Annotated in this window: 40 protein-coding genes (1 of these 40 running past the window's edge); 24 read left to right on the plus strand and 16 right to left on the minus strand. The window is 56.4% G+C overall.

Features of this window, described 5'->3' with window-relative positions; translation table 11 throughout:
* Positions 1-227 precede the first annotated feature (227 nt).
* Positions 228-1,013: a class II glutamine amidotransferase gene (locus EF096_RS00005; RefSeq protein ID WP_123887521.1), complete on the minus strand. Its 786-nt coding sequence runs from the start codon at positions 1,011-1,013 to the stop codon at positions 228-230.
* Between the two features lie 86 nt (positions 1,014-1,099).
* Positions 1,100-2,206: a DUF2855 family protein gene (locus EF096_RS00010; protein ID WP_123887523.1), complete on the minus strand. Its 1,107-nt coding sequence runs from the start codon at positions 2,204-2,206 to the stop codon at positions 1,100-1,102.
* Between the two features lie 485 nt (positions 2,207-2,691).
* Here EF096_RS00010 and EF096_RS00015 point away from each other — a divergent pair, with 485 nt between their 5' ends.
* The 3 genes from EF096_RS00015 (at position 2,692) to EF096_RS00025 (ending at position 6,755) form a co-directional block, all read left to right on the plus strand.
* Entirely contained in the window at positions 2,692-4,332 is a 1,641-nt protein-coding gene (locus tag EF096_RS00015; protein ID WP_123887525.1) for a wax ester/triacylglycerol synthase family O-acyltransferase, read from the plus strand.
* A 48-nt stretch (positions 4,333-4,380) separates the two neighbouring features.
* Positions 4,381-5,841 (plus strand): DUF3336 domain-containing protein, encoded by a 1,461-nt coding sequence (locus EF096_RS00020; RefSeq protein WP_123887527.1) that lies wholly within the window; start codon positions 4,381-4,383, stop codon positions 5,839-5,841.
* A gap of 83 nt (positions 5,842-5,924) precedes the next feature.
* Positions 5,925-6,755, plus strand: coding sequence for a uroporphyrinogen-III synthase (locus EF096_RS00025; RefSeq protein ID WP_123887529.1), 831 nt, complete (start codon positions 5,925-5,927; stop codon positions 6,753-6,755).
* Between the two features lie 48 nt (positions 6,756-6,803).
* On the opposite strand, the gene EF096_RS00030 is transcribed toward EF096_RS00025, so the two are convergent.
* Positions 6,804-8,309 (minus strand): amidase, encoded by a 1,506-nt coding sequence (locus EF096_RS00030; protein WP_123887531.1) that lies wholly within the window; start codon positions 8,307-8,309, stop codon positions 6,804-6,806.
* A gap of 161 nt (positions 8,310-8,470) precedes the next feature.
* Here EF096_RS00030 and EF096_RS00035 point away from each other — a divergent pair, with 161 nt between their 5' ends.
* A complete protein-coding gene (locus EF096_RS00035) occupies positions 8,471-10,909 on the plus strand; it encodes a Lon protease family protein (RefSeq protein ID WP_123887533.1) in 2,439 nt (812 codons plus the stop codon).
* A 472-nt stretch (positions 10,910-11,381) separates the two neighbouring features.
* Positions 11,382-11,897 carry a TIGR00645 family protein gene (locus EF096_RS00040; protein WP_123887536.1) on the plus strand — a complete coding sequence of 172 codons (516 nt, stop codon included), beginning with the start codon at positions 11,382-11,384 and terminating at the stop codon, positions 11,895-11,897.
* On the opposite strand, the gene EF096_RS00045 is transcribed toward EF096_RS00040, so the two are convergent.
* The 3 genes from EF096_RS00045 to pap all read right to left on the minus strand — a co-directional run bounded on the left by EF096_RS00045 (position 11,898) and on the right by pap (position 15,001).
* Positions 11,898-13,016 (minus strand): methyltransferase, encoded by a 1,119-nt coding sequence (locus EF096_RS00045; protein ID WP_123887538.1) that lies wholly within the window; start codon positions 13,014-13,016, stop codon positions 11,898-11,900.
* 76 nt (positions 13,017-13,092) lie between these two features.
* Positions 13,093-13,500: a large-conductance mechanosensitive channel protein MscL gene (gene mscL, locus EF096_RS00050; protein WP_123887540.1), complete on the minus strand. Its 408-nt coding sequence runs from the start codon at positions 13,498-13,500 to the stop codon at positions 13,093-13,095.
* A gap of 55 nt (positions 13,501-13,555) precedes the next feature.
* Positions 13,556-15,001, minus strand: coding sequence for a polyphosphate:AMP phosphotransferase (pap, locus tag EF096_RS00055; protein ID WP_123887542.1), 1,446 nt, complete (start codon positions 14,999-15,001; stop codon positions 13,556-13,558).
* Between the two features lie 151 nt (positions 15,002-15,152).
* On the opposite strand from pap, the gene radA reads away from it, so the two are divergent.
* Positions 15,153-16,523, plus strand: a complete 1,371-nt coding sequence (gene radA, locus EF096_RS00060; RefSeq protein WP_123887545.1) for a DNA repair protein RadA — start codon at positions 15,153-15,155, stop codon at positions 16,521-16,523.
* A 143-nt stretch (positions 16,524-16,666) separates the two neighbouring features.
* On the opposite strand, the gene EF096_RS00065 is transcribed toward radA, so the two are convergent.
* From EF096_RS00065 to ettA, 3 genes are all read right to left on the minus strand, one after another.
* Positions 16,667-17,023: a PilZ domain-containing protein gene (locus EF096_RS00065; RefSeq protein WP_123887547.1), complete on the minus strand. Its 357-nt coding sequence runs from the start codon at positions 17,021-17,023 to the stop codon at positions 16,667-16,669.
* A gap of 56 nt (positions 17,024-17,079) precedes the next feature.
* A complete protein-coding gene (gene gdhA / locus EF096_RS00070) occupies positions 17,080-18,420 on the minus strand; it encodes an NADP-specific glutamate dehydrogenase (RefSeq protein WP_123887549.1) in 1,341 nt (446 codons plus the stop codon).
* A 230-nt stretch (positions 18,421-18,650) separates the two neighbouring features.
* Positions 18,651-20,315 carry an energy-dependent translational throttle protein EttA gene (gene ettA / locus EF096_RS00075; protein ID WP_123887551.1) on the minus strand — a complete coding sequence of 555 codons (1,665 nt, stop codon included), beginning with the start codon at positions 20,313-20,315 and terminating at the stop codon, positions 18,651-18,653.
* 224 nt (positions 20,316-20,539) lie between these two features.
* Between ettA and EF096_RS00080 the strand changes: the two genes are divergently transcribed.
* From EF096_RS00080 to EF096_RS00100, 5 genes are all read left to right on the plus strand, one after another.
* Positions 20,540-24,409 carry an EAL domain-containing protein gene (locus EF096_RS00080; RefSeq protein WP_123887553.1) on the plus strand — a complete coding sequence of 1,290 codons (3,870 nt, stop codon included), beginning with the start codon at positions 20,540-20,542 and terminating at the stop codon, positions 24,407-24,409.
* Between the two features lie 105 nt (positions 24,410-24,514).
* Positions 24,515-25,771, plus strand: coding sequence for a serine hydroxymethyltransferase (gene glyA, locus EF096_RS00085; RefSeq protein WP_123887555.1), 1,257 nt, complete (start codon positions 24,515-24,517; stop codon positions 25,769-25,771).
* A 201-nt stretch (positions 25,772-25,972) separates the two neighbouring features.
* Entirely contained in the window at positions 25,973-26,746 is a 774-nt protein-coding gene (locus EF096_RS00090) for a substrate-binding periplasmic protein (protein WP_158611210.1), read from the plus strand.
* Positions 26,747-26,859: 113 nt separating this feature from the next.
* Positions 26,860-28,197, plus strand: a complete 1,338-nt coding sequence (locus EF096_RS00095) for a YjgN family protein (protein ID WP_123887559.1) — start codon at positions 26,860-26,862, stop codon at positions 28,195-28,197.
* Positions 28,175-29,239 (plus strand): M48 family metallopeptidase, encoded by a 1,065-nt coding sequence (locus EF096_RS00100; protein WP_123887560.1) that lies wholly within the window; start codon positions 28,175-28,177, stop codon positions 29,237-29,239. The genes EF096_RS00095 and EF096_RS00100 overlap by 23 nt, the downstream gene beginning before the upstream one ends.
* On the opposite strand, the gene mqo is transcribed toward EF096_RS00100, so the two are convergent.
* A complete protein-coding gene (mqo, locus tag EF096_RS00105; RefSeq protein WP_123887562.1) occupies positions 29,224-30,717 on the minus strand; it encodes a malate dehydrogenase (quinone) in 1,494 nt (497 codons plus the stop codon). The genes EF096_RS00100 and mqo overlap by 16 nt on opposite strands.
* Positions 30,718-31,296: 579 nt before the next feature.
* Here mqo and thiO point away from each other — a divergent pair.
* On the plus strand, positions 31,297-32,400 hold the full coding sequence (gene thiO, locus EF096_RS00110) for a glycine oxidase ThiO (RefSeq protein WP_123887564.1): 1,104 nt from the start codon (positions 31,297-31,299) through the stop codon (positions 32,398-32,400).
* Between the two features lie 135 nt (positions 32,401-32,535).
* Here thiO and EF096_RS00115 read toward each other — a convergent pair whose 3' ends face one another.
* Genes EF096_RS00115 through EF096_RS20780 form a run of 3 tightly spaced genes read right to left on the minus strand, consistent with a single transcriptional unit; the run spans position 32,536 to position 35,986 of the window.
* Positions 32,536-33,879 carry a sigma-54-dependent transcriptional regulator gene (locus tag EF096_RS00115; RefSeq protein ID WP_123887566.1) on the minus strand — a complete coding sequence of 448 codons (1,344 nt, stop codon included), beginning with the start codon at positions 33,877-33,879 and terminating at the stop codon, positions 32,536-32,538.
* A gap of 45 nt (positions 33,880-33,924) precedes the next feature.
* Positions 33,925-35,514 (minus strand): two-component system sensor histidine kinase NtrB, encoded by a 1,590-nt coding sequence (locus tag EF096_RS00120; protein ID WP_123887568.1) that lies wholly within the window; start codon positions 35,512-35,514, stop codon positions 33,925-33,927.
* Positions 35,498-35,986 carry a PP0621 family protein gene (locus EF096_RS20780; protein WP_310734970.1) on the minus strand — a complete coding sequence of 163 codons (489 nt, stop codon included), beginning with the start codon at positions 35,984-35,986 and terminating at the stop codon, positions 35,498-35,500. Before EF096_RS20780 ends, EF096_RS00120 begins: the two co-directional genes overlap by 17 nt.
* Between EF096_RS20780 and EF096_RS00130 the strand changes: the two genes are divergently transcribed.
* On the plus strand, positions 35,891-37,522 hold the full coding sequence (locus tag EF096_RS00130; RefSeq protein ID WP_123887572.1) for an NAD+ synthase: 1,632 nt from the start codon (positions 35,891-35,893) through the stop codon (positions 37,520-37,522). The genes EF096_RS20780 and EF096_RS00130 overlap by 96 nt on opposite strands.
* Positions 37,523-37,787: 265 nt before the next feature.
* Here EF096_RS00130 and EF096_RS00140 read toward each other — a convergent pair whose 3' ends face one another.
* Complete coding sequence (locus EF096_RS00140) at positions 37,788-38,777, minus strand: outer membrane protein assembly factor BamD (RefSeq protein WP_123887576.1); 990 nt, start codon at positions 38,775-38,777, stop codon at positions 37,788-37,790.
* Between the two features lie 179 nt (positions 38,778-38,956).
* Here EF096_RS00140 and rluD point away from each other — a divergent pair, with 179 nt between their 5' ends.
* From rluD to clpB, 3 genes are all read left to right on the plus strand, one after another.
* A complete protein-coding gene (gene rluD / locus EF096_RS00145) occupies positions 38,957-39,916 on the plus strand; it encodes a 23S rRNA pseudouridine(1911/1915/1917) synthase RluD (RefSeq protein ID WP_123887578.1) in 960 nt (319 codons plus the stop codon).
* The gene (gene pgeF, locus EF096_RS00150) at positions 39,913-40,644 is read left to right on the plus strand and encodes a peptidoglycan editing factor PgeF (RefSeq protein ID WP_123887579.1); all 732 of its coding nucleotides are present in this window, start codon (positions 39,913-39,915) and stop codon (positions 40,642-40,644) included. The genes rluD and pgeF overlap by 4 nt, the downstream gene beginning before the upstream one ends.
* Before the next feature lie 247 nt (positions 40,645-40,891).
* The gene (gene clpB / locus EF096_RS00155; RefSeq protein WP_123887580.1) at positions 40,892-43,459 is read left to right on the plus strand and encodes an ATP-dependent chaperone ClpB; all 2,568 of its coding nucleotides are present in this window, start codon (positions 40,892-40,894) and stop codon (positions 43,457-43,459) included.
* A 253-nt stretch (positions 43,460-43,712) separates the two neighbouring features.
* Here the strand turns inward: clpB and aceF are convergent, their stop codons facing one another.
* Both aceF and aceE read right to left on the minus strand, forming a co-directional pair.
* Positions 43,713-45,368, minus strand: coding sequence for a dihydrolipoyllysine-residue acetyltransferase (gene aceF, locus EF096_RS00160; RefSeq protein WP_123887581.1), 1,656 nt, complete (start codon positions 45,366-45,368; stop codon positions 43,713-43,715).
* Positions 45,369-45,379: 11 nt separating this feature from the next.
* Positions 45,380-48,037 (minus strand): pyruvate dehydrogenase (acetyl-transferring), homodimeric type, encoded by a 2,658-nt coding sequence (gene aceE / locus EF096_RS00165; protein ID WP_123887582.1) that lies wholly within the window; start codon positions 48,035-48,037, stop codon positions 45,380-45,382.
* A 294-nt stretch (positions 48,038-48,331) separates the two neighbouring features.
* Here aceE and glnE point away from each other — a divergent pair, with 294 nt between their 5' ends.
* The 8 genes from glnE to EF096_RS00205 all read left to right on the plus strand — a co-directional run.
* Positions 48,332-51,280, plus strand: a complete 2,949-nt coding sequence (gene glnE, locus EF096_RS00170; RefSeq protein ID WP_123887583.1) for a bifunctional [glutamate--ammonia ligase]-adenylyl-L-tyrosine phosphorylase/[glutamate--ammonia-ligase] adenylyltransferase — start codon at positions 48,332-48,334, stop codon at positions 51,278-51,280.
* Between the two features lie 78 nt (positions 51,281-51,358).
* Positions 51,359-52,282, plus strand: a complete 924-nt coding sequence (locus EF096_RS00175) for a branched-chain amino acid transaminase (RefSeq protein WP_123887584.1) — start codon at positions 51,359-51,361, stop codon at positions 52,280-52,282.
* Between the two features lie 86 nt (positions 52,283-52,368).
* Positions 52,369-53,415, plus strand: coding sequence for a lipopolysaccharide heptosyltransferase II (gene waaF / locus EF096_RS00180; protein ID WP_123887585.1), 1,047 nt, complete (start codon positions 52,369-52,371; stop codon positions 53,413-53,415).
* Between the two features lie 3 nt (positions 53,416-53,418).
* Positions 53,419-54,483, plus strand: a complete 1,065-nt coding sequence (gene waaC, locus EF096_RS00185; protein WP_123887586.1) for a lipopolysaccharide heptosyltransferase I — start codon at positions 53,419-53,421, stop codon at positions 54,481-54,483.
* Positions 54,483-55,604, plus strand: coding sequence for a glycosyltransferase family 4 protein (locus EF096_RS00190; protein WP_123887587.1), 1,122 nt, complete (start codon positions 54,483-54,485; stop codon positions 55,602-55,604). Before waaC ends, EF096_RS00190 begins: the two co-directional genes overlap by 1 nt.
* Positions 55,601-56,416 carry a lipopolysaccharide core heptose(I) kinase RfaP gene (gene rfaP, locus EF096_RS00195; RefSeq protein ID WP_123887588.1) on the plus strand — a complete coding sequence of 272 codons (816 nt, stop codon included), beginning with the start codon at positions 55,601-55,603 and terminating at the stop codon, positions 56,414-56,416. Before EF096_RS00190 ends, rfaP begins: the two co-directional genes overlap by 4 nt.
* A complete protein-coding gene (locus tag EF096_RS00200; RefSeq protein ID WP_123887589.1) occupies positions 56,413-57,159 on the plus strand; it encodes a lipopolysaccharide kinase InaA family protein in 747 nt (248 codons plus the stop codon). Before rfaP ends, EF096_RS00200 begins: the two co-directional genes overlap by 4 nt.
* Positions 57,156-57,671 carry the 5' portion of a lipopolysaccharide kinase InaA family protein gene (locus EF096_RS00205; RefSeq protein WP_123887590.1) on the plus strand. 261 nt of this gene lie beyond the right edge of the window, so 516 of the gene's 777 nt are visible here — the first part of the coding sequence; it begins with the start codon at positions 57,156-57,158; the stop codon falls past the right edge of the window. The genes EF096_RS00200 and EF096_RS00205 overlap by 4 nt, the downstream gene beginning before the upstream one ends.

Genomic DNA, 57,671 nt, shown 5'->3' on the forward strand with positions numbered 1-57,671 from the left:
CACTAGGCTGGCTGCCTCCTGCTTGAACTCGGGAGAAAAAGTGCGCCGTTTCTTGGTCATGTGACACCTCGCTTATGGTGGCAATTTTACCACCTACGTTGGTGTCCGGGTTTAGTAGACCACTACAATGCCGTGAGGCCCGAAGTTACGTAGAAAGCAGCTACCTAACTGAGCTGTTTACGCGAAAAGTAAGTTGGCGAACACCACTGGTTGGTATTAGATCGATCTTAGACCCTGTGTTGTAAACTCCCCCGAATAATCATCTCCCCCTCCCGCCACAATCGCCATTCCCCTCGCTCATATTCATGCCACCGTTCATTATTCGTCAGCGGCTCAGTCGCAATGACAGTCACCACGTCTGCCGGAGTAGTGTGCTCGGTAAAATCGATACTCACCTCTACATCACTTAGATGTGCAGCGCCGAAGGGCGCGCGGCGGGTGATCCAGTGGAGTTTGCTGGTGCATAGGGTGTAGAGCCAGTCGCCGTTGCTGAGCATGATGTTGCATACTCCGTTGTCAAGCAGGGGCTGGCAGGCCTGGCTAAGAATTTCTATCAGCTCGGTAGTTGACGGTGGTTCGCTGAAGCGCGTGGTCAGAGTGTTGAGCAGGTGGCAGAAGAGGGCTTCGCTGTCGGTATCGCCCACGGCGCTGAACTGTCCGGTCTTGGGGGTAAAGTCGGTCAATTGGCCGTTGTGGACGAAGGCCCAGTATTGTCCCCAGAGTTCGCGGGTAAACGGATGGGTGTTGGCCAGGCTGACGCCGCCGACGTTGGCTTGGCGAATATGGCAGATGACGTTTTCCGACTTTATCGGATAGGACTCGACCAGTTTGGCGATGGCGGAGTCGTGGCATGGGTTCGGATCGTGAAAACAGCGCACACCTTTACCTTCGTAAAAGGCGACGCCCCAGCCGTCGCGGTGCGGTCCACTGCCGCCGCCGCGACGCATCAGCCCGGCAAAGCTGAAGCAGATATCAGTTGGTACGTTTGCGCTCATACCCAGCAGTTCACACATCGCTTGCCCCGGCTGTTACAGATTGAGTGCAGAATTAACTCAGTTTGCTGCTGCGCTGTAAAGCCGGGTTGAGCGCGTTGGCGTTATCACATGCGCATGATGACGCCCTGCTGCGGGCTGACCTTGCCATCCAGGGTGTTCAGGTAGCCTTGTTTGATCGCTTGCTCGCCTGCCAGCTCGCTGATGTCCATCCACTTGCTCACTGAGCCAACCAAGGGCTGCCATAAGCTCGCGAAGCGGGTCATCAATGCGGCCGCACCCAGTTCCTTGGCTCTGGCTTCCCAGTAGCCTGGCGCAAAAAATACCTGTGGCGCGGGTCCTGGCAAATCCTTTTCTGCGCCGCGCTGATCCCAGTGTGCTGCGCCGACCAATGAGCTAAAGCGCAGGTTATCGGCAAAGTGCTTATGCACCTGCGCCAAAACTGTGCCGTTGCCGGCAAAGTCGACCGACACACTGGGCTGGCTGGCATCCAGATCGCCGATCTGATCATAGCTCACTACTTTGTCGTAGTAGCCCAGGTTACGGACAAATTCCAGGTTGCTGTTTGACGTCAGCGCGGTAATGGTCAGGGGCTTGCCGCGTTTAGCCCGTTGATGCTGGAGCATGAAGGCCAGGCCGAGCGCGGTTTTGCTGGACGCGCTGGTGAGGATGATCTGGTCTGCAGCAAAAAAGTCATTTTCAGCCAGGTAATCATCGAGCAGAAAGGAGGTAATCAGCAGTGGTCGCAGCAGCATCTGCAGCGCTTCCGTCTCCTTGCGATACGCTGGATCGCGAGCAGTGAACTGATACTGGTTGTAGGCCAGCGCCAGATGAGTCCGGTGGATACTTTTGTCGGTAAAGGCGTTGTCGGTCAGGTCACCGGGCTGCACCTTCAGCTGTGGCGCCATCGGTAGATAGCCGTAAACCCGGGTGCCTTTAGTGATGCTCGGGTGCTTGCTGGCAATCACGTCAGCAAAGCCCCATACCGGAATCTGCCCCCAAGGCTCCGCTACCGGGAAGAAGTCCCAGTATTGGAAGCGTTTGCCCAGCGCCGCGTAGGTAATGTTGTTGGCCGTAAAGGCAACGCGATCGACCGCTAGCAGGACCTCACCCTCGTTTAGATCCGCTTCTTTCAATAACGGCTGATGCAGCTGTTGGCAATCATGCAGATCGTTCTGGTTTACGACAAAGCAATCGCCTGCAGAGTTAAGCATGCTGAGCTCTCCTTGAGAGTTGTCCGGGTTCTGAATGTGTTGTGTGGCAAGTGGGTAAGCCTAGCTTGCCGGGTAATAGCTGCGTGGTCTGCATCAAATCATCGGAGAAATGAGGTGGGATAAGGAGAGGCGAGATCACGCTGGATTAGCGATCTTCTGCTCTTTTTTGGTGCTTGCTGCCAGTTGCGCTAGATCATAAATAAAAAATGTATCTTTTTTTTATTATTTTAAAAGGCTCTGGAAAGAGGTTTTGAGGCGCTTTTTTTGAGGGCTACGGGGCGCGCTGTAAGCGCTGTGACCTATTGGTCACAAAATTGCATTATTATATTTAGCCTCAAATAGCATCGTTTCTGTTTATGGCTGTTTTTTGGTGCGTTTTACATTTCTGGCTTAACTGCTTGACTTGAATCAATGCCTGCCGTGCGAATTACGGCGACGCTTGACGATGAATCGAATACACCTTATCCGGTACGAGGATTGCGAAAATGAAACAGCTCACCCCTATGGACTCTCACTTCTTTTACTTTGAGGCGCCCAATCAACCCATGATGATTGGCAGTCTCTGGCTGTGTGATCAGAGCAGTGCGCCAGGTGGGCTGGTTCGACATAAGGAAATCCTGCAGTACATTTCTGACCGACTGAATACCACCTCGTTCTTCCGTCGCCGGCTGGAACAGGCACCTTTCCAGCTGGATGATCCTTACTGGCTGGATGATGAGAATTTCGATCTGGAGTATCACGTTCGCCACGTGGGCCTACCGCAACCGGGAGACTGGCGTCAGCTGTGTATCTTTACTGCGCGTACTATGTCCCGCAGCGTCGATATGGAGCGCGCACCCTGGGAGATCTACATCATTGAGGGCGTCAACAATGTAGAAGGTATTCCGCCCAACAGTTTCGCCGTGCTGATTCGCTTTCATCATGCCTATGTTGACGGCAAGGCCAGCCTGGAGCTGACGACCGCCATGATGGAAGAAACAGCCGAGCATGAGTACGGTCGCCGCGACCGCGTTGAGGTAGCGGAGCGCCTGCCAACCAAACTGGAAATGTGGGCGCGCACCACCCCGCGGATGATGGGGCAGACATTGCGTAGCATGAAAGCCGGGTTAACCGTTGGGCGCAAGGGGATAGAGTTGGCGCGGCGCTTGCGTAATGAGGATAAGCCGGAACAGACGCGAGTCCCTAAGAGCATCTTCAATACCCAGATATCCCCCCACCGTTCTTATGGTGCTTTCACCTGGCGTATTTCAGAGCTCAAGCGTATGCGTCAATTGTGCCCGGGCAGTACCTTGAATGATGTGGTGATCGCGATTATTGGTGGGGGTATGCGCCGCTACCTGAATCACCACAACGCGTTGCCAGAAACAGGCTCCCTGGTCTCCATGTGTCCGGTGTCGGTGCGGCCAAGTGAGGCCAGTGCTGATTGCGGCAATCTTATCTCGGCCATGTATATCGGTATTGGTACCGACATAGCCAACGCCGCCGATCGCCTGCACGCAGTGCAACGCAGGACGGCCAAAGGTGTGCCTCTCGCCAAGGAAGTGCTCTGTGATCTGAGCAATGCCTTTGGCGACATGATTCCTCCCTATATGCGCGCTTTCAGCGCATGGACGCAAAATCGGTTGCGCTCGGCCAGTCGTTTTACTCTCGTCAATACGGTGATTACCAACGTGCCGGGTATCCCCGGCTTGCAGCCGCGCTACTTTGCTGGCGCCAAGATCGTCAACGTATTCCCGTTGGTGCCGGTGTGCGACGGCATGGGGATCAGTCACGGTATGACGGGTATTTACGACGAGCTTAATCTGGGCGTAGTGGCAGATCGAAAAATTGTCGGTGATATGGATACCTACATCGCCTGCATGGAGGCTTCCACCCAAGAGTATCAGGCGCTGTTGCAACAGCTGGAGGCGCAGGGGGCAGACTCAGGCAAGCTGGCGTCGATAGCCCAGGAGCCGGCGCAGAAAGCGGACGAGGAAAACGCCAACTTTAAGGCCGATGCGGCTGCGTCTGAGAGCAAAACGGCCTCTACTGCGCGCAAGCGTAAAGGCGAAAAAATGGCGGCGGCACAGGCTAAGACAGAGCATTCCGACGTGGAGCCGGCACGCTCGGCGACGCATTCACGCTAAGTTTTCGATACAGGCAACCGGCGCCGCGGTGGCGCCAGAGGTACGGATATGGGCTTGAAATTGTTTCAGCGCGCGCGCAGTAAATCCTTGCTTGAAGCCATGGAGAAGGCTGAGACCTATGACCAATGGGCCGAACTGGCGGGTGAGTATGATCATGAGCACGGTCTGGATGAATGGAAGCAGGACGATGCCTGTGAAAGTTACGACTATCGCTCGCTACGCCAGCGCCTTGATGTGCTCAGGGATCTGCGTTTTCGCGGCGACTTTCCGCAATTATTGTTTGCCTTGAATGAAGGCGTGCATGGCAATCTGGGCGGCATGGGTAAGCCGTCGCTGTATAACAAGGCGCGCTTGGGTACCAAGACCCTGATTACACGCTATATCGATGAGTTGTGCGGTGCGCTGAATGACCTCAATGAAGTCTCTGATGAGGTTATCTCACTGCAGGACAAGCAGGACTTCTTCTTGCGCGCGAGTCACTGCAACGGTCGCTCTGCCTTGATGTTGAGCGGTGGCGCGGTACTCGGTTTTTTTCATACCGGGGTGCTCAAAGCGTTGTTTGAGCAAGGGCTGCTACCGGAGATTATATCGGGCTCCAGTGCGGGTTCCATTCTCGCTGCGACCGCCTGCACGCACCACGATGATGAGCTGCGCGAGCGCCTGAGTACAGATAACCTGCACCACGACGTGGAAGAAACAACAGCCATTCGCCCAACGCTGTCACTGTTGGGTAACCGACGTCCGGCGATGGATGCCGACAATTTGCGCGACTACCTGGCCAAGATTCTGCCGGATCTGACTTTTCAGGAAGCCTTTGAGCTCACCGGGCGCAAACTCAATATTACGGTAACCGGGCTCTCGACCCAGCAGGCTCCGCGCCTGCTGAATGCGATTACCTCGCCTAACGTATTGATTCGCTCTGCGGTGAAGGCGTCTTGCGCTATTTACGGCATTTATCCGCCGGTTACTCTGATGTGTCGCAATGCGGCGGGGGAAGCGGTGCCTTACCTGCCGGGTATGAAATGGATCGATGGTTCATTCGCCGATGATTTACCCGCCAAGCGCTTGGCGCGCCTGTACGGAGTGAATCACTTTATTTCCAGTATGACCAACCCCGCTGCGCTGGCGATCACGCCCGATCCGGATGTGCCCCGTACGCGGTTGCGCTCTTTGGTGAACTTCCAGGCTAACTTCATCAAAATGGGGGCGGCCGAAGCCATGCGTTTCAGTCGCGACAATATTCGCATCAAGTCACCGGTAATCAGTTTGATGCAGCACTTGACCTATGGTGTGCTGGCGCAGGATTACACCGCCGACATCAATATCTTCTTGCGTAATCGCTGGGACCATCCGCTGAGATTGTTGGCCCCGCCCACCCGTGAGGCCATGCACCGCTTGATTCACGAGGGCGAGCGCTCTACCTGGGAAAAGGTCGAGATGGTGCGCAACTGTACGGCGGTTAGTCGTACCCTCGACAACATTCTGCATAGTCGCGGCTGGGAAAAGTAACGCGTTGCAGCTGACCGGGCTTTCCAAGTGCCGGGCAGCTGCGCACAATGGCTGATTCGTTTTGACCGAGACAGGCATTAGCCATGAGTACAGAAGACTTACCCTTGCGCGGCCGGCGCATCGCCTTGCCGGAAAGCCGGGAGCTGGATCTGTTTGCCGATATGCTGACCAAGCGCGGCTCTGATGTCCTGCGCTGCCCGCTGGTTTCTATCCATGATGCACCGGACTCCGCTCCCGTGCTGGCCTGGATGCAGGAGCTGATAGCGCAGCCCTTTGATCAACTGATTTTCCTCACCGGTGAGGGCTTGCGGCGTATGGTTGCGCTGGCTGAGCGCCAAGGCGGCAGCCTACGCGATGACTTTGTTACGGCGCTGGCGCCCATACCGAAACTGACCCGTGGTCCCAAGCCCGGCGCAGCCCTGCGCAAGATCGGCTTGAAGGCTGACCGCGTGGCCGTCTCGCCGACCACCGAGGGCGTGATTGAGACGCTAAAGGCAGAAAACCTGGTAGGTCAGCGTATTGGTGTGCAGCTTTACGGCACCGACCCAAACCTGAAGCTCGTTGTGTTCTTGCAGCAGGCGGGTGCGCTGGTCAGCACGGTATCGCCTTACATTTATGCCGATGATGTGGAAGACGCCCGGGTTGATCAGCTGATTGATGCACTGCTTGCCGCTGAGGTGGATGCGGTCGCCTTCACCAGTGCTACCCAGGTAAGGCGTTTGTTTCAGATTGCCCGCCGCCGCGAGCAGGGCGATGCCCAACTATTGGCGGCACTGCGCAGGTTGAAGGTGGCAGCTGTTGGCCCGGTGGTACGCGATGAGCTGTTGGCGTATGGCGTGCAGGTCGATCTGATGCCGGAAAGTAGCTTCTTCATGAAGCCGCTGGTTCGCGAGCTGGTCAAAGTATTGAGTTAACGGGCCGCGGCTAAGCGGCCCGTTGTTGCACGCCAAATAGCGGCTGGGTTATTGCGCCAATGCCATGGCGGGCCAGCGGTCTTTCCATGGCTGCGCCTGCTCAAGCTGGCTTGCCAGTTGCAGCAATAGGCCCTCGCCACCATGCGCAGCACAGAACTGCACTCCCAGCGGCAGGCCGTCATTTGTCCAGTGCAGTGGCACACTCATTGCCGGTGTGCCGGTCAGATTCGATAACTGAGTAAAGGGGAAGTAACTCAGGTTTTTGCTTGCCATGTCGTCAACCATGTTGTCGAGCACGCCCCAGCGGGCCAGCAGTGGCAGTAACCCCGTGTTAAGTAAAAAGCTCAACGCCTTGGCTTGACCGGCTGGTAGCTCGGCCTGTTCGTGACGGATGGGGGGGTGAGCAATGGTTGGCGTTAAAAACAGGTCGTAGCGTTGGTGAAAGTCGCCCAGGGCCTGACCAAAGCGGTTCCAGTCACGATGGCGGCTGACATACTCGGCGCTGTTCTGCGCGCGGCCTAGCGCCGCCAGAGTGCGTGTCAGCAGCTCGAAGTCATGATCGCTTGCGCCCAGCTCCCGGGCCTGGTTCAACGTCGCGGCTACCTGACCGAAGTACATGCTCAGATAGCTGCGGGCTAAAGACTGGCCGTCGTAATCAGGTGCCGCCTCTTCTACCTCATGTCCAAGTGATTGCAGCAGGTTGACGGCATTCTGTACCGCCCTCACGGCCTCCGGGTGTACCGGCGTATCGACCGGTGAGCGGGTGCTGAAGCCAATGCGCAGTTTGCCCGGCTGGCGTGCGCTCAGCTCGCGGAAAGACTGCGTCGGGGGCGCGACCGCAAAGGGGTCGCCGGGATTGGCGCCGGCCATCACATCCAGCGATAGCGCGGCGTCGCGCACTGTACGGCACAACACCAGATCGCTGGACGCGCCTTCCCATACCTCTGCCACAGCAGGACCGGGCGATACACGACCACGGCCGGGTCGCAGGCCAAACAGCCCACAACAGGCGGCGGGAATACGGATGGACCCGCCACCATCATTGGCGCCTGCCAGTGGCACCATACCGGCAGCAACCGCGGCCGCCGAGCCACCGCTGGACCCGCCCGGTGTGTGCGCCAGGTTCCAGGGGTTGCGCGTAATACCGAAAGCTTCGGGGTCGGTTACCCCCTTGAGCGCCAGCTCCGGGGTATTGGTTTTGCCCATGATGACGGCGCCAGCGTCCAGCAGGCGGCGTACCAGATGCGCATGCTGAGTTGCCGGCACGCGGTTAAATACCTTGCTACCGCTGCTGGTCGGCAGGCCAGCGTAGTCTTGTACGGCATCCTTGATCAGGATCGGGACGCCAGCTAGCGGTCCCGCCAGGGGCTGGGTAACACGTTGGCGTGCAATCTCGAACATCGGCTGACAGACTGCATTGAGCTGAGGGTTAAGCTGATGGTAGCGATCTATGGCTTGATCGAGCAGCTCGCTAGCAGAGGCTTCCCCCCGTTGCACTATCAGGGCTAGCTCGGTAGCGTCGCTATCAAGGTATTGCTGTAGGCTGAGCGTCATGCAGAACGTCCTGTTTTTGTTGTTTGAGTAAATACTCTATTTAAGCCCTGCGAGCAGGCCCTGCGTCAAGTCGCTCGCGCTGCTACTTGTCACCGCTGGCTGGCAGGGCAACAATGCCGTATTGCTCTTTCTATAGTCCCCCTGTTTGCCAAGGATGCTGGATGACCACTGATTCTTCTGAGCTGCAACAGACATTGCGCCTGAAACCCGAACAACTCACTGTGCCCATTGATCTTGCCAATATGGGATTCACCACGACGGATGATCTTGAGCCGTTTCGCGGCATTCTTGGTCAGGAGCGTGCGGTGGAGGCCCTGCAGTTTGGGGTTGCCATGCATCGCCCCGGGTATAACGTCTTTGTCATGGGCGAGCCGGGTACCGGTCGGTTCTCCTACGTACAGCGCTATCTGCGTGCCGAAGCCAAACGCCAAATCACGCCGCAGGACTGTGTTTACGTCAACAACTTCGACGAGCCGCGTGAGCCTTGGGTGATCAGTCTGGCCCCCGGCTCGGCTGGTGAGCTGATCGCAACGATCGAGCAGCTCATTGATAACTTGCTGGCAACCTTTCCGGCAGTATTCGAGCACCCGGCTTATCAGCAGAAGAAAAGCGCTATCGATCGCGCCTTCAATCAACGCTACGACCGCGCCATTGATTCGGTAGAGCGGCGCGCGCTGGAAAAGAGCATCGCTATTTATCGCGACGCGCAGAATATTGCCTTCACCCCGATGAAAGAGGGCAAGGCACTGGACGAGGCTGACTTCTCGCAGCTGCCGGAGGCCGAGCGCGACCGTTTTCATGCTGATATCTCGGCCTTGGAAGAGGTGCTCAATGAGGAGCTATCCAGCCTGCCGCAATGGAAGCGTGAGTCGAGCAATCAGCTGCGCGAACTCAACGATCAGACTATTACCGATGCGCTGCATCCTCTGCTTGAGCCGCTACTGGAGACCTACTGTGGTAACCAGGCGGTCTGTGAGTATTTGCAGGCGCTGCGTCAGAACCTGTTGAAAACCGTCATCGACCAACTCGTAGAGGAGCGGGTGCTTGAGGCCAAGCCGGATGCTTACAAAAAGCAGATGCTGACCGAACAGTATTGCCCCAGCCTCATTGTTGGGCATGACGGCAGCGGTGGTGCACCGGTTGTGCATGAACCTCACCCATCCTATGACAACCTGTTTGGGCGAGTTGAGTACAGCCCGGAACAAGGTGGCCTGGTAACCAGTTACCGGCATATTCGCTCGGGAGCACTGCATCGGGCCAATGGCGGTTATCTGGTGCTGGAAGCAGAAAAGCTGTTGAGTGAGCCCTTTGTCTGGGATGCCTTGAAGCGTGCTCTGCATTCGCGCGTGCTGAAAATGGAGTCGCCCTGGGCTGATATGAGCAGGCTGGCCACGGTGACGCTGACCCCTCAGGTGATTCCGCTTAATTTGAAGGTCCTGATCATTGGCTCGCGGCAGATTTATTACGCATTGCAGGATATGGATCCGGACTTTCAGGAGATGTTTCGGGTACTGGTCGACTTTGACGAAGATCTGCCGCGTACCACAGACAGCATCGAGGGCATGGCACAGCTACTCAAGACCCGCACCTCTGAGGAAGGAATGGCGCCCCTCACTGCCGCAGCGGTAGCCCGAGTGCTGACGTACAGCGCACGCCTGGCCGAGCACCAGACTCGCCTGTCGGCACGCATCAGCGATATCTTTCAACTGGTTGCCGAAGCCGATTTTTTGCGCCAGTTGGCGGGTGATCCACTGAGTGATACAGCGCATATCGAGCGTGCGCTGCATGCCAAGGAGACCCGCACCGGTCGTGTTAGCGCGCGTATTCGTGAAGATATGGTCTCAGGTGTGATTCTGATTGATACCCAAGGCGCGGCGGTGGGCAAATGCAACGGACTTACTGTGCTTGAAGTGGGGGATTCAGTGTTTGGCGTGCCAGCGCGTATCAGCGCCACGGTTTATCCCGGCGGCAGCGGCATTGTCGATATCGAACGTGAGGTGAATCTGGGACAGCCTATTCACTCCAAGGGTGTGATGATTTTAACCGGTTATCTTGGCAGCCGTTACGCACAGAATCATCCGCTGGAAATTTCAGCGAGTATTGCGCTGGAGCAGTCCTACGGATATGTGGATGGTGACAGCGCCTCTCTGGGTGAGGTCTGTACGCTGATCTCTGCCATGTCGCGTACGCCCTTACAGCAGTGCTACGCCATTACCGGTTCGATTAACCAGTTTGGTGAAGTACAGGCGGTGGGCGGCGTAAACGAAAAGATTGAAGGTTTCTTCCGCTTGTGCGAAGCGCGTGGCCTGACCGGTAAGCAGGGCGCGATTATCCCCCGTTCGAACGTACCTAACCTGATGCTGGATGAGGCCGTGCTGGAAGCAGTGCGCTCTGGTCAGTTTGCCATTTACGCCGTCGCCCATGTGGATGAGGCGCTCTCTCTGCTGGCGGGTGAGCCTGCTGGTGAAATGAATGCGGATGGCTGCTTTGCGGAAGGGAGCATTAACGCGCGGGTCGTTGCTCGTTTGGCCGAGATCGCCGAGCGCGATCGAGAGGAAGAGGTTGAAGAGGAAGAGGCGCCCGTCGCTACTAAGGGCTGACCCCTTATGTAGCGGCGTTTAAGCCGTTCTTTGCATAGCTTGCCCACAGAGTTATCCACAGAGCTTTGATGTGCATTGTTCGACATTGTCGAGTCGTATATAAAAAATGGGGCTTGACCTTGTTCTGCAAGTATGAATTCTGCCTGCTGGTCAGCTTTCTACAAGCTCCGTGGCACTAGGTCTCTAGCGATGCATTGGTTGGCGCGAGTGCAGTTCTGCAATTGGGTGTTTTTTGAGCGGCTTGGTCCAGCGCTCGTGTTTGCAGGGCAGGACAGAGTTATCTGTCTTTTGCACACAGAGTTATCCACAGATACTGTGCACAACTGCGTTGCGCCGCTACAGGTTCGGCGTTCGCGCACCGAATGGTTAGCGGAAAATACGCGTTGCTGTGCGGATTGCGAGGAAATGAACACAGATCCTAGTATCATGGCGCCCTTTATTAGGTCCTTTCTGATTCGAGGTGATAGCAGTGATGGAGCGTTTACTGGAAAACACGATGTATTCAGCGCGCTGGATTCTGGCTCCGATCTACTTTGGTCTGTCCTTTGCGCTGCTGGCGCTGGCGGTAAAGTTTTTCCAGGAGCTGCTGCATCTAGCGCCGCACCTGCTGGAGATCGCCGAGGCTGATCTGATTCTGGTGGTGTTATCGCTGGTTGATATGGCTTTGGTTGGCGGGCTGTTGGTTATGGTGATGATTTCCGGCTATGAGAATTTTGTCTCTCAATTGGATATTGAAGAGGGACGGGAAAAGCTCAACTGGTTGGGCAAGATGGATTCCGGGTCGCTGAAGATGAAAGTGGCTGCGTCCATTGTCGCCATTTCCTCTATTCATCTGCTCAAAGTGTTCATGAACGCGCAGAATATCCCCAACGACAAACTCATGTGGTACGTGATTATCCACATGACCTTTGTCGTGTCGGCCTTTGCTATGGGGATTTTGGATAAGCTGGCAAAAACCGGCAAAGGCGAAGCCGCCCTGCCGGACTGATCAGGTGGCCAGTAGCACCACGAACTTGTCAGACGCCGCCAGCTGAGTCACCTGGCTGAAGTACTGCTTCAGTTTGACGTGATATCCCAGGTGGCGATTGCCCACCACCAACAATCGGCCGCCGGGCTTCAACGCGCTGCGGCTTTGCTGGAAAAGCCTGAGGGCAATATCATCGCCAATAACCTGTTGCTGATGAAAGGGCGGGTTGCATAGCACAACGTCCAGAGAGTCGGGCGTTATCCCGATTAGTCCGTCATTGACCCTGAACTCTGCTGTTCGGCCGGGGAGCGCATTGGTGAAGTTCTGCTTGGCGCTGGCAACGGCCGCGTAGGATTCGTCACAGAACAGCAGCTGTGCCTGCGCGTTGTGCAGCGCTGCCATTATCCCAAGCGCACCATTACCGCAGCCCAGATCCGCGATGTTAGTAGCGGTAGCCGTCTGCTCGGCAATGAGCGGCAGCATAACGCGGGTGCCTATATCCAGCCGCTCACGTGAGAAGACGCCGGGCTGGTTGCACAGGCTGATGTCGGTGCCATCGAGAGCGTAGTGGCTGACCAGCGGCTGAGTTGGTGGTATCAGCTGTGGATCGAAACTGGCGCTCAGCAAGCGGGCTTTCTTCCAGCCCAATGAGGCCTGGTAGGGCCCGATATATCTAGCCAGCAGATCACCGGCCCTTGGCGGCAGGTGCTTGATCATGGCGCCGGCCATCACCACCGCGCCGGGCAGTAAACGAGGGCGCAAGCGGCGTAACTGGTCTTCCAGCAGGGTAAGGCTTTTGGGTACGCGCAAGAGTACCTGCTGATATTGCCCCGGCGGAGATTGGTCGCCGGGTACCATTTCAATCTGCCCGCTAGCTAACTGGTTTATGCGCAGGTTTTCGGTCAGGGCCAGTTCACTCAGGTGGGAGTCTCCCCAGCTGCAAGGCTGATGAGCCGCTAGCGCGCAGGCGAGGGCGCCAAACTGATCGTTGATGATCAGCAGCGGTCCTGGTTCCGGCTGTGCTTGTAATTGGCGCAGCAAGTAATGATCGGCTGCGTCAAATGCCTGCAGTGTGGGGTTCTGCGTCGGTGGATAACGCGTTAGCGACAAAGCGCCGTAGGGGGAGTCGAAAGCGTGCATGCGCGGCCCGGTTGTGATCTGGATGGGCAGTATAGCGCAGCTGCATCGGGGGGCGGTGCGAGCGCCCCCGCAGCGGTCAGGTGTTTTGCTGTTTAAGCAGGTCGCGTATTTCGCCAAGCAGGATTTCTTCTCTGGACTGCGCTTGAGGCGCGGGGGGCGTAGCTTCCTCCTTGCGTTTGAGACTATTCATTACCCGCACTGCGACGAAGATGGCTGCGGCGATGATCAGAAAATCAACGACGCTCTGAATGAACAATCCGTAGCCTAACGTCACCGCTGGCAGCTCACCTTGGGCTTCTTTTAGAACGATTGCCAGGTCGGCGAAGTCGACGCCGCCAATCATCAGCCCCAGCGGTGGCATGACCACATTGGTTACGAATGAGGAGACTACTTTGCCAAACGCGGCGCCAATGATGATGCCAACTGCCATATCAACTACGTTGCCGCGCAGGGCGAAGGTCTTGAATTCTTTCAACATGCTCATAGGCACATCCTCGCGAGCGCCGGATTGGCGCGTGAGCCTAGATAATGCGTAGGCTTCAGGATTGTTTCAATCGTTTTTGCAGCGTATCGCAAACGATGCGCAGTGCCTGAATACGGGCATAGCGTTTATCGGTTGAGGGTATTACGTGCCAGGGCGCTTGCGGCGTAGCGGTGTTCTCCACCATATCGTTCATGGCGTTGACGTAGTCAGACCACTTGTCGCGGTTGCGCCAGTCTTCGTCGGTCAGCTTGTACCTTTTGGTTGGTGATTTCTCACGGTCCTCGAAGCGCGACAATTGCTCTTCTGGCGTGATAGCCAGCCAGAACTTGATTATCAAGGTCCCTGCTTTATGCAGCTGCGCCTCAAAATCGTTGATTTCCCCATAGGCTTGTTGCCAGCGAAGGTCAGAGCAGAACCCTTCGATACGCTCGACCAGCACACGTCCATAGTAACTACGGTCAAGGACGACGACTTTGCCGGGTGCCGGAATACGTCGCCAGAAGCGCAGCAAATAGGGCTGACTGCGCTCTTCTTCTGTGGGCGCTCGCGTGCCATGAACCCGAAGCATGCGCGGATCGAGGCAATGGGTGATGCGCCTGATGGTGCCGCCCTTGCCCGCGGCATCGGCGCCCTCGAATACCAGCAGCAGGCTGCTTTTTTGGAAGGCTGGATGACGGGCAAGGTCACGCAGGCGATGCTGATAGTGCTCAAGCTCGCGTTTGTAGACATCTTTTTTCAGCTCGTGGTCGTAGTCGAGCTGTTCTAGCCGGTCGCTCTTGCTGGGTTGCCAGTCATGCTCCTCCGGCACCGCGTCCTTGCCCTGCAGTTTCTGTTTTATTGCCTTGAGCAATAGCTTGCCGACATACAAGTCACGTGCTTCTGCATCGCTGCTGTCGACCTGAATCCAAGGTGCAATAGGCGTTGAGGTTAACTCACTCATGCGCTTGGCCGCTTCACGCACCTTGGTGTACTCCGTGGTGCTGAATTCGCCCCATTCGCGCATCGCCAGGCTGTCGTACTGTTTTTGCTGCTCCCTGGGTGGGTAATGCTGTGCATGATCGTCATCCAGGTGCAGCCATAGCTTGAGTAGGGTGACGCCTTCAGCCGCCAACTGATTCTCGAAGCGCGTTACCTGTTCCATTTCACTCTTGAATCGAGTGTCTGACATGCGCCCTCGGCTCAGTTGAATCAGCGGCTGGTGATACCAGGAGCCAAGATAAAAGCCCAGGGTTCCTGCCGGAGGGAGGCTGCGCCAATAGCGCCAGAGTCGCGGCATCTTGCGCTCAATACCCTGCGGTAGAGTGAAGGCTCGGGTGTTCAGATAACGGTTATCCAGCCATTCGTAAAAGGTATAAATCAGCTCTGCCTTGCCCGCCAGGTCATTGCCACTGACCAACAGTAGTACCGGCCCAAGGTTGGCTTTCTGCAGTTCAAATTGCGCTTCAAGCAAATCTTCGCAGAGCGCCTCACGCTGTTTTTTCAGACTTTTGTGCTTACTCATATACAGGCCTTTGTAGATGCCGTGCGCAGATTTGGCTAAGGCGCTCAAGGCAAGGGTTGTGTGTTGGTTGCCAGCGCGTCAACAATAGCGGCTTTGTGTTCAGGCTGGTTGCAGTATAGGCCGACACTAACGCATTTCTTGCGGAGGATGCATGGCTAAAGCCAAACGCATATACGGTTGTACCGAATGTGGTGCGACTTTTTCCAAGTGGGCTGGACAGTGTCCGGAGTGTCAGGCTTGGAATACGCTGGTAGAAACCGTGGTGGATACCACGCCAACCGGCGGCACCCCAGCGCGCAGCAGTAACTGGACGGGCCAGGAGGCGCAGGTCAAAACTCTCGCCGACGTCAGCACCGAAGAGGTGCCACGTCAGTTGAGCGGTTCCTCAGAGCTGGATCGGGTGCTGGGTGGCGGGCTGGTTAGCGGTTCGGTAGTGCTGATGGGCGGTGATCCTGGTATTGGTAAGTCGACGATTCTGCTGCAAACGCTCTGTCGGCTCGCGCAGTCTGTGCCGGCGCTTTACGTAACCGGCGAGGAATCTCAGCAGCAGGTCGCGATGCGAGCACGGCGTCTGGGCTTGCCCGAAGACAAGCTCAAGGTGATGACTGAAACCTGTATCGAAAGCATTATTGCGACTGCCCGCAAAGAGCAGCCGCGGGTGATGGTGGTAGATTCGATTCAGACCATTTTTACCGAGCAGCTGCAGTCTGCGCCTGGCGGCGTGGCTCAGGTGCGTGAGAGTGCTGCGCTCTTGGTTCGTTATGCCAAGCAGAGTGGTACCGCGATCTTTCTGGTAGGCCACGTTACCAAGGAAGGCTCGCTAGCCGGTCCGCGAGTGCTGGAGCACATGGTGGATACCGTGCTGTATTTTGAAGGTGAGTCGGACGGGCGTTATCGCATGCTGAGGGCGGTGAAGAACCGCTTTGGCGCGGTAAATGAGTTGGGTGTTTTTGCCATGACCGACAAAGGGTTAAAAGAAGTAGCGAACCCCTCGGCGATTTTCCTCTCGCGTTACGACGCGCCCATTCCCGGTAGTGTCGTCATGGCTACCTGGGAAGGCTCCAGACCTATGCTGGTGGAAGTTCAGGCGTTGGTTGATACCAGTCATCTGGGGAATCCTCGGCGGGTCACCCTGGGGTTGGACCAGAACCGTTTGGCCATGTTGTTGGCCGTGCTGCATCGCCACGGCGGGGTGGCTACCTACGATCAGGATGTGTTTGTCAACGTGGTGGGGGGCGTCAAGGTGTTGGAGACCGCATCGGATCTAGCGCTGCTGGCAGCGGTGATGTCCAGCTTGCGCAATCGACCTTTGCCGATGGATTTGATGGTCTTTGGTGAGCTGGGGTTATCTGGCGAGATACGCCCGGTGCCCAGTGGTCAGGAGCGCTTGAAGGAAGCGGCCAAGCATGGCTTCACCCGTGCCATTGTGCCCAAGGCTAACGCGCCCAAGGAATCGCCCAAAGGCATGGAGGTTATCGCGGTAACGCGCCTTGATCAGGCTTTGTCAGCGATTTTCGACTAAACGCCGCTCTGGCGGCGTTAGCTTCAAGCCGCAAGCCGCAAGCCGCAAGCCGCAGGAGCGCAGAGGCAGTAACTTAGTTCATCACCTCTGTTGTGCACTGCCAGCTTGAGGCTTGTCGCTTGAAGCTGCTGTAAAGCGCAGGGTCAGATCAGCGCTTTCAGCTCACGTTCCAGTAGCTGTTCATCCCCTGTGTTCAACGCAATCAAGCGACGCAGGTGGCTAATTGAGTCCAGATCAATGTGCGTGCAGGTAAATCCCAGCATGCCTTCTTCGGCGTGTGCCAGGGCAGCCTCCATGCGTATCTGGCTGCCGTCATTGAGCTCAATTACACTGATGTAGGGCGCATCCTGTATAGAAGCAGACCAGTCATCAGGGGCCATCACCAGCAGACCATGCAGCGAAATGTCTATCAACTGAACCTGACTTTGCCAGTCATCCTGTTGCAGTAGTGTCTGCGCATCAAAGGGGATACGCGTAAAACGACGTCGTTCGTCACTCATGGAGAGCCTCACCGGGCGATGCATTGATACAGTTACTATAGTCGCTTTTGCACGACTCAGACGATGCCCTGTGCAAGCATGGCATCCGCCACCTTGACGAAGCCGGCAATATTGGCGCCTTTGACGTAATTGATGAAGCCTTCCTCATCCTTTCCGTAGTGACTGCAGGCATTATGGATGGACTCCATGATCTCGTGAAGCTTCTGGTCAACTTCCTCTTCGGTCCACGACAGGCGCATGGCATTTTGACTCATTTCCAGCCCGCTTACTGCGACACCGCCAGCGTTGGCCGCTTTGCCTGGCGCATAGAGGGTTTTGTGTTCGAGAAATAGGTCAGCGGCAGCCAGAGTGCAGGGCATGTTAGCTCCCTCGGCGACGGCTATGCAGCCATTGTCGATCAGCTTGCGCGCATCGTCTTCGTCCAGTTCATTCTGCGTTGCGCAGGGTAAAGCAAGGTCACAGGACAGGTGCCATGGTGTGCTGTTGGCAATGAACTGCACGCCGGGCTGGCCATCAAGCGCTTCCAGTCGGCCGCGCTCCTGGTTCTTGAGCTTCACGACCTTTTTCCACGTCGCTTCGTCAAGACCATCGGCGAAGTGTAAGGTGCCGCCTGAGTCGGACAAGGAGAGGACCAAACCGCCAAGCTGAATAACCTTGAGTGCCGCGTACTGAGCGACATTGCCGGCACCTGAGATGACGACGCGCAGCCCATCAAGGCTTTTATCGCGGGATTTAAGCATCTGTTCGGCAAAGTAAACACAGCCAAAACCGGTGGCTTCGGGGCGCATTAGGCTACCGCCATAGGTTTGGCCTTTGCCGGTGAGCACCGAGGTGAATTCATTACGCATACGCTTGTATTGGCCGTACATATAGCCGACTTCCCGCGCACCAACACCGATATCGCCTGCTGGTATATCCAGATTAGCTCCGATGTGGCGTGATAGTTCCGTCATGAATGACTGACAAAAGCGCATGACCTCGCTATCGCTTTTACCTTTTGGGTCGAAATCGGAGCCGCCCTTACCACCGCCCATGGGTAAGGTAGTCAGGGCATTTTTGAATACCTGCTCGAAGGCCAGAAACTTGAGTACACCCAGGTTTACTGAAGGGTGAAAGCGCAAGCCGCCCTTGTAGGGGCCGATGGCGCTATTCATCTGTACTCGATAGCCACGATTGACATGCACCTTGCCCTGATCATCGGTCCAGGGTACACGAAAGGTAATGGAGCGTTCCGGTTCGAGCAGGCGTTCCAGAATGCCCTGACTGAGGTACGCTGGATTGTCTTGCAGAAACGGCCAAAGACTGGTCAGAACTTCTTCCGCTGCCTGTTGGAACTCAGGTTGATCCGGATCTTTTTTTCGAATGCTGGCAAGGTAGGAAGAGAGCGTGTCGGTCATGGTCGGGGTCACTTATCTGTAAGAGTTTGACGAAACCGTGACACTTTATCAGGATGATCTGCGCTCTAAAATAGTGCATTTCATCATCGGGGTAATGTTTTGGCAGGATAGTGCTATTTTGCTGATTTTATTATTTTTTTGTTTCTATTTGTGTTTTTTTAACGCAATGACGCACCTTATCGGTGCGTCATCTGTGCTGCGCTAGTAGCCGGCATAAACCGGGAGTCGGCTCAGGCCAGCTTCTTGTAACGGACTCGGTGTGGTTGCGAGGCCGCATCGCCCAGGCGCTTTTTGCGATCGGCTTCATACTCGGTGTAGTTACCGTCGAAGAAGACGACCTGCGAATCATCTTCATAGGCGAGGATGTGGGTCGCGATACGGTCAAGGAACCAGCGATCGTGCGAAATCACAATGGCTGAGCCAGGGAAGTCGAGCAGCGCTTCTTCCAACGCACGCAGGGTTTCCACGTCCAGATCGTTTGAAGGTTCGTCGAGCAGCAGTACGTTGGCACCGCGCTTGAGCGTCAGCGCCAGATGCAGACGGCCACGCTCACCACCGGAAAGGTCCTTGACGAACTTTTGCTGATCAGATCCCTTGAAGTTGAAGCGCCCCACGTACCCGCGTGAGGGAACCTCGTAGTTGCCCACTTTGATCATGTCGAAGCCGTCTGAAACCTGCTCCCATACGGTTTTGTTACCGTCGAGATCATCGCGACTCTGATCGACGCTGGCGATCTCTACTGTTTCGCCGATATCAATGCTGCCTCCGTCCGGCTGCTCTTTACCGGTGATCATCCGAAACAGGGTTGATTTGCCCGCGCCGTTACCACCGATAACACCCACGATAGCGCCTTTGGGTACGCTGAACGACAGGTTATCGATCAGTACGCGTTCGCCATAGCCCTTGTTGACGCCATTGAAGTCAATAACCTTGTCACCCAAACGCGGGCCAGCCGGGATATAGATTTCGTTGGTTTCGCTGCGTTTCTGGAATTCTTGCGACTGCAGTTCTTCAAAGCGCTGCAAGCGTGCCTTGGATTTGGACTGGCGGCCCTTGGCGCCCTGGCGTACCCATTCCAGCTCGGCTTTCATCGCCTTGGCGTGCGAGGCTTCCTGCTTGGCTTCAGTATTTAAACGCGCAGCCTTGGATTCCAGCCACTGTGAGTAGTTGCCTTCAAAGGGAATGCCTTGGCCACGGTCCAGTTCGAGAATCCAGCCAGCCACGTTATCCAGGAAGTAGCGGTCGTGCGTAATAGCAACCACAGTGCCCGGAAAGTTGTGCAGGAACTGCTCCAGCCACGCAACTGAATCGGCGTCCAGGTGGTTGGTTGGTTCGTCGAGGAGCAGCATGTCAGGCGCTGAGAGCAGCAGACGGCAGAGCGCAACGCGGCGTTTCTCACCGCCGGACAGATGGCCGATGGTGGCATCCCACGGCGGTAGACGCAGGGCGTCGGCAGCGACTTCCAGCTGGCGCTCGAGGTTGTGACCGTCGGCGGCCTGCAGGATCGCTTCCAGTTTGCCTTGTTCAGCCGCCAGCGCATCGAAATCGGCATCGGGTTCGGCATAGGCGGCATAGACTTCATCCAGACGCGCCTGCGCTGCCTTGACCTCGCCTACCGCCTCTTCGACGATGTCACGTACGGTCTTATCAGCATCAAGTTGTGGTTCCTGTGGCAGATAACCTACCTTGATACCCGGCATTGGGCGGGCTTCGCCTTCGATCTCGGTGTCCACGCCTGCCATGATGCGCAGCAGGGTGGATTTACCTGCACCGTTGAGGCCCAATACGCCGATTTTGGCGCCGGGGAAGAAGGACAAGGAAATATCTTTCAGAATCTGACGCTTCGGGGGGACGACTTTGCCAACCCGATGCATGCTATAAACATATTGAGCCATGGGGGTAGAACCTGTTGAATGGGGGGTATTGATAGATTCATCATGCAGCTGCTTGGCTGTCATGTCGAAATTGCAGGCAAGGCTAGCCCAACTGGCCTTTAAGGGCAAACGTCTGCAGCTTATGCCTTGCGCTCGCGGTGATATTGAACATTACTGTTTGGGTCTGGTTGTAGCAATAAAGGGTGGTGAGTCTTGTTCGTACGGCTATTTGATAAGTGAGCACATTGAATAATAAGAATAGTGAAACGCAATGGCCTGTCGAAGATAACGGCTTTGACGCCATACAAACCCATTCCATGCGAGTTGGCTATTTTATAGTGGCCGTTGCCTGTGTGCTGGTTCTGGTACTCCTGGCCTGGCAGTCCTGGTTTGACTACGTTGCTATCAAGCGCCAACACCAGGTACAGGTAGAAGAAAGTGTCTGGCTTACCGCTGACCAGATGGCGCTTAATATTGGGGTTACCTCCATTGCGCTTGCTCGCGTGCTGGATTTTCAGGCGCCGGAGCAAAACGCCGGCTCTCGCCTGCTGGTGCAAGATCTGCTGCCGGGGATTGTCAGTGTACGCCAGGTGGATTTGAATCGAGTTTCGCCCGATGAATCGGCGCCATGGCGGCAAACGGCACATCGGCTCGAATTAAGCGGTGAGCGTTTTGGTCTGGACTCGGATCCAGTACGCAACGAGCTTTTCTGGACGCTGGCCAGCGCGCAGCCAGATCGTTACTGGGTATTGACCCTTGATGGGCGCGCGTTGGCCTCGCTGGTGTCGGCGCGAGCGGCGCAAGGTTATGTTTGGCTGCTTGAAGATGTCGGTCGCAGTCGGGTACTGGCCCGGCAGATGGATGACCTTTTGGTTTATTCAGGCAATGCGCCGATGTCAGCGCAAGAGCGCGATCGGGTCGTGGTTAGTGCGCCGGTAGAAGGTACGCTTTGGCAAGTTCGTGGTCTGGTGGACGCGGATTACTACCATCGCCAGTTAGGGCCATTATTGCTGCAACGCATCTTGTTGCTATTCGGATCACTGCTGGTTTTGATGGCGGTACTTTGGCTATTGATGCGACAGGCTCGCGCTAATCGACGGTTACGGGTCAGTCGGGCGGAATCCTTTCGGCATATGCAAGACAGTGAGCGCCGCTATCTGGACGTATTTCAAGGCGCCGATATGGCGCTTTGTTTGATAGATCTTTCCGAACTCAAGTCATTCATTATGCGCCACGGCCTGCATGATCAGGCGGCCCTTGATCGTTGGCTGTTAGAGCACCCTCAGCAGCACTCAGAGCTGCTGGCCAGCATGCACCTGCTGGAAGCCAACCCGGTTGCGCTGAATTTGTTGCAAGTTAGCTCGGTGGACAAACTTGTGGGTATTCTGCGCGGGGAGCAGCACTTGCGTATGGGCGGCGCGCGCTACCGTCTGGTATTGGCGTTGGTCAACGGCGATGCGCGCGTGGAGCTGGAAACGCCCATGGTAGGCGCCGACGGCAAGCTGCGCTATTTATGGGTGGTGGTGCGTCTGCCGCGAGAGATTGATGAGCTGCACGCGGTGACCTTGAGCTTCACTGATCTGACTGAGCGTCGGCGCATTGAGGTGGCAATGCGCGAGAGAGAGCAGTTTTGGGCTTCCGTTGTGGAGGCTTTGCCTGACCTGGTGTTTATTCGTGATGTACGCAAAATGGGTGCGGATGAATTCTTCTTCAGTAACCGCTCCCTGGCTTCTATCCTCGGTTACAGCGCGGATGAAGAAGTGGCCATGGGTGACAGTTATCGTAATAGTCTGCTGCATCCGGATGACTTGGAATACATGCAGGTCAATCGTCGGCTGCAATTGGTCTTGCCGGACAACCGCGTGCTTGAATGGCGAGTACGTTGGCGGCACAAGGAGACTGGCTGGCGCTGGTTCAGTATTCGCTCCAGGGTCTTCAAACGAGCAAATGATGGCCGAGTAGAGCAGGTTATCGGTTTTGTTCGGGATGCTCATTCGCAGACGTTGGAACGTGAGAAAATCCAGCGTTCCGAGGCGCGCTATCGATTAATGGCGGAAAATGTCAGTGACATCGTCTGGTCCACAGATAGTGAGTTTCAGCCCGATTTTGTCAGCCCTTCTGTAGAGCATGTGCTGGGCTACAGTGCGGAGCATTTGCTGGCCGTGGGCCCGGAAGAAGTAGTGGTAGGTGATCGCTATCTCGACTTTATGCATGAGCTGGTTGATGAAATCAGGCCACAGGTTTACAGCGTAGAGAAAGCTAAAGCTCTGCGCGAACAGGGCTTTAGGCGCCAAATTATAGGCGATGCTATCAAGGCTGATGGGCGTAAGTGTCCGCTGGAAACCCGGGTGTCGTTGATGTGGAATGAGCAGGGCCGCTTCCTTGGTTTGCTCGGCGTGGCACGTGACATTACCGAGCAACGACGCACCGAAAACCGTCTGCGTATGGCCGCTACCGTGTTTGAAAATACCACGGGCGCCGTACTGGTGACGGACCCGGCGGGCTATATTGTGCAGGTCAACGAGAACCTGACACGTATAACCGGGTACAGCGACGAAGACATCGTTGACCAGCTACCTGCGGTACTCACCGCGCGCCTCCATGAAAAGCATTTCTATATCAATATCATGTCTTCCTTGCAGGAGGATGGCCGCTGGGAGGGCGAAATTTGGCTGCAGCGTAAAGATGGCGATGCTTTCCTCTGCTGGGCCGGTGTCACGGCAGTGCAGGATAGCGACGGTGACCTGGTCAGCTATGTCTGCTTTTTTGTCGATATAAGCGAGCGTAAAGCATCTGAGGCACGCATTCAGAGCCTCGCCTATTACGATGTGCTAACCGGTTTACCTAATCGAACGCTCTTTCAGGATCGTTTGCAGGCAGCGCTTCCGCTTGCGTTCAGGCGATCTGAATGGGTTGCAATTCTATTTCTCGACCTTGACCGGTTCAAACCCATCAATGACAGCTTGGGCCATGCCGCGGGTGATACGGTACTTAAAGAAGTGGCCATGCGTCTGCGCGACTGTGTACGCGAGAGCGATACGGTTGCGCGCATGGGCGGGGACGAGTTCACCATACTGCTTACAGGTCTGGCTGATCGTGAGGCCGCACTAGCTGCCTGTATGCATGTCGCAGAGAAGGTGCTCCTGGCGCTGGGGCCAGCATTTGTGCTGCAAGAGCGCGATTTCTTCGTTAGCGCCAGTATCGGTATTGCGCTTGCGCCGCAGGATGCCGACGAAGGTAGCGTGTTGTTAAAAAATGCCGACACTGCCATGTACCACGCCAAGGCAATGGGTAAGGACACTTTCCAGTTCTACGAGAGCGAGATGAATGCGCGTGCGCTTGAGCGCCTAGGCTTGGAGAATGATCTACGCCGCGCGATACAGGATCATGCCTTTTATCTGGTGTATCAGCCGCAGTTCAGCTGCAGCGATGGATCGCTCACTGGAGCAGAGGTATTGTTGCGCTGGAATGACCCGGTGCGCGGCCATGTCTCGCCCGCCGAATTTATTCCGGTAGCCGAAGAGCTCGGTTTGATTCGTGTGTTGGGAGAGTGGGTGCTTGATCAAGCCTGCCAGCAGCTGGCAACGTGGCGTGCCAATGGCTTTACCGTGCCTCGGTTAGCGGTGAACTTATCAGCAATGCAATTTGATGATGGGCAGTTGGTGGAGCAGATTTCCGCTATTCTGGAACGCTACGAATTGCCGCCCCAGGTGCTGGAGCTGGAGTTGACCGAGAGTATTCTACTGCGCAACCGTGATCTGACCATGAGCGCGTTGAACCGCCTCAAGGAAAAAGGGGTGCATATTGCTATCGACGACTTTGGGACGGGCTATTCGGCACTTAATTACCTCAAGGATTTTCCGATAGACACGCTTAAAATTGACCGTGGCTTTATTCAGGCAATGCGGCCGCATAGTCGAGATGCTCGCTTGGCCGAGGCCATCGTCGCTTTGGGGCGTAGCTTGCAACTAAGGGTTATTGCGGAAGGCATTGAGACCGAAGAGCAGTTCAGTCTGGTCCGTAGTTTTGGCTGCGATGAAGTACAGGGGTTTCATATGGGACGCCCGGTTGAGGCGCAGGTATTCGAGAGTCGTTGGTTAATACCTCTTGAATGAGTGCTTTTTGCTTACGCCTGAATGCTTTTCAAGTGCCAGTTGCCTTGGCATGCGTTAAAATGCGCGCCTCTTTTGTTTTTGAACGACCTAGCAGGGGGCCGTTACATGTTCAGCCGTTCTAACGATATAGCCACATACGATGCCGATCTGTGGGCTGCAATGCAGCACGAAGCCGTGCGTCAGGAAGATCACATCGAACTGATTGCCTCGGAAAACTACACCAGTCCGGCAATCATGCAGGCGCAGGGCTCAGTCCTGACCAACAAGTACGCCGAAGGTTATCCGGGTAAGCGCTACTACGGCGGTTGCGAGTATGTCGACGTGGCGGAACAGCTGGCCATTGATCGCGCCAAGGCGCTGTTCGGTGCAGATTACGCCAACGTTCAACCACACGCCGGTTCACAAGCCAACTCGGCCGTATTCCAGGCATTGTTGACGCCGGGTGATACCGTGCTGGGTATGAGTCTGGCGCATGGCGGTCACCTGACCCATGGTGCAACGGTTAACTTTTCCGGCAAGCATTACAATGCAGTGCAGTATGGCATCAATACCGAAACCGGTCTGATTGATTATGACGAGGTTGAGGCGCTGGCGCTTGAGCATAAGCCGAAGATGATCATTGCCGGCTTCTCCGCCTATTCTCAGGTGCTGGATTTTGCCCGTTTCCGTGAGATCGCCGACAAGGTAGGTGCCTACCTCTTCGTCGATATGGCCCACGTTGCAGGTTTGGTCGCAGCGGGTGTTTACCCTAACCCGATACCCTTCGCGGATGTGGTTACTACCACTACGCACAAGACGCTGCGCGGCCCGCGTGGTGGCCTTATTCTGGCTCGCGCCAATGAAGCGCTGGAGAAGAAACTGAACTCCGCAGTCTTCCCCGGCGGTCAGGGTGGTCCATTGATGCATGTAATCGCGGCCAAGGCGATCTGCTTCAAGGAGGCTATGAGCCCCGAGTTCAAGACCTACCAGCAGCAGGTGGTGAAAAACGCCAAGGCAATGGCTGGGGTGTTTGTCGAACGTGGCTATGACGTTGTGTCGGGTGGTACCGAGAACCATTTGTTCCTGCTGTCGTTGATCAAGCAGGACATCACCGGTAAGGACGCCGATGCGGCACTGGGTCGGGCGTTTATTACGGTTAACAAGAATGCCGTACCGAATGACCCGCGCTCGCCATTTGTGACCTCCGGTCTGCGTATCGGTACACCGGCGGTGACTACGCGCGGTTTTGTTGAGGCAGATTGTCAGTCTCTGGCTGGCTGGATCTGCGACATCCTCGACAATATGGGTGATGAGGCAGTAGTAGATCGCGTACGTGATCAGGTGAAGCAAATCTGTGCACGTCTGCCGGTCTACGGTGACTAAGCGTTTAGCGCTGATAAAAGCCCCTCCCGACTTTGGTCGCGGGGGGCTTTTTTGTGGGTAGTCGCCAAGGTTATGGTATCGGTGTAAAATTGACGTTATTTTTATGACGATAATGTTTCTATGTCGGTCAGTTGGCAGCTAAAGAGCTGGCTGGTAGTGCGTTGGCGTCGGTCTGAATGGGGAAGCAATGAGAACGGACTCATGAGGCATCTGGCCTACTTGGTAACTGCCCTGCTAATGCTGTTTGCAGACCTGAGTGCGGCGTTGGCGCAGCAGGAGGTGGAGCCTGTTTCTGTGCAGGCACCGGCGGTGCTGAAAGTAGCGATCATGAATTTCCCCGGTTACTCCGAGGTAGATAGCGAAGGCAATGCGGTTGGTCGTACTGTCACTCTGGTGGATAAACTGCTGCGGCAAGCTGGCTTTGCCTATGAGGTGCGCATTCTTCCGCCTGCACGGATTTGGAGGGGGTTGGAGGATGGCAGCGTGCAGTTATGGCCTGGCATCGTTAACAAACCGGGGCTTGAAGCATCGACCTTGCTTGCTCGCCGCACGTTGGGGGTGGTGGGGATCAACCTCTATTACCCACCCGGCAGCCCGCGGCCGCAATGGCCGGATGATCTTCAGGGTAAACGGGTAATTCTGATAACCAATTACACCTACACTTCGCAGCTGATGCGGGTGCTGGATGACCCTTCGCTGGATATCACCTTTCTCCTGGGTAGCTCGCATTTGGGTGCTGTACGCATGTTGCTGCGTGGCCGAGGAGATTATTTGCTGGACTATCGCGCGCAGGTAGATTCGGCTGCCGCGACCCTGCATATAGAGCCTTTGCCCCACCTGAAAGTGTCGGAACAGCCGATGCGCTTTGTGGTTTCGAGACGCACGCCGGGAGCCAGTGATGTTGTGCGTGCGCTGGATGCTGCCTATGATCAATTGGAGTCGCAAGGAGTGGAGCTTGATGTAACCCGGCAATAACCTATAGCGCTGATGAATGATGCTTGCGTACCATTATCGTGATGGGTTGAGTAAAGCAGGGTTGGTATATTGGTTGTTGCTGCCGGTCTATTTGGGCGGGATGTATTTTATTAATGGAAGGGATTTCGATGCCGGACAGCTATAAGGTTGTTTTTAGTGGTGCCCGTGTTGCGGGTATAGAAGAGTCAGAACTGCGCGCTGAGCTGCTGCGCCTGGGCTTTGATGAGCGCCAAGTGCAGGCTCTGCTGATGGGGCGCAAGGTCACTATCAAGAGCAATCTGAGTGCGGAGCAAGCCGAGCGTTACTGTCAGCGCTTGCAGTCTGCCGGCTTGATAACCAAGGTGCAGGCGGAGAGTGTCGCGGAACAGTCAGTGATAACTGATGAGCCAGCTTCGCGTCCGGAGCCGGTCATGTCCGCAGATGAGCCGCCCCTACCGCCAGTTGCGTCAGGGCAGGGCGCAGGTGCTTCAGGTCGGCGCAGCGCGAAGATCAGGTTCACCGGTACCGGAGAGGAATACTTCGGTATCTGGATCGTTAATATTCTGCTGCTGGTTGTCACCCTGGGTTTTTACGCGCCCTGGGCCAAGGTGCGCAATATGCAGTACTTCTACGGTCATACTCTGCTAGAGGATACCAGCTTCCAATATCTGGCCGATCCCTGGGTCATCTTTCGTGGTCGTATGGTCGCGTTGGTAGCGGTGATTATCTGGTCTGTTGCCTCGACCTTTTACCCCGTGATCGCGATGGGGTTATTGCTGATTTTTATTCCGCTGATCCCCTGGATTATCGCGCGCTCGCTGAAGTTTCATGCCGTGAACAGCGCCTATCGCAACATCAGGTTCGACTTTGTCGGTAGCTACTGGCAGGCGGCCAAGGTCATTTACCTGTGGCCACTGCTATCGATACTCAGCCTGGGGCTGCTGGTGCCGTTTTCAGCGCAGCGCTGGTATGTCTTCCTGGTGGACAACTTGCGTTATGGTCGTAGTGAGTTTCATCTCAACCTTACTGCAGGCCAGGTCTATATGTTCTTTCTGAAAATGCTGGGCGTCTTGCTGGGCGTTGCCGCGCTCTCGGCGATCGCCCAGTTCGTGCATGGCGCCTTTTCAGTTATTTTCATTGTGCTGGGTTATTTGTTGCTCTTTGGGTACGCAATGGCGGGCGTTACCAATCTGATCATGTCTGCTACCACCTTGGCCGATCATGGTTTTGAGTCTTCTCTGGGCAAGCGCCGTATTGTCTGGATTTTCTTCAGCAATAGCCTGCTGATCATGCTGAGTATGGGTATTTTTACGCCTTGGGCCAAAGTGCGCATGGCGCGCTATCGTGCGAGTTGCACCAAAATGCATATTCAGGGCGATCTTGATGGTTTTGTCGCCGGCGAGGCGCAACGTGCTGGTGCGGTAGGTCTGGAGTTGGGGGACGCCTTCGATGTCGGTATCTCCCTCATCTGAGCAATGGGTTGTCGGCCGCTATTTCGACGGCAACTCAAGCCATAGCAGCGAGGCGCGCGCCAATGTGGTGGGTGGGTGCTTACGCCTGGAGGTGGCGGGTAAAGCTAAGCATTACCCCGCCGATCAAGTGCGTCTTGGCGTTCAGGTTGGTAGCGCCAATAGTTATCTACACCTGAGTGATGGGGGGGTGTTGGAGTCGCTCGATGTAAGCGGCTTACAGCGCCTGGCTCGCGAGCTTAAACGCTCGGGCGATAGTTGGCTGCAGCGTTTTGAGGTAAATACCCGGCTGATTGTTTTTAGCCTGATAGCTGTGCTGGCGTTTTCCGTTATCGGCGTGCTGTATGGCGTGCCCTGGCTATCCGCCCAAATCGCTGATGCCTTGCCGGTTGAGCTTGAGACCCGTATTGGCGAGGAGGCGTTGGCTAATATGGATAAGCTATGGATGGAGCCTAGCCAGATGACCGAGGCTCGCCAGCAGGAGGTGCTGTCTGCCATGGCGCCCTATCTGCGAGTCATGCAGGACGATTATCCTGAGCATAGTCTGCAACTGCATTTTCGTGCCTCAGAGGCGCTGGGTGCCAATGCCTTTGCCTTGCCGGGCGGTAATCTGGTTTTTACCGATGACATGGTGGCGCTGGCAAAAAACGATGAAGAGTTGGCGTCCGTGATGGCGCATGAGGTGGGGCACGTTGTGCACCGTCACAGTATGCGCAACCTGGTGCAGGGCTCATTGCTGGTATTTGTCATGGTGTCGCTGACCGGCGATATCTCCGCAGCCTCAGATATGGCAGCAGGTTTGCCGGCGTTATTGGCTAGTTTGAGTTATCAGCGAGGCATGGAAACGGAAGCGGATGACTTTGCACTGGCGTTTTTGCAGCAGCAGGCTATTGCGCCGCAACGTTTTGCCGACATCATGCAGCGTCTGGATCCGGGTTCAGCAAATAGTGACGAGGAGAAGGACGTGGCGAGTGGATTGAGCAGTTTCCTGTCAACCCACCCGCCAACACCCGAGCGCATAGAGCGCTTTCAGACTTTGGACTGACCCAGTCCCAGTGTGCTCAGAGTGCGCTTGCGCACACTCTTGAGCAGCTCGGCGTCGTTAATCAGGGACTGACCGTAAGACGGCACCAGTGTTTTCATGCGTGCCTGCCACTCTGGGCTGGCAATACGATCTTTGAAGCAGCGCTCTAATACATCAATCATCGCTTGCACTGCAGTTGATGCGCCGGGTGAGGCGCCCAGGAGAGCGGCGAGTGTGCCGTCCTTGGCAGCGACTATTTCTGTACCGAACTCAAGCTTGCCGTGGCCTTTGGCGTCTTTCTTGATGATCTGTACGCGCATGCCAGCATCCTGCAGTGTCCAGTTCTTCTCCTGGGCATCCGGGAAGTAGTTGCGCAGTGACGCGACTCGGTCTTTGTGCGACTGAAAGGACTCGGCAATCAGGTACTTGGTCAGATCCATGTTGTCGCGGCCCACTGCCATCATTGGCGCCACGTTATAGGGTTTGACCGAAGAGAACAGGTCAAACACCGAGCCCTTCTTCAGAAACTTGGTGGTGAAGCCAGCAAAGGGGCCAAACAGCAACGCCGGTTTGCCGTTGATGATGCGGGTATCCAGGTGCGGGACCGACATCGGTGGCGCGCCAACGGGTGCTTTGCCATAAACCTTGGAACTGTGGCGCTTGACCACGTCCGGGTCCTTGCATACCAGCCACTGACCGCTGACCGGGAAGCCGCCGTAACCTTGGCTTTCATCGATATGGGACTTCTGCAGCAGCGGCAGGGAGCCACCGCCGGCGCCGAGGAAAACGAACTTGGCGTTGAAGTCTTTTTCTTCGCCGGTATTCTCGTCTTCGATATTGACGCGCCAATGACCTTTCTTGCTCTTGCGCAGACTCTTCACCGAATGCTTCAGGCAAAGCTCAAAGCCTTCCTGTTGTTTCAGGTGATCAATCATTTTGCGCGTCAGTGAACCGAAATCAACATCCGAGCCGTGATCGACACGGGTCGCCGCAACGGGTTGCTTGGCGTCACGGCTGGACATGATCAGTGGCATCCACTCGCGCAGAGTCTCTGGCGTATCGCTGTACTGCATTTCAGCAAAGAGGTGGTGGTTGCTCAGTAGCTCGTGACGTTTGCGTAGAAACTCAACATCTTTCTCGCCCCAGACAAAGCTCTGGTGCGGGGTAGTGTTGATGAAGTCTGATGCCTTGGGCAGGATTCCCTGTTCGACCAGATAGGTCCAGAATTGCAGGGTAACCTCAAAGGATGCGTTGATGGAGAGCGCACGCTCAATAGCAATGTTGCCTGCGTCGTCCTGCGGAGTGTAATTCAACTCGCAGTAACCAGCGTGTCCGGTGCCTGCGTTGTTCCAGCCGTCGGTACTTTCGTGAGCAACGTGGTCCAGACGCTCGACCAGGGTAATGGTCATCGCCGGATCCAGCTGTTTGAGCAACATCCCTAGCGTAGCGCTCATGACACCACCACCGACCAGCAATACATCTACATTTCTTGCTGTCATTAACATGTCGCCTCTTTGGTAAAAATCAAGGAGCCTCTTGAGCTCTCCAGTAATCATACTGGCCAATGTCGGGGCGACTAGCAAACGGGCTTGTTCTCGATCAAGGCTTGTGGCTGCATCGAGAGCACGTCAAGCGTCGTGCTGTGTGCTCCGCAAGCCCCGGTATGCAAGCATCTGTTTAGTCAGTCGAGACAGCGGGCTGGCTAACGGTTTCTGCTTTGTGGAATGAGCTACCAGGGCTTAATGGTCTGACGGTAATCGGCCATTGGAGTAGTTCAGAGAAGTCTTATCATACCGGGTTAATTCATCCGGTAACAGAATGAAAGTGGGGGTAAAGTGACCAAATAAGGTGTCTTGGTCATTTTTTACGTGGTTGTTTGCAGCGCGCAGGGCGAGGGCAGGGCTTATTCATTTATGCGTAGTTGTTTACGCCGGGCGCGACGAGTCAGAATACACGCCTTGCCTTTATTGACGCTGCGCAAGGCCTGGTTGGAGTTTTGGTTGTAGGCTGCGTTTCCTGAGGTTGGGGCTACAGGTGTCCGACTTATTGCTTTAGAACTTTTTGCTAGCGAGGCTTAGATGCAGGAGATTGTGGTGGTAGGGGGCGGTGTGATCGGCTGTTTGAGTGCGCTGAATTTGCTGGAGGCGGGGTGTCGAGTAACGCTGCTGGAACGCGGAGAGTTGGGGAGAGAAGCCTCATGGGCTGGTGGTGGTATCGTCTCGCCCTTGTATCCCTGGCGTTATCAGGCGTCTGTCAGTGCGTTGGCGAATTGGTCACAGGGCTATTATCCAACCTTATCTGCGCAGCTTTTGGCGCAAACCGGAATCGACTCAGAAGTAGAGCCTTGTGGCCTGTTGTGGCTGGATCACGCTGAGCGTGACCAGGCACTTGCCTGGGCGCAGCAGCGGCAGCAGCCTCTGGCTGAGGTTGCGAGCGAGTTTGTCTATGAGCGAGTGCCACAACTGGCCAGCGGTTATCAAAGTGCGCTGTGGCAGGCTGACCTGGCCAATGTGCGCAATCCCAGGCTGTTGCAGGCGCTGCGAGCCAGATTGCTGCAGTTTGCTGAGTTTAATCTGCAGGAACATAGTACGGCGACCGGGTTGTTGCGTGACGGAGATCGGGTTGTTGGCGTTACCACTCAATTCGCTGAATATCGCGCTGATGCTGTGGTGGTGGCAGCGGGTGCCTGGTCTGGCGACTGGCTGGCGGAGGCGGGCCTCAGTCTCCCGGTCGTTCCGGTCAAAGGTCAGATGCTGTTATATAAGCGTGAGCCTGGTTGGCTGAAGTCAGTGGTGTTGTATGAAGGGCGTTATGCGATTCCGCGTCGCGATGGGCATATTCTGATCGGTAGCACGCTGGAGCATGCCGGTTACGATAAAAGAACCAGCACGCAAGCGCTTGAATCACTGCGGCAATCGGCAGAGGGATTGTTGCCGGAATTGCGGGAGCTGTCCCCGGTTGCCCAATGGGCCGGCTTGCGTCCAGGCTCTCCCGAAGGTGTGCCCTACATTGGTCCGGTGTCTGAGCTGCCGGGTTTGTGGCTGAATGCAGGACATTATCGTAATGGACTGGTGCTGGCGCCAGCCTCCTGCCGGCTGCTCGCCGATCTGCTGTTGCAGCGTCAGCCGGAACTTGATCCTGCGCCCTATCTGCCAGCCGGCCGCGTGTGCCAGCCGCTTTAGCGGGACAGAAAATCAATGGAAAAATAAGCGGGACCCGCGTTGATTCAAAAAAGCGCTGTGGTCCACGCTTTTCCAGCTTCCAGCTTCCAGCTTCCAGCTTCCAGCTTCCAGCTTCCAGCTTCCAGCTTCCAGCTATCAGTCGTCCAGCCCCAGTTTTTTCAGGCGATAGCGCAGGGAGCGGAAGGTGAGCCCCAATCTTTTGGCCGCGGCGGTTTTATTCCAGCGTGTTTCTTCCAGCGCCTGAGTAATGGCCTGACGCTCTATGTTATCGAGAAAGTCTTCCAGATGGTCGATCTGGCTTAGATCCTGGCTGTCGTCACCGCCGGGTGAAGGGCAGCCAGATAATTGTAAATCCGAGGTTTCAATGCGCTGGTTCTCGCACAGCGTAAAGGCGCGCTCCAGTGTGTTCTCAAGCTCTCGCACGTTACCGGGAAAACGGTAATTGCACAGCATCTCCATACAGCTGTCGGTGATCTGTGGCGTCGGTAGTCCATTGCGCTGCGCCAGCTTGCCGAGGATATGGCGAGTGAGCAGGGGTAAATCTTCACGTCGCTCGCGTAGCGGTGGCACCTTTAATTCAATAACGTTGATGCGGTAGAACAGATCCTGTCGAAAACGACCTTCCGCTACCTCAATGGCCAGATCCTTGTGCGTTGCACAGAGTAGGCGTACATCGACTGCTTCTTCCTGTTGCGTACCCAGGGGTCTAACGGCCTTTTCCTGAATCGCGCGCAGCAATTTGACCTGCATCGCCATGGGGAGGTCGGCGACTTCGTCGAGGAACAGAGTGCCGCGGTTTGCCGCCTGAAACAGGCCGGGTTTGTCCGCTACAGCGCCGGTGAAGCTGCCCTTACGATGGCCGAAAAACTCGCTTTCCATCAGCTCCGAGGGTATCGCGCCGCAGTTCACCGGAACAAAGGGCTGCTCAGTGCGAGGGCCGAGCGCATGTATCCGGCGCGCGACTAACTCTTTGCCGCTGCCGGACTCGCCACTGATATACAGCGGAGCCTGGCTGCGCGCGAGTTTGCCGATCTGTTTGCGCAGGCGCTCCATGGGCGGTGATACCCCAAGCAAGGGATCCTGCTCCTGCCCCTCAGGTTCGCTAGCGGACTGAGTTAATTTTAAGGCCGCGCTGACGAGTTCGCGCAGGCGGTTTAGATCAACCGGTTTGGTCAGGAAGTCGAAGGCGCCGGCTTTTAAAGCATTGATGGCGGTGTCCAGGCTGCCGTAAGCCGTAATCATGGCAACCGGCGTACAGGGGCTGTGTTGCTGGATATGCCGTACGACGCTCATGCCGTCTCCGTCAGGCAGACGCATGTCGGTCAGGCAGAGTGCATAGTGATTTTTGCGCAGCAGAGAAAGAGCCTGGTTCAGGGTGCTGGCGCTTTCAGTACAGACGTTCATGCGTCCAAGCGTCAGATCCAGTAATTCAAGGATGTCGGGCTCGTCGTCAATGATCAGGACAGTGGGTTTACTCATGTCAGCCTTGGGTGCTCCTTGCCTTTAAACGTGTTACCTGGTCAATCATACCAGTCGTTTGGGGTGGGCGAAGGTAATACGCATGCAGCTGCCGGTAGGGGTGACTGTCTGATACTCCAGCCGAGCCTGATTGCTTTCGCACAGTTCACGTGAAATATAAAGACCAAGACCGGTGCCGCTGGCTTCAGTAGTGTAGAAGGGCTCAAAGATATGTCCAACGTGCTCTGCTGCTACGCCAGGGCCGTGGTCGATGACTTCTATCGTTGGTAACTGACTGCTGCTGTCTTCATACAGCTTCAGATAAATCGTCCTGTGGCTGCCGGCCGCGCCGCTATACCGAAAGGCGTTTTGGCACAGGTTATCGAGCACCTGGGTTATCTGATTCGGGTCCACTCGCGTCAGTATGCCTTCTTTCTCGATTTCGCATTCTATGGTGTCCGTGGCCGGGTTGGCGGCACGAAAGTCGTTGAGGAAGTTGGAGGTCCACAACGCCAAGTCAATTAGCTGTGGCTCGCTGGGGCGACGACGTGAGAGCTCCAGCACGGTCTCTATGACGCGATTCATGCGCTTTGAATGCTGCTGGATGATCTCGGTCAGGCGCAGATCTTGTTTGTCCATTTGATCTGATTCATTGAGTAGCTGCGCCGCATGGCTAATGGCACCCAAGGGATTGCGTATCTCGTGCGCAATGCTGGCCGTCAGTCTGCCCAGTGAGGCCAGTTTGAGCTGCTGCGCCTGTTGTGCAATCTGAGTGCTATCGTCCAAAAAAATCAGAATGGTATTGTCGCCGCTATCACCCAACGGTTTAAAGTTGGCCAGCACCTCGGTACTGCCACTGTGGCTCTGGAAGGAGGTCGAGCGCGTTGACGGGTTACGTCGCCATTGCTGCAGTCGCTTGTCCAGCTCTGGCACCAGCTTGTTGAGCGCTGCGCCAGTGAGAATAGGCCGTGCCAGCATTTGTGCGCTGGCTTCATTGCCCGCGACGATGCGGTTGTCGGAGCCGACCACGACGATGCCAGTACGCATGCGTTGAATAATCAGCTCGTTCAGCTCCTCCATGCTGGCCAGGGTCGCCGCCTGTTGCTGTGCCAGAGTTTCCGACAGATACAGTCGTCGGCTAAAGCGTTGTACAAAAAGCGCCACGGCGAAATAGATACAACCCAATACGCCGACCTGCAGATAACTCTGGCCGATGTAGGGGTGTGTCAGGCTAAGGAAGAAGGTCAGATAGATCAGACCGATGCTGGCCAGGGCGGGCAGTAACAGGCCGATACGGCCATGCAGCAGGATATTGCCAATCGCGACAGGGATGATCAACAGGTTGCCAAAACCGCTACCTACACCACCTGCGGCGAAAAATACCACGCCAAGCAAGCCGATATCGGCCAGTGTCAGGATGAAGACATGCAGGTCGCGTCGACCGCGATGCAGTAGCAGTGCTACCAGAACATTGATGAACAGGTAGACCCAGCTGGTCTTCGCGTAGAGCGGTGGATCGCTCAGATCGAGCAGGCCGTCACGTAAGACCGAACTGGTGAGGAGCGTCAGGCCGAAACCCAGAATCACCCGATAGAGATTATAAATGCGGAGCAGGCGAGGCCGTTGCGAGTCTATCTGCTCACTCTGGCTGGGCATCACGATGCTCCGCACAGCAGTACCAGTTATCGTTGGCACGCAAGGCGCGATCGCGCGGCAGATGTACCTGGCAGTGCGCGCATCGCACCATTACCGGTGCCTGGTCACGCGGCGAGGGTGATCCCTTGGCCCGGTTCTTTACAATCTGAGTGCGTCGCCACAGGTTGAGAGCCAACCAGATAAGCGCGCCGAGAATTATCAGTTTTATCAAGCCCATGACCACTGCTATACAAAGTGAAGGTGGATTAGTGTAGCCCATTGGCCGCAGCAGCCAAAGCGGCGGAGCCTGGCCTTTGGCAGACTCAGAGCACGCGACGATTGCGAGGCTGCGGTGCATGCCGGACAATAGGTGCCATTCTGATTCAGGAGAGTGAACATGGCAGCGACCTTGCGCCTCGTGATGGCCCAGCTGAATATGCGGGTCGGCGATATCCCCGGTAACCTTGATCGCATCATTAGTGCGTCTGTACATGCACGTGATGAACTGGGGGCACGGGTCATTTTGTTTCCCGAGCTGTCTTTGTGCGGTTATCCGCCTGAGGACTTGTTACTGCGCTCGAACATGCAGGCGCGTATTGAGAGTGCGTTGCAGCGATTGTGTGATGAAGTGCAGGGCATTCATGTCGTAGTGGGCTATCCCTGGCAGAGCGAAGGGCAGTGTTTCAACATGGCTGCCGTCATCGCCGATGGGAAAATAGTCGCTTCCTATGCCAAGCAGCAGTTGCCCAATTACCGCGTATTTGATGAAAAGCGCTACTTCACCGAGGGCGATGGCGCCTGTGTAGTGGACATAGAGGGTCTGCCGGTTGCGCTGAGTATTTGTGAGGATATTTGGCATCCGCAACCGATGGCGCTCGCGGCCCAGGCCGGTGGACGCCTGATGCTCAATCTGAATGCCTCGCCATTTCATATGGATAAGCAGCAGGAGCGTGAAGCCATGTTGGCTGAGCGTGCGCAGCAAGGCGGCATGCCGATCATTTACGTCAATCAGGTGGGTGGGCAGGATGAACTGGTGTTTGATGGCGGCTCGGTCGCCATTGGCAGCAGTGGGCATGTTGCCTGTCGGGTCGGGGCCTTTGATGAAGGCTTGTATCCGGTGGACGTGCTGTTTGACGATGAGTCGGTCAAGTTGCATCAGGGGGCGCTGGCCGCTATGCCGGAGCTCGAGGCAAGCGTTTATCAGGCGCTGGTCACCGGGGTGCGCGATTACGTCAATAAGAACGGCTTCAAGGGAGTGGTGCTTGGGCTATCGGGTGGTATCGATTCTGCGCTGACGTTGGCAGTGGCAGTCGATGCGCTGGGCGCTGAAAGGGTTGAGGCGGTGATGATGCCCTACCACTACACCTCCGGCATGAGCCTCGAAGACGCCGAGGCGCAGGCTAATACCCAGCGGGTTACCTACCGTGTGCTGCCCATCGCGCCTATGGTTGAGGCGTTTATGACTACGCTGGAGCCTGTTTTCGCCGGTCTGCCGCGCGACACTACGGAAGAAAACCTGCAGGCGCGCTGCCGTGGCACGTTATTGATGGCGCTATCGAACAAGACTGGCTCGCTGGTACTGACCACAGGTAACAAGAGTGAGATGGCCGTGGGTTATGCGACCTTGTATGGCGATATGGCCGGCGGCTTTGATGTGCTGAAGGATGTGCCCAAGACGCTGGTGTTCCGGCTGGCTGAGTATCGCAACAGCATCGACCCGGTTATCCCGCAGCGCGTGATTGATCGACCGCCATCTGCCGAATTGGCACCGGACCAGAAAGATGAGGATTCGTTGCCGGCTTACCCGGAGCTGGATGAGATATTGCGTCTGTACATCGAGCATGATCAGTCAGCGAGTGCGATTATCGCCGCTGGCTTTGCCGAGGATGTGGTCAAGCGTGTGCTCAGGCTGGTTGATCTCAATGAGTACAAGCGCCGCCAGGCTGCGGTGGGTGCACGGGTTACCCAGCGCGGCTTTGGGCGTGACCGTCGCTATCCTATTACCTCTGGTTGGGCACTGGATGATTGAGCAGCCACAAGCCATAAGCCATAAGCCATAAGCCATAAGCTTCAAGCTTCAAGCTTCAAGTAAGAGCAAGAGCAAGAGCAAAAGCAAAAGCAAAAGAAAAAGAAAAAGCAAAAGCAAAAGCGGCTTGACGGTGGTGATAGTGAGTTTACGCTTTTGTAGCTTGTAGCTTGTAGCTTGTAGCTTGTAGCTTGTAGCTTGTAGCTTGCAGCAACAAAAAAGCCCGCGCTGATGCAAATCAGCGCGGGCTTTTTTACAGGGTCAGATTTTAGTCAATCAGACCGAAGGTGATGCGGTTCCAGAATGAACGGCGGCCTTCTTCGTCATGCACTCGAACCTCACGGGGCAGAGCTGCCACAGCGTCTTGGTACTCGCGATCCATCTGGCGTTGCATCTGCGTTTTCGCGGTGCGTGGCGGTGGTGCAGTCAACACATCCATGGCGCTGACGGACATGGATTCCATCCAGTTCATCTCAGGCTGGCTGGGCTCGACGTGATGCTTGAACTTGCCTTTAACCAGTGCTGGATGCTCGGGGTAATTCAGTTTCAGGGTCTCCAGCGCGCTGTCAGCCAGATCGTGCATCGCCAGGCGGTCATAACCGGCAACCATGAGCGCCAGGCCGTTGCCTACCGCTGGGGTCTGCTGGTAGTTCTCCACAATGTAGCGGCCGCGGTTGGCAGCAGCCAGGTAAGCGCCGCGCTTGAGGTAGTAGTGACCCACGTGGGCGTCGTAGTCGGCCAGCAGGTTGCGCAGGTATACCATGCGCAGACGAGCGTCAGGGGCGTATTGGCTATTAGGGTAACGGTTGATCAACTGCGCGAAGTCGTTGAACGAGTCACGGGCTGCACCCGGATCACGGCGGGTCATGTCCAGCGGCAAAAAGCGCTCGAAGATGCCCCGGTCGCGGGTAAAGGAGGCCAGGCCGCGAATGTAGTAGGCGTAGTCGACATTGGGATGCTGCGGGTGCAGGCGAATAAAGCGATCTGCGGACGCTGTGGCTGCCTCCGGCTCCATATTTTCGTAGTAGGCGTAGATCAGCTCAAGTTGCGCTTGATCGGCATAGCGGCCGAACGGGTAACGCGATTCCAGCGCCCGCAGGGTCTCAATCGCAGGGCCAAAATTTTCTGCGTCCAGATCGGTTTGCGCTTTGCGGTAAAGCTCTGATTCGCTGAGCGACTCGTCGATTACGGTCTTATTGGTAGAACAGGCGGCAACAAAAGCGAGCAGGCCGACCAGCAGGAGATGTTTCAGCGACATATCATGACATCCGAATGGACGGCGCCACGCTGTTTCGACAGCAGCCGTCCTGTTATAGTTAAGGCTTGTGCAGCAGTCCCGGCAAACCGGGAAAAGCCGTATTTAACCACAGCGCAGAGACGAAACCAAAAGGGATTGCATCTGCCGCTTCATAGTCCGCTTTATCCAACGAGTCCTGTATGACCGATCGTATTCTTTTGTCTGCACAAGTTAGTCACGAGTCAGGTAGTCAACGCCTTGACCAAGCGGCGGCCCAATTGTTTCCTGAACACTCGCGGTCGCGCCTGCAGGCTTGGATAAAAGATGGCAGTCTGCTGGTTGATGGCGAGCAAAAACGAACGCGCGATATGGTTTACGGCGGTGAGCAGCTGACGCTCAATGCTGAGCGTGAAGTGCAGGGAGACTGGCAGCCTGAAGCAATTGCTCTGGACATTATCTATGAAGACGATGCTCTGCTGGTAATCAACAAACCAGCCGGTCTGGTGGTGCATCCGGCCGCCGGGCACCGCGATGGCACGCTGTTGAATGCGCTCCTGCATCACTCGCCTGAGCTGGCAAAGGTGCCGCGCGCAGGTATTGTGCATCGCCTGGATAAAGACACCACAGGCCTGATGGTGGTCGCCAAGACAATTGAAGCGCAAACCGATCTGGTGGCGCAGCTGCAGGCGCGGACCGTAAGCCGTGAGTACGAATGTGTGGTGGTCGGCGTTATGACCGCGGGCGGCAAGGTTGACCAACCTATTGCGCGGCACGGTACGCAGCGGCAGAAAATGGCAGTAGTTGCTGGCGGCAAGCAGGCGATCAGCCATTATCGCGTGATCAATCGCTTTCGCGCGCACACTCATGTGAAGGTCAAGCTGGAAACCGGCCGCACTCACCAGATTCGCGTCCACATGAGTCATATTTACTTTCCGCTGGTAGGCGACACCACCTACGGTGGCCGGTTGCGTATTCCGCCAGGCGCCAGTCCTGAGTTGATCAGCGAGTTGCGCGAGTTCCCTCGTCAGGCACTGCACGCACGCCGGCTTGAGCTGGAGCACCCGCTGGATGGTCGTCTGATGCAGTGGCAAGTCCCTATACCTGCTGATATGCAGCATCTGCTGGCGCTGCTTAAAGAGGACGGTGAGATAGCCGAATGAGTCCGTTGTGGATCAGCGCCGAATGGCCAGCGCCTGCGAATGTACGAACCTGCATCACTACGCGCCGTGGTGGTTGCAGCCAGGGACCCTGGAAGGGCTTTAATCTGGGTAGCCATGTGGGTGACGAAGTCAGCCACGTGGCGGCCAATCGTGCCGAACTGCAGCGCGTACTGGGCTGTGCTCCCGCCTGGTTGAACCAGACCCACAGTACGCATTTGGTTAAGGCGGACGCCACTCAGGTTCTCGACGCCGACGCCAGCTGGACCAATGAGCGTAACATCGCCTGTACGGTGATGACGGCAGACTGTTTGCCGGTGCTTTTCTGCAATAAGGATGGCACTCGTGTTGCTGCCGCTCACGCGGGCTGGAGAGGTTTGCTCGATGGCATATTGGAGCAGACGATAAAAGGTATGGGTAGCCCCGGTTACTCGCTAATGGCATGGCTGGGGCCGGCTATTGGTTCGCAAGAGTTTGAAGTCGGACCTGAGGTGCGCGCGGCGTTTATTTCCGCAGATGCGCAATCCGCTGCTGCTTTTCTGCCCTCCGCGCGTGCGGGGCATTATCTCGCCGATATCTATTTACTTGCACGTCAGCGTCTTGCCAATGCCGGGGTCACTGCAGTCTATGGCGGGGATTTATGCACTGTCAGCGAGCCTGCGCGCTATTTTTCCTATCGTCGTGATGGGCAAACCGGACGCTTCGCCTCCTTGATCTGGTTACGCGACTGATCATTTTCTACTGTCCAATCAATTGGCAGCTCATTAGCGCAGACCGGGCGTTGATCGGCTAGGCTTGGGCGGTGGCGATATTTTTTGCTGAAGCGTCAATGAAAAAGGCTAAGTGACAAAAAATTGACCCTTATCAGCTTCCTTGGCCTTGAAAGCGCCATAATAGTCCTCATTAAATAGTCATGAATATCGACTCTGCCTACCGCCACCCTTGGCGGTTCAGGCCACTTAACACAGGACGAATACCATGCGTATTGACCGTATGACCAGTAAATTACAGGTCGCTTTGTCCGACGCGCAATCGCTTGCGGTTGGGCGCGACCACACTCAGATCGACACTCTCCACCTGTTGGTAGCGCTGCTGGAGCAGCAGCAGGGCTCAATCAAGCCGCTGTTGATGCAGGTGGGCTTTGACATCAATGCGCTGCGTAGTGAATTGGGCGGTGCGCTCGATAAGCTGGCGACCGTGAGTAACCCTACGGGTGATGTCAGTATGTCTACGGATCTGGCCCGGTTGCTAAACCAGGCCGACCGTCTGGCGCAGCAGCGTGGCGATCAATTTATTTCCAGCGAGCTGGTGTTGCTTGCCGCGATGGATGAAAACACCACCGTTGGCAAGATACTGCTTGGCCAGGGCGTGTCCAAAAAAGCGCTGGAGAACGCTATCAGCAACCTGCGTGGTGGCGAAGCAGTGAACGATCCCAACGCCGAGGAATCGCGCCAGGCACTCGACAAGTACACCGTTGACCTGACCAAAAAAGCGGAAGACGGCAAGCTGGATCCGGTGATTGGTCGTGACGATGAAATCCGTCGCACCATTCAGGTGTTGCAGCGTCGGACCAAGAACAACCCGGTATTGATCGGTGAGCCAGGCGTGGGTAAAACCGCCATTGTTGAGGGTTTGGCCCAGCGCATTATTAATGGCGAGGTGCCCGATGGCCTGAAAGACAAGCGCTTGTTGTCGCTGGATATGGGCTCACTCATAGCGGGTGCCAAGTTCCGTGGCGAATTTGAGGAGCGTTTGAAAGCGGTACTCAATGAGCTATCGAAACATGAAGGTCGCGTCATTCTGTTTATTGACGAGCTGCATACCATGGTCGGCGCCGGTAAGGCTGAAGGCTCGATGGACGCCGGTAACATGCTGAAACCAGCACTGGCACGTGGCGAGCTGCATTGCGTGGGCGCTACCACGCTGGATGAGTATCGTCAGTATATCGAGAAGGACGCCGCGCTCGAGCGTCGGTTCCAGAAGGTGTTGGTGGACGAGCCTTCCGAGGAAGATACCATCGCAATTTTGCGGGGTCTGAAGGAGCGCTATGAAGTGCACCACAAGATCACCATTACTGACGGTGCGATCATCGCTGCGGCCAAGCTGTCGCATCGTTATATCACCGATCGCCAGCTGCCGGATAAGGCCATCGACCTGATTGATGAGGCCGCCAGTCGTATCCGCATGGAAATTGATTCCAAGCCGGAGGCGCTGGATCGTCTTGAGCGGCGTTTGATTCAGCTCAAGGTGGAACGCGAAGCCTTGAAGAAAGAGGATGACGATGCCGCGCTCAAACGGCTGGAAAAGTTGAAGGAAGAAATAGCCAAGCTGGAGCTTGAATACGCTGATCTGGAGGAGATCTGGAAGTCAGAGAAAGCCGAAGTGCAAGGCTCTGCACAGATTCAGGAGCGTATTGAGCAGGCCAAGGCCGAGCTGGAACAGGCGCGCCGCAAGGGCGATCTGAACCGGATGGCTGAGCTGCAGTACGGTGTGATTCCGGATCTGGAGCGCAGCCAGCAGATGGCTGAGCAGCATACTAAACCGGCTAACCAGTTGCTGCGCAACAAGGTTACCGATGAAGAGATCGCTGAAGTGGTCTCCAAGTGGACCGGCATTCCGGTGTCCAAGATGCTGGAAGGTGAGCGCGATAAATTGCTGCGCATGGAAGACGCTCTGCATAAGCGCGTCATCGGACAAAACGAGGCCGTGGTTGCCGTATCGAACGCGGTACGTCGCTCGCGTGCGGGGCTGTCTGACCCGAACCGCCCCAGCGGTTCCTTTATGTTCCTTGGGCCAACCGGGGTGGGTAAAACAGAGTTGTGCAAGGCGTTAGCCGAGTTCCTCTTTGATACCGAAGAGGCCATGGTGCGGATCGATATGTCCGAGTTCATGGAGAAGCACTCGGTTGCCCGGTTGATCGGTGCGCCCCCGGGCTATGTGGGTTACGAGGAGGGTGGCTATTTGACCGAGGCGGTGCGCCGCAAGCCCTATTCGGTGATCCTGCTGGATGAGGTCGAGAAGGCGCATCCGGACGTGTTCAACGTGCTGCTGCAGGTGCTGGAAGATGGCCGCCTCACCGATAGTCAGGGCCGTACGGTTGACTTCCGCAACACCGTGATCGTGATGACCTCCAACCTGGGTTCAACCCAGATCCAGGAGCTGGTGGGTGATCCTGAGGCACAGCACGCGGCGGTTATGGATGCGCTGGGCCAGCACTTCCGGCCGGAGTTCATCAACCGCGTCGACGAAGTGGTGGTATTTGAGCCGCTGGGTCGCGAACAGATCGCCGGGATTGCGGAAATTCAGATGGGTCGCTTGCGCGAGCGTCTGGCTGAACGCGAACTTGATCTGCAGCTGAGCGCTGAGGCACTGGAGAAACTGGTAGCAGTGGGTTACGACCCGGTTTACGGGGCGCGGCCACTCAAGCGGGCTATCCAGCGCTGGATCGAGAACCCCTTGGCGCAGCGGATTCTGGCTGGGGACTTTGTCTCGGGTGCGACTATCCAGGCCAAGGTCGAAGGCGATGAGTTTGTGTTTACTGTCTGATTGATGGTGTAGCGTTAAGAAGCCCCGCACGGGAAACCGTGCGGGGTTTTTTGTTTGTGTGGTCTTACTCAAGCCTGCTTTTCGCCCTAGGCCATCCCGGCCACGCGGCCCCTCGGGTTCGCTGCGTTGCTCGGCCTGGCGGGGACCGGGGCCGTACCGAGCTCGCCGTCTGGTGGCAGAATCAGCGACTTCTGAAATAGTGAAAAAAAAGCCCCGGGAAATCCCGAGGCTTTTTTACAGTGCTATCGAACGCTTACAGCAACATGGAGCGGATATCGCCGAGCAGTTCACCGAGCCGCTTGGTGAATTGCGCCGCCGCTGCGCCGTTAATCGCACGGTGGTCGTAGGACAGTGATAGCGGCAGCATCAACTGCGGCTGGAACACTTTACCATCCCATACCGGCTGCATGGTTGCCTTGGAAACCCCCAGAATTGCAACTTCAGGGCTATTCACAATAGGTGTGAAGTAAGTGCCGCCGATGTGTCCCAAACTGGAAATGGTAAAGCAGGCACCCTGCATGGCGTCGGCACCAAGTTTCTTGTTGCGCGCCTTCTCTGCCAGCTCAGCCGCTTCGCCTGCCAGTTGCAGCAGACTCTTCTTGTCGACATCGCGAATGACTGGAACCAACAAGCCGTCCGGCGTATCAACGGCAAAGCCGATATGCACGTACTTCTTCTGGATCAACTGCTTGCCATTGGGCGCCAGCGCCACGTTGAAGCCCGGTTGTTCGTTCAGAACATGTGCGCAGGCCTTGAGCAGGAAGGGCAGGATGGTCAGCTTGACGCCAGCCTTTTCTGCCACGGCTTTCTGGTCTTTGCGGAAGACTTCCAGCGCGCTGATGTCTGCCAGGTCAAATTGGGTGACATGCGGTACGTTTAGCCAGCTGCGATGAATGTTGGTCGCACCAGCCTGCTGCAGGCGAGTCATGTCCTTGGTTTCAATCTCGCCAAAGCGCGAGAAATCGACTTCAGGCACGGCCGGAATACCCGAGCCACCAGCAGCCGTGGGCGCGCCTTTCTGCTGTTTCATTACCGCTTTTACGTGCTGCTGCACATCTTCTTTGAGGATGCGATCACGCGGGCCTGACGGTTTGACGTCGGCCAGCTCGATACCGAACTCGCGGGCCAGTAGTCGCACTGCAGGGCCGGCATGGACCTTGGCGCCTTCGCGGCTAGGGCCACCGACCGGAGGCGGTGTATCGGCGTCCTGCGTCTTGCTCTGCGCTGGCTTGGGTTTATCTTCGCTAGTCGGCTCGGGGCTGCTGCTGGCTGCTTCTGCAGCGGCTTCCGGTTCTGCGTCGTCTGCGTCGTCTGCTTCGCCCTGAACCTGCATATGCATGATCAGATCGCCGGTTTTGACGTCCTGCTCCAGCTTCACCTCGATGGACTCGATCACCCCGGCGAAGGGCGCTGGCAGTTCCATGCTGGCCTTGTCTGACTCCAGCACCAGCAGCGATTGGTCGGCTTCGACCTTGTCGCCCTTGCTGACCAGAATCTCGATAACCTTGGCACCTGCGTCTGAGCCCAGGTCCGGTACCTTGACCGGCTCGCTCTTGCTGGCGGCCTGCTTCTGCTCGCCTTTGGGCTTCGCCGGTTTTTTCTCTTCCTGTTTGGGCTCCGACTCTTTCGCCGGTTCCTTGGCTGCGGATTTTTCCGGCTCGGCTTTGCTGTCGTCGCTGGCTACGTCCAGCTCGATCAGTGAGTCACCTTCTTTCAGGTTGTCGCCCAGTTTGGTTTTGATGGATTTCACCACGCCGCCTTTGGGGCAGGGTACTTCCATGCTGGCCTTGTCGGACTCCAGTACAACCAGGGACTGCTCCGCCTCGACGGTATCGCCTTCCTTGACCAGAATCTCGATGACTTCACCCTCACCGCCGCCGATGTCGGGTACTTTAATAACTTCACTCATACCGTCGCTCCTCAGCAGTCCAGTGGGTTGATCTTGTCAGGGTCGATACCGAAGGTCTTGAGTGCATCAGTCAGCACCTTGGGCTTCAGTTTGCCTTCTTCCACCAGCGCGCTAAGCGCGGTGTAGGCAACCCAGTGACGATCTACCTCGAAGAACTGGCGCAGTTTGCGGCGGCTATCGCTGCGACCGAAACCGTCAGTGCCCAGCACCTTGTAGGTGCCTGGAACCCATTCGCGAATCTGATCAGCGAACAGCTTCATGTAGTCGGTTGAGGCGATGACCGGACCGCTGCGCTTCTCAAGACACTGCTCAACAAAGGTGAGCTGCTTCTTGCGCGTGGGGTGCAGGCGGTTTTGACGCTCAGTCGCGAGACCGTCGCGGCGCAGTTCGTTAAAGCTGGTAACGCTCCAGATGTCGGCGGTAACGCCAAAGTCATCCTTGAGGATCGCTGCTGCCTCACGCACTTCGCGCAGAATGGTGCCGCTGCCCATCAACTGCACATGCAGGTCGCCCGGCTTGCCGGTCGAATCGAGCAGATACATGCCGCGCATGATGCCGTCCTGCACGTCCTTGCCCTTGGGCATGGCCGGCTGTTCGTAGGCTTCATTCATCACGGTCAGGTAGTAGTAGACGTTCTCCTGCTCTTCCATCATGCGGCGAGCGCCCTCGCGGATGATGACTGCCAGCTCGTAGCCATAGGTTGGGTCGTAGCTGCGGCAGTTGGGAATGGTGCTGGCCAGAATATGGCTGTGGCCATCCTCGTGCTGCAGACCTTCTCCGTTCAGCGTGGTGCGCCCAGCGGTACCGCCGATCAGGAAGCCCTTGGCGCGGCTGTCGCCAGCGGCCCAGGCCAGATCGCCAATGCGCTGGAAGCCAAACATCGAGTAGAAGATGTAGAAGGGCAGCATGGGCTGGTTGTGCGTGCTGTAGGCAGTGCCCGCGGCAATCCAGCTGGACATCGCGCCTGCTTCGTTGATGCCTTCTTCCAGAATCTGGCCCTTCTTGTCCTCGCGGTAGAACATCACCTGATTCTTGTCGACTGGCTCGTACAGTTGGCCAACCGAGGAGTAAATACCGAGCTGGCGGAACATGCCTTCCATACCAAAAGTACGGGCTTCGTCCGGCACAATGGGGACAATGCGCGGGCCGAGTTCCTTGTCCTTGACCAGCTGAGAAATAATGCGCACAAAGGCCATGGTGGTGGAAATCTCGCGATCTCCACTGCCGTCCAGAATGGCTTTGAGCGTATCCAGCGGCGGTACCGGTACCTTGTTGCTCTCGGTGCGGCGTTGGGGCATGTAGCCGCCCAAGGCTTCGCGGCGTGAGTGCAGGTATTTGTACTCGGCGCTGCCTTCTTCGGGTTTGTAGAAGGGCAGTTTTTCCAGTTCGTCGTCATTAACCGGAATATCGAAGCGGTCGCGGAATTTCTTCAGGCTGTCGATATCGACTTTCTTGGTGTTGTGCGCGGTGTTCTGACCTTGGCCAGCACCGGTGCCGTAACCCTTGATGGTCTTGGCCAGGATGACGCTGGGCTGACCTTCGTGGTTGACCGCATTGTGATAAGCCGCGTACACCTTGTAGGGGTCGTGGCCGCCCCGGTTGAGCTTCCAGATTTCTTCGTCGGACAGATCCTTGACCATGTCCTGCAGCTCGGGACGGGTGCCAAAGAAGTGCTCACGCACATAAGCGCCATCGTTGGCCTTGTAGTTCTGGTAGTCGCCGTCTACGGCGTCTTCCATGCGTTGTTGCAGCAGGCCGTTGTCGTCCTTGGCAAACAGGGGATCCCACATGCGGCCCCAGATGACCTTGATCACGTTCCAGTCGGCGCCACGGAAGCTGCCTTCCAGTTCCTGGATGATCTTGCCGTTACCGCGCACCGGGCCGTCGAGGCGCTGCAGGTTGCAGTTGATAACGAAGATCAGGTTGTCGAGCTTCTCGCGGCCGGCCAGAGCGATAGCGCCGAGCGATTCAGGCTCGTCGGTTTCGCCGTCGCCAACGAAGCACCAGACTTTCTGCTTGCCGGGCTCAATAAAGCCGCGGTGCTCCAGATACTTCATGAAGCGCGCCTGGTAGATCGCCTGGATCGGGCCAAGACCCATGGATACGGTCGGGAATTGCCAGAAATCGGGCATCAGCCAGGGGTGTGGGTATGACGAGAGTCCCTCACCATCGACTTCCTGGCGGAAGTTGTTCATCTGCTCTTCGCTGATACGACCTTCCATGAAGGCGCGTGCGTAGATACCGGGGGAAGCGTGCCCCTGGAAGAACACCAAGTCGCCACCGTGTTCTTCAGTCGGCGCCTTGAAAAAATAGTTGAAACCAATGTCATACAGGGTAGCGCTGGAAGCGAAGGTGGAAATGTGACCACCCAGGTCCGGGTCCTGTTGATTAGTACGCATAACCATTGCCAGGGCATTCCAGCGAACCATTGAGCGAATTCGACGCTCCATAAACAGATCGCCGGGCATACGGGTTTCGTGGGTAACCGGAATGGTGTTGCGATAGGGCGTGGTAATTGCGTAGGGCAGTGGGGTGCCGGTACGGCTAGCCAACTCGCCAAGGCGCGTCATCAGATAGTGAGCGCGATCTTCACCTTCATTGTCGAGTACGGATTCCAGGGCATCGAGCCATTCCTGGGTTTCGAGCGGATCGATATCGTCTTGCTTCATTATTGGTCTCCAGACCTTGTGGGCCTTGCAAGTGCCGGAATGCGCCATGCTGCTGTGAACGGATTAGTTCGCAGTCATGCCGTGCGCGGGTTTCCAAAACACCTGTGGGTGTTGTGACACGGGTTGACGGAATTTGTTCTTGTAGTTTTACTACAAAAAGACTGCTTATTCCAGCACGAATTAGCCTTTCATGTAGCTTTGCTACATTGTGACTCTCCGGTCGGCTTTGCCTGTGCTTTCCTGCCGACCGCCATCATGGCAAGCTGCCGTTTCGGTTTTTGTACAGGATAGACCATGGCCCATTCTCTGCCGCTTCTACCGGACGTATTGCGTCCCACTCTTGATCATCATTTGGCGCAATGGCGTGCCGCGGCAGATGCCGCTGGCTTGGCGTCGGAGCTGCCGTCACTCAGTGACGAGTTTCAACAGCAGTTACCCCAGGTATTGGCGGGCAGTGATTATGTCGCTGAGCAGTTACGACGTGATCCGGCGTTGGCATGGCGTTTACTCGAAGATGGTCTTTTATTGAGGTCACTGCATGGCGGTGAGATGCGCTCGATGCTCCAGCACGAGTTGCAGGATGTGGCCGATGAAGATGTGCTCGCGCAGCGTCTGCGCCGCTTTCGCCAGCTGCATCAGGTGCGCATCATCTGGCGTGATCTGACGCGTGTGGCGGTGCTGGCCGAGACCACTCGAGACCTGTCTGATATGGCGGACGTCTGTATCGACGAAGCCTATCGCTGGCTTTATGCGCAGACCTGCGTTGCGCTCGGTGAGCCGTGTAGTTCAAACGGGGAGCCACAGCACATGGTGGTATTGGGGATGGGCAAATTGGGTGCGTTTGAGCTCAACCTGTCCTCCGATATCGATTTGATTTTTGCTTACCCGGAACCCGGCGAGACGCAGGGCGGGCGGCGCAGCCTATCCAATCAAGAGTTTTTTATCCGGCTCGGTCAGAAGTTGATCAAGGCACTGGACGCGCCCACTGTCGATGGCTTTGTGTTTCGGGTCGATATGCGGCTGCGCCCCTATGGTGACAGCGGCGCGCTGGTATTCAGTTTTGATGCCCTGGAGCAGTACTATCAGAGTCAGGGGCGAGACTGGGAGCGCTACGCCATGATCAAGGCGCGTGTGGTCGCAGGTGATCAGGCTGCCGGCGCTGACCTGTTGGCGATGCTCAAGCCCTTCGTTTATCGCCGCTATCTGGATTTTGCCGCCATCGACGCGCTGCGCAGTCTTAAGCAGATGATTCAGCGTGAGGTGCAGCGCAAAGGCCTGCAGGATAACGTCAAACTGGGCTCTGGCGGTATTCGCGAGGTTGAGTTTATTGGCCAGGCGTTTCAGTTGATCCACGGCGGACGAGATCGTGCATTGCAACAGCGCCCGATTTTGGCCGTACTGCAAACCTTGGCAGCGAATAATTACCTGCCCGCCAGCGCGGTAGAGGAGTTGAGTGCGGCCTATTGCTTCCTGCGCGACACCGAGCACGCGTTGCAGGCCGTAGATGATCGTCAGACGCAGATGTTGCCAACTGATGCGCTGGGGCAGGCGCGGATCGCCTTCATGCTTGGCTTTGCTGATTGGGCGTCATTTCGTGAGCGGCTGGACCAGGAGCGCAATACGGTCGCTCGGCATTTTGCGGGGGTGATTGCCGATCCTGATGAGGATGAGGCTGAACCGCTTGCCCCCCACGCAGACTGGCTGCCACTCTGGGAGGGTACGCTGGATGAAGAGCAGGCTCTGGAGCAGTTAACTGAAGCAGGTTTTGATGATGCGGTTGCAGCGTTGCGCAAGCTGAACTCACTGTTGGCGTCCGGTCGCGTCAAGTCCATGCAGCGTCTTGGTCGTGAGCGCCTTGATGTGTTTATGCCGCGCTTGTTGGGCATGGCGGCAGAGCAGGAGAATCCAGACTTGGCGCTGGAGCGCGTGTTACCACTGATTGAGGCCGTGGCGCGGCGCTCGGCGTACCTGGTGTTGCTGACCGAGAATCCGAGTGCACTGCGTGAGCTACTGGTGCTGTGCTCAGCCAGCCCATGGATTGCCGAACAGATCACGCGCTATCCCGTGGTGTTGGATGAGCTGCTCAATGCCGGACGGCTCTATCGGCCGCCGGAACCGGATGAGCTGGCCGACGAGTTGCGTCAACAGCTGCTGCGTATTCCCGAAGATGATCTTGAGCAGCAAATGGAGACCCTGCGTTACTTCAAGCGTGCGCATATTTTGCGTGTAGCTGCCTCTGAGATCGCCGGCACATTACCCTTGATGAAAGTCAGCGATTACCTGACCTGGATTGCCGAGGCCATTCTGCAGCAAGTGCTTAAGCTGGCCTGGCGCGAAATGGTCTCTCGGCATGGTCAGCCTGCTCGCGCAGACGGGTCGCGCTGCGATATGGACTTTATCGTGGTCGGCTACGGCAAGGTGGGAGGCATAGAGCTGGGCCATGGTTCTGACCTTGACCTGGTGTTTGTCCACGATGGTGATCCACAATCGGAGACCGATGGCGCCAAGCCTATTGAAGGTAGCAAGTTCTTTACTCGCCTTGGCCAGCGCATTATCCACATGCTCAACACGCAGACGGTGTCGGGAGCGCTGTACGAAGTGGATATGCGTCTGCGGCCGTCAGGCGATTCTGGGCTGTTGGTGAGTTCGCTGACGTCCTTTGCCCGTTATCAGCGTGAAGAAGCCTGGACTTGGGAGCATCAGGCGCTGGTGCGCGCGCGCCCTCTGGTTGGCTGTCCTCGCCTTAGTGAGCGCTTTGCAGCTTTGCGCGCCGAGGTGCTAGGTCGCACGCGCGACGAATTGTCGCTTGCCCGTGGAGTGGCCTCAATGCGGCAAAAAATGCGCGATAACCTGGGTACGTCGGCGACTGCGGCCGGTACAAACGATGATGCTTTTACCGCTGCGCGCCTGTTTGATCTTAAGCAGGATGCTGGTGGTATCGTTGATATCGAATTTATGGTGCAATATGCGGTTCTGGCCTGGTCGTGCCGGTACCCCGAATTACTACGCTATACCGATAACATCAGGATTCTTGATGAGCTGCACAACGCTGGCCTGATCGCTGGCGAAGATGTACATCGTTTGCAGGAGGCTTACAAAGCCTACCGCGCGGCGGCTCATCGCCTGGCTCTGCAAAAGCAGCCGGGCAAAGTAAGCGGCGACCAGTTTCATGATTTCCGTCATGGAGTCATCAAGCTATGGCAGCAAATGCTGCCGCCCCCGGAGCCTGGCCCTTCTGTATGAGGACAGGCCTGCTGGAGCGCGCTCAGGCAGAACCAAGAACGTAAGACTGACAGAATAGAGAATATGGAGCTGGCTGCTATGTCGATGGCCGATCGTGATGGTGTTATCTGGTTTGATGGTGAAATGGTTCCATGGCGCGAGGCTAATGTGCATGTGCTGACGCATTCGCTGCACTACGGCATGGGCGTGTTTGAGGGCGTACGTGCCTACAACACGCCTGACGGTACGGCAATCTTCCGGTTGAACGCGCATACCGATCGCTTGTTTGATTCTGCGCATATCATGGGCATGAAGATTCCCTTTACCAAAGAACAGCTGAACGAAGCGCAACGCGCGGTGGTTCGCGAAAATAATCTGGAAACCGCTTACATCCGCCCGTTGGTGTTCTATGGCTCCGAAGGCATGGGTATTCGCGCTGACAACCTGCGAGTGCATGTGGTTATCGCTGCGTGGCATTGGGGCGCCTATATGGGCGAAGAAGCACTGGAACGCGGGATCAAGATCCGTACCAGTTCCTTTACCCGCCACCACGTCAACATCACCATGACCCGTGCCAAGGCCAGTGGCGCCTACATGAACTCCATGCTGGCGCTGCAGGAAGCGGTTTCTGCCGGTGCTGACGAGGCGCTGTTGCTGGACCCAGAAGGTTATGTGGCTGAGGGCTCGGGCGAGAACGTATTTATCGTCAAAAACGGCACTATTTACACGCCTGAAGTGACTGCCTGCCTTAACGGTATCACCCGTGCGACCGTGCTCGCGCTGGCCTCTCAGTTTGGCATCCCTATTGTTGAAAAACGCATCACCCGCGATGAAGTCTATATCGCCGACGAAGCTTTCTTCACGGGTACTGCTGCTGAAGTCACGCCGATACGCGAGCTGGACAATCGCCAGATTGGCGAAGGTCGTCGCGGTCCAGTGACCGAGAAGCTGCAGAAGGCTTACTTCGATCTGGTAACCGGCCAGACAGCTGAACATGCCGAATGGCGGACTCTGGTCAAATAAGCGGCAAGTGACAAGCTGCAAGCGGCAAGCAGTCAGGAATTGCTTTTCGACTTGCAGCTTGAAGCTTGCGGCTTGAAACTGCCCTTATGAATATTCTGATTGTAGGACCGAGCTGGGTAGGCGACATGGTTATGGCGCAAACCCTGTTCGTCTGCCTTAAGCAAGAGCACGGCGACGATTGCCAGATCGACGTACTGGCGCCGGACTGGAGTCGTCCGATTCTCGAGCGTATGCCCCAGGTGCGCCAGGCGCTCAGCTTTCCGTTGGGTCATGGTGCTCTTGAGCTGGCTACCCGTCGCCGCATTGGCCGCAGGTTGGCGGGACAATACGACCAGGCCATTCTCCTGCCCAATTCGTTAAAGTCAGCATTGGTACCGTTTTTTGCCGGTATACCGGTGCGTACCGGTTGGCGCGGCGAGATGCGCTACGGCTTGCTCAATGATGTGCGGGTGCTCGATAAAGAGCGTTACCCGTTGATGATTGAGCGCTTTATGGCCTTGGCTTACCCGGCGGGTGCCGAGTTGTCGCAACCTTATCCAAAGCCAGACCTGAAGATCGAAGATGACTCGCGCGCGGCGGCCTTGTCTCGGTTCTCACTGGAACAGGATCGGCCGATATTGGCGTTGTGCCCTGGTGCCGAGTTTGGCGAAGCCAAGCGCTGGCCGAGCGAGCACTACGCTAAAGTCGCCGAGCAGAAAATCCGTGAAGGTTGGCAGGTGTGGTTGTTTGGTTCCAAGAATGATCATCCGGTGGGTGAGCAGATCCGCGCGAGATTGATTCCTGGGCTGCGCGAAGAAGCCGTCAATTTGGCCGGTGAGACGAGCTTGGCCGAAGCCATTGACTTGCTGTCCTGCGCCTCTGCGGTCGTTAGTAACGACTCTGGTTTGATGCACGTAGCCGCCGCACTGAATCGTCCGCTGGTTGCCATTTATGGCTCAACATCACCCGGCTTTACGCCACCCTTGGCCGAGCAGGTTGCGACCGTACGCCTGGGATTGGAGTGCAGTCCTTGCTTTGATCGTACCTGCCGCTTTGGTCATTACAATTGTCTGCGCGATCTGCCACCGGCTCAGGTGGTTGATGCGCTGGATAAACTGGTTGGCCATACTCTGTCTGACCCGCAGGACCAATAGCCGATGCGCGTATTGGTGATCAAAACCACGTCACTGGGTGACGTGATTCATACCCTTCCCGCGATTACGGACGCAGCGCGCGCCGTGCCCGGTATCCGTTTTGACTGGGTGGTGGAAGAAGGCTTTGCCGAGATACCCGCTTGGCATCCAGCGGTTGACCGGGTTATTCCGGTTGCTGTCAGACGTTGGCGCAAGAACCTGTGGCAAGCGCTCTCCAGTGGCGAGTGGCGCGATTTCAAGCGAAAAATAAGCGACGTTGAATACGACCTGGTAATAGACGCACAGGGCTTGCTGAAGAGCGCCTTGCTCAGTCGTTATGCGCGCGGCATGGTCGTAGGTCTGGATAAGGAGTCTGCTCGCGAGCCCTTGGCTAGCCGCTTCTATGGGCAGAAAGTTGAGGTGCCATGGGGGCAGCATGCGGTAGAGCGTACCCGCCAGTTATTCGCTCAGGCACTAGGTTATTCGGTCCCTGAGGGACTGGGAGAATATGGCCTCGCACCGCCATCGGCGGCAGAACACGCAACCGATAGCGCGCCCTATGTGGTGTTCCTGCATGGGACCACTTGGGTAACCAAGCATTGGCCGGAGCGTTACTGGCAAGAGTTGGCCCGGCAAGTCACCGATCTTGGGCTACAGGTCAAACTGCCCTGGGGCAGCTTGCCTGAACAAACCCGTGCGCAGCATATTGCTCAGGGGTTGGAGGCGGTGCAGGTATTGCCGCGCCTACCCTTGGCCGGTATAGCCGAGGTGTTGGCTGGTGCCAAGGCCTGCGTTGCTGTTGATACCGGGTTGGGGCATTTGGCAGCAGCGCTTGATGTGCCGACGCTGTCGCTGTTTGGTCCGACCAACCCTGGTTTTACGGGTGCCTATGGTCATGCGCAACAGCATTTGGCCAGCGACTTTGCCTGTGCGCCCTGCCTGCGCAAGACCTGTAACTATCAACCTACACCCATGGATGCGCAGCAGTTCGATCTGGCTAGCGAGCAGCCGCTCTGCTTCACCCGGTTGGCGCCGGATCACGTGCTTGCGCAGTTGGAAATCCTTATGTCTGTAACGAGAGCTGATTGATGCAACTGGCCTTTGTGCTCTACAAGTACTTTCCGTTTGGCGGTTTGCAGCGCGACTTTATGCGTATCGCCCAGGTGTGCCAAGCCAGAGGCCACAGCATTCGCGTCTACACCTTGATCTGGGAAGGTGACGTACCTTCCGGGTTTGAGGTCGTCGTGGCGCCGGTTAAGGCATTCAGTAACCATAGGCGTAATGAGAAGTTTACCGCCTGGATTGAAGCCGATTTGGCCAAGCGGCCGGTAGATCGCGTGGTCGGCTTCAACAAAATGCCGGGGTTGGATGTGTACTACGCGGCTGATCCCTGTTTTGAAGACAAGGCACAGACGCTGCGCAATCCTCTGTATCGCTTTTTTAGCCGTTATCAGCACTTCGCCGCCTACGAGCGTGCGGTTTTCTCGCCCGCGGTTGGTACCGAAATTCTGATGATTTCGGATGTGCAGCTGCCGCTATTTACCAAGCACTACCGCACACCGCTAGAGCGCTTCCATATGCTGCCGCCGGGTATCTCGCCAGATCGCCGTGCACCGCCGAACGCAGCAGAAGTGCGTGCCGAATTTCGGGATGAATTCAAGTTGTCGGACGATGACCTGTTGTTGGTGCAAATTGGCTCAGGCTTTATCACCAAGGGCGTAGACCGTTCAATCAGAGCAGTGGCCGCGTTACCGCCAGCGCTCAAGTCGCGGGCGCGTTTGATGGTGATTGGGCAGGACGATCCGGCCAGCTTCCAGCGCCTGGCGCGCTCGCTAGGGGTTGCCGATCAGGTTGAATTCCTGACGGGGCGCAGTGATGTACCACGTTTTCTACTGGGCGCAGATCTGCTGGTTCATCCAGCCTACAACGAGAACACGGGCACCGTATTGCTGGAAGCATTGGTGGCTGGCCTGCCGGTACTGGTGACGGATGTTTGTGGTTACGCTCACTATATTTCAGAGGCAGACTGCGGTTTGGTCGTGCCTTCACCTTTTGACCAAAAGGTGTTGAACAAAATGCTGGCGGATATGTTGAATAATGTTGAGTTACGTCAAAGCTGGAAACTAAACGCGCTTCGCTTTGCTGATCAGGAAGATCTTTACAGTCTGCCCGAGCGTGCGGCGGACGTGATTTTGGGAGCGCATTTGTGACCTTGGCGCTAAAAGAGCCCTTTGCATCGCTATGGGCTGGGCGAGACCCCTTTGTGGAAGTAGAGAGTCTGGAGGGTGAGGTCTTTCGCGAGCTGGAGGCCAGACGCACGCTGCGTACCGAAGTAGATGGCAAAGGTTATTTTGTCAAAATTCATCGCGGCGTTGGCTGGGGTGAGATCCTCAAGAACTGGACTACCTTTAAGGCTCCCGTGCTCGGTGCCGGGCAGGAGTGGCAGGCTATCGCCGCCTTGCAGCAGGCCGGCGTGCCGACCATGACAGCCGTCGCTTTCGGCGAGCGCGGACGCAATCCCGCCACTCAGCACTCATTCATTATCACGGAAGAGCTGGCGCCGACGATCAGTCTGGAAGACTTCAGCATTGACTGGCTGAGTAACCCGCCACAGCCCCAGATAAAGCGCGCGCTGATCGAGCGGGTAGCGCAGATGACACGGCAGATGCACCGTGCCGGGGTAAATCACCGTGACTGCTATATCTGTCATTTTTTATTGCACACGGATCAAGCGGTGACTGCCGATAATGTGCCGCTTTCGCTGATCGATCTGCATCGCGCGCAGGTACGCAGGAAGGTCCCGCTGCGCTGGCGTAACAAGGACTTGGCTGGTCTCTATTTCTCCGCGCTTAACATTGGCCTTACCCGTGGTGACAAGCTGCGCTTTCTGCGTACTTATTTTGCCATGCCGCTGCCAGAGATTTTCAAGCAGGAGGCAGCGTTGCTGCGTACGCTTGAGCGCAAAGCCGTCAAGCTGCAGGCACGTTTTGAGCGCAAATACGCGCCCGGCGCTGAATCATGAAGCGCTGGACACTTAACCCCGAATACGCGACCGGGGACAGCGGGCGGCTATTTGCCGATATTGACTCGGTATTCAACCTTGAGGGTGAACTTATCACCCGTGACCCGCTTAGCAGCGTACATAAAATATGGGTGGGTGATCGCTACTACTACCTCAAACGCTATACCGGTGCAGGCAAAAACCTGCGTCGCTATATTGGTCGTTCCAGGATTCAGGCCGAGTGGGAAAACCTGCTGACGTTTCAGGCGTGGGGTATCCCATCCGCACCGGTTGTCGCTTTTGGCTCAGAGCGCCAAGGTGGCGCTTTTTTGCGTGGTGCCCTGATTACTGAAGATTTGGCCGGCACCCGTGATTTAGCAGATTTGGCGAAAAACCACGACCCGCGTCTGGATGATCGTGAGTGGGTGCAGCATGTCTTTCGTCAGATAGCTAACGCGACGAGAATGATGCACGATCAACGCTTTACGCATAACGATCTCAAGTGGCGCAACATCCTGGTCGATGAGCGGCATAGAAGTCATGTTTACCTTATTGACTGCCCCGGCGGTTCGTTCTGGTGGGGTCCCATGCTGCAATATCGCATCATCAAAGACCTTGCCTGCCTGGATAAACTGGGCAAACGCTACCTTCGTCGTTCGCAGAGGTTAGCCTTTTTCAAAGCGTATCTCGGCAAGTCTGTACTGGATGATGCCGACAAGAAAAAAGCGCGCGCCATTGCGGCCTTTTTTGAGGGGAGAGAATGAGTCGTTTACCCTTTGTGGCAGTTAATGCCCATGACGTTCTGAGTCGTCATGGGCTTGATAGTTTTGAAGCGCTGTGGACATTGGATCTGGCCGCAGTGGACGCGCCCAATACCGGGCGTGGCGGCTGGAGCAGTGTGCACCGGCTGCAGTTGGAAGACGTCAACGGGGAGCTGCAGAGCTTTTATCTGAAACGCCAGGATAATCACTGCACCAGAACCCTGCATGCCCCCTTGGGCGAGCCTACCTTTGCCCGCGAGTTTCGCGCGGTACAACAATATGCCCAGCTCGGTATTCCCGCGCTCGAGGCGGCCTTTTTTGATCGCCGCGAGAGTCAGGGCCACAAGCAGGCGGTATTGTTGACCCGAGCGCTGGACGAGTATGCGCCGCTGGATGAATGGTTTGATCGCTGGCAGGAACTCAGCGCCTTACAGAAGCGTACCTTGCTGCAAGCGGCGGGCGCGCTGGTGCGTGCGCTGCACAATGCCGGAGTGATACATAATTGCCTGTATCCC

The organism is Pseudomonas neustonica, from assembly GCF_003797945.1.
In the GTDB taxonomy this organism is placed as follows: Bacteria; Pseudomonadota; Gammaproteobacteria; order Pseudomonadales; family Pseudomonadaceae; genus Halopseudomonas; species Halopseudomonas neustonica.

Bases quoted from the DNA above. Each gene is read 5' to 3' on its own strand.
- EF096_RS00005 (WP_123887521.1), bottom strand. From the start codon at position 1,013: ATGTGTGAACTGCTGGGTATGAGCGCAAACGTACCAACTGATATCTGC.
- EF096_RS00010 (WP_123887523.1), bottom strand. From the start codon at position 2,206: ATGCTTAACTCTGCAGGCGATTGCTTTGTCGTAAACCAGAACGATCTG.
- EF096_RS00015 (WP_123887525.1), top strand. From the start codon at position 2,692: ATGAAACAGCTCACCCCTATGGACTCTCACTTCTTTTACTTTGAGGCG.
- EF096_RS00020 (WP_123887527.1), top strand. From the start codon at position 4,381: ATGGGCTTGAAATTGTTTCAGCGCGCGCGCAGTAAATCCTTGCTTGAA.
- EF096_RS00025 (WP_123887529.1), top strand. From the start codon at position 5,925: ATGAGTACAGAAGACTTACCCTTGCGCGGCCGGCGCATCGCCTTGCCG.
- EF096_RS00030 (WP_123887531.1), bottom strand. From the start codon at position 8,309: ATGACGCTCAGCCTACAGCAATACCTTGATAGCGACGCTACCGAGCTA.
- EF096_RS00035 (WP_123887533.1), top strand. From the start codon at position 8,471: ATGACCACTGATTCTTCTGAGCTGCAACAGACATTGCGCCTGAAACCC.
- EF096_RS00040 (WP_123887536.1), top strand. From the start codon at position 11,382: ATGGAGCGTTTACTGGAAAACACGATGTATTCAGCGCGCTGGATTCTG.
- EF096_RS00045 (WP_123887538.1), bottom strand. From the start codon at position 13,016: ATGCACGCTTTCGACTCCCCCTACGGCGCTTTGTCGCTAACGCGTTAT.
- mscL (WP_123887540.1), bottom strand. From the start codon at position 13,500: ATGAGCATGTTGAAAGAATTCAAGACCTTCGCCCTGCGCGGCAACGTA.
- pap (WP_123887542.1), bottom strand. From the start codon at position 15,001: ATGAGTAAGCACAAAAGTCTGAAAAAACAGCGTGAGGCGCTCTGCGAA.
- radA (WP_123887545.1), top strand. From the start codon at position 15,153: ATGGCTAAAGCCAAACGCATATACGGTTGTACCGAATGTGGTGCGACT.
- EF096_RS00065 (WP_123887547.1), bottom strand. From the start codon at position 17,023: ATGAGTGACGAACGACGTCGTTTTACGCGTATCCCCTTTGATGCGCAG.
- gdhA (WP_123887549.1), bottom strand. From the start codon at position 18,420: ATGACCGACACGCTCTCTTCCTACCTTGCCAGCATTCGAAAAAAAGAT.
- ettA (WP_123887551.1), bottom strand. From the start codon at position 20,315: ATGGCTCAATATGTTTATAGCATGCATCGGGTTGGCAAAGTCGTCCCC.
- glyA (WP_123887555.1), top strand. From the start codon at position 24,515: ATGTTCAGCCGTTCTAACGATATAGCCACATACGATGCCGATCTGTGG.
- EF096_RS00090 (WP_158611210.1), top strand. From the start codon at position 25,973: ATGAGGCATCTGGCCTACTTGGTAACTGCCCTGCTAATGCTGTTTGCA.
- EF096_RS00095 (WP_123887559.1), top strand. From the start codon at position 26,860: ATGGAAGGGATTTCGATGCCGGACAGCTATAAGGTTGTTTTTAGTGGT.
- EF096_RS00100 (WP_123887560.1), top strand. From the start codon at position 28,175: ATGTCGGTATCTCCCTCATCTGAGCAATGGGTTGTCGGCCGCTATTTC.
- mqo (WP_123887562.1), bottom strand. From the start codon at position 30,717: ATGACAGCAAGAAATGTAGATGTATTGCTGGTCGGTGGTGGTGTCATG.
- thiO (WP_123887564.1), top strand. From the start codon at position 31,297: ATGCAGGAGATTGTGGTGGTAGGGGGCGGTGTGATCGGCTGTTTGAGT.
- EF096_RS00115 (WP_123887566.1), bottom strand. From the start codon at position 33,879: ATGAGTAAACCCACTGTCCTGATCATTGACGACGAGCCCGACATCCTT.
- EF096_RS00120 (WP_123887568.1), bottom strand. From the start codon at position 35,514: ATGCCCAGCCAGAGTGAGCAGATAGACTCGCAACGGCCTCGCCTGCTC.
- EF096_RS00130 (WP_123887572.1), top strand. From the start codon at position 35,891: ATGGCAGCGACCTTGCGCCTCGTGATGGCCCAGCTGAATATGCGGGTC.
- EF096_RS20780 (WP_310734970.1), bottom strand. From the start codon at position 35,986: ATGTACAGACGCACTAATGATGCGATCAAGGTTACCGGGGATATCGCC.
- EF096_RS00140 (WP_123887576.1), bottom strand. From the start codon at position 38,777: ATGTCGCTGAAACATCTCCTGCTGGTCGGCCTGCTCGCTTTTGTTGCC.
- rluD (WP_123887578.1), top strand. From the start codon at position 38,957: ATGACCGATCGTATTCTTTTGTCTGCACAAGTTAGTCACGAGTCAGGT.
- pgeF (WP_123887579.1), top strand. From the start codon at position 39,913: ATGAGTCCGTTGTGGATCAGCGCCGAATGGCCAGCGCCTGCGAATGTA.
- clpB (WP_123887580.1), top strand. From the start codon at position 40,892: ATGCGTATTGACCGTATGACCAGTAAATTACAGGTCGCTTTGTCCGAC.
- aceF (WP_123887581.1), bottom strand. From the start codon at position 45,368: ATGAGTGAAGTTATTAAAGTACCCGACATCGGCGGCGGTGAGGGTGAA.
- aceE (WP_123887582.1), bottom strand. From the start codon at position 48,037: ATGAAGCAAGACGATATCGATCCGCTCGAAACCCAGGAATGGCTCGAT.
- glnE (WP_123887583.1), top strand. From the start codon at position 48,332: ATGGCCCATTCTCTGCCGCTTCTACCGGACGTATTGCGTCCCACTCTT.
- EF096_RS00175 (WP_123887584.1), top strand. From the start codon at position 51,359: ATGTCGATGGCCGATCGTGATGGTGTTATCTGGTTTGATGGTGAAATG.
- waaF (WP_123887585.1), top strand. From the start codon at position 52,369: ATGAATATTCTGATTGTAGGACCGAGCTGGGTAGGCGACATGGTTATG.
- waaC (WP_123887586.1), top strand. From the start codon at position 53,419: ATGCGCGTATTGGTGATCAAAACCACGTCACTGGGTGACGTGATTCAT.
- EF096_RS00190 (WP_123887587.1), top strand. From the start codon at position 54,483: ATGCAACTGGCCTTTGTGCTCTACAAGTACTTTCCGTTTGGCGGTTTG.
- EF096_RS00200 (WP_123887589.1), top strand. From the start codon at position 56,413: ATGAAGCGCTGGACACTTAACCCCGAATACGCGACCGGGGACAGCGGG.